Origin of the sequence: Streptomyces sp. NPDC048643 (assembly GCF_040650615.1) — a bacterium.
Lineage (GTDB): Bacteria > Actinomycetota > Actinomycetes > Streptomycetales > Streptomycetaceae > Streptomyces.
In genome coordinates, this window is sequence record NZ_JBEZHO010000034.1 from 1 (window position 1) to 54,421 (window position 54,421).

The 54,421-nt window shown below is 71.6% G+C and carries 59 protein-coding genes (1 of these 59 cut by a window edge); 22 read left to right on the forward strand and 37 right to left on the reverse strand.

The window, feature by feature from the left end; translation table 11 throughout:
- The first annotated feature begins 229 nt into the window (after positions 1-229).
- The gene (locus AB0C62_RS28010) at positions 230-1,642 is read left to right on the forward strand and encodes an MFS transporter (RefSeq protein ID WP_362977730.1); all 1,413 of its coding nucleotides are present in this window, start codon (positions 230-232) and stop codon (positions 1,640-1,642) included.
- Positions 1,643-1,721: 79 nt separating this feature from the next.
- Here AB0C62_RS28010 and AB0C62_RS28015 read toward each other — a convergent pair whose 3' ends face one another.
- Entirely contained in the window at positions 1,722-2,207 is a 486-nt protein-coding gene (locus AB0C62_RS28015) for a DUF2000 domain-containing protein (RefSeq protein WP_362977732.1), read from the reverse strand.
- Positions 2,208-2,256: 49 nt separating this feature from the next.
- On the opposite strand from AB0C62_RS28015, the gene AB0C62_RS28020 reads away from it, so the two are divergent.
- The gene (locus tag AB0C62_RS28020) at positions 2,257-3,048 is read left to right on the forward strand and encodes an AraC family transcriptional regulator (protein ID WP_362977734.1); all 792 of its coding nucleotides are present in this window, start codon (positions 2,257-2,259) and stop codon (positions 3,046-3,048) included.
- A gap of 37 nt (positions 3,049-3,085) precedes the next feature.
- Here AB0C62_RS28020 and AB0C62_RS28025 read toward each other — a convergent pair whose 3' ends face one another.
- The 3 genes from AB0C62_RS28025 to mshA form a co-directional block, all read right to left on the reverse strand.
- On the reverse strand, positions 3,086-4,819 hold the full coding sequence (locus tag AB0C62_RS28025) for a glycosyl hydrolase family 28-related protein (RefSeq protein ID WP_362977736.1): 1,734 nt from the start codon (positions 4,817-4,819) through the stop codon (positions 3,086-3,088).
- Between the two features lie 148 nt (positions 4,820-4,967).
- Positions 4,968-5,459, reverse strand: a complete 492-nt coding sequence (locus tag AB0C62_RS28030) for a YbjN domain-containing protein (RefSeq protein WP_362977738.1) — start codon at positions 5,457-5,459, stop codon at positions 4,968-4,970.
- Between the two features lie 92 nt (positions 5,460-5,551).
- Positions 5,552-6,889, reverse strand: coding sequence for a D-inositol-3-phosphate glycosyltransferase (gene mshA / locus AB0C62_RS28035; protein ID WP_362977740.1), 1,338 nt, complete (start codon positions 6,887-6,889; stop codon positions 5,552-5,554).
- Positions 6,890-7,234: 345 nt separating this feature from the next.
- On the opposite strand from mshA, the gene AB0C62_RS28040 reads away from it, so the two are divergent.
- The 3 genes from AB0C62_RS28040 (at position 7,235) to AB0C62_RS28050 (ending at position 11,157) form a co-directional block, all read left to right on the forward strand.
- A complete protein-coding gene (locus AB0C62_RS28040; protein WP_362977884.1) occupies positions 7,235-8,020 on the forward strand; it encodes a class I SAM-dependent methyltransferase in 786 nt (261 codons plus the stop codon).
- Between the two features lie 207 nt (positions 8,021-8,227).
- Entirely contained in the window at positions 8,228-9,337 is a 1,110-nt protein-coding gene (locus AB0C62_RS28045; protein WP_362977742.1) for an NlpC/P60 family protein, read from the forward strand.
- 488 nt (positions 9,338-9,825) lie between these two features.
- Positions 9,826-11,157, forward strand: coding sequence for a fused response regulator/phosphatase (locus AB0C62_RS28050; protein WP_362977744.1), 1,332 nt, complete (start codon positions 9,826-9,828; stop codon positions 11,155-11,157).
- 83 nt (positions 11,158-11,240) lie between these two features.
- On the opposite strand, the gene AB0C62_RS28055 is transcribed toward AB0C62_RS28050, so the two are convergent.
- The 3 genes from AB0C62_RS28055 to AB0C62_RS28065 form a co-directional block, all read right to left on the reverse strand.
- The gene (locus AB0C62_RS28055) at positions 11,241-11,579 is read right to left on the reverse strand and encodes a DUF2516 family protein (RefSeq protein ID WP_355879192.1); all 339 of its coding nucleotides are present in this window, start codon (positions 11,577-11,579) and stop codon (positions 11,241-11,243) included.
- 115 nt (positions 11,580-11,694) lie between these two features.
- Positions 11,695-12,285: a hypothetical protein gene (locus AB0C62_RS28060; protein WP_362977746.1), complete on the reverse strand. Its 591-nt coding sequence runs from the start codon at positions 12,283-12,285 to the stop codon at positions 11,695-11,697.
- 61 nt (positions 12,286-12,346) lie between these two features.
- Positions 12,347-12,877 (reverse strand): helix-turn-helix transcriptional regulator, encoded by a 531-nt coding sequence (locus AB0C62_RS28065; RefSeq protein WP_362977748.1) that lies wholly within the window; start codon positions 12,875-12,877, stop codon positions 12,347-12,349.
- A gap of 373 nt (positions 12,878-13,250) precedes the next feature.
- On the opposite strand from AB0C62_RS28065, the gene AB0C62_RS28070 reads away from it, so the two are divergent.
- Entirely contained in the window at positions 13,251-13,721 is a 471-nt protein-coding gene (locus AB0C62_RS28070; protein WP_362977886.1) for a DIP1984 family protein, read from the forward strand.
- A gap of 275 nt (positions 13,722-13,996) precedes the next feature.
- On the forward strand, positions 13,997-14,410 hold the full coding sequence (locus AB0C62_RS28075) for a DUF5958 family protein (protein ID WP_362977750.1): 414 nt from the start codon (positions 13,997-13,999) through the stop codon (positions 14,408-14,410).
- 18 nt (positions 14,411-14,428) lie between these two features.
- On the opposite strand, the gene AB0C62_RS28080 is transcribed toward AB0C62_RS28075, so the two are convergent.
- Positions 14,429-14,905: a DUF4240 domain-containing protein gene (locus AB0C62_RS28080; protein WP_362977752.1), complete on the reverse strand. Its 477-nt coding sequence runs from the start codon at positions 14,903-14,905 to the stop codon at positions 14,429-14,431.
- An 8-nt stretch (positions 14,906-14,913) separates the two neighbouring features.
- Between AB0C62_RS28080 and AB0C62_RS28085 the strand changes: the two genes are divergently transcribed.
- On the forward strand, positions 14,914-15,174 hold the full coding sequence (locus AB0C62_RS28085) for a hypothetical protein (protein WP_362977754.1): 261 nt from the start codon (positions 14,914-14,916) through the stop codon (positions 15,172-15,174).
- Between the two features lie 269 nt (positions 15,175-15,443).
- Positions 15,444-16,190: a TniQ family protein gene (locus AB0C62_RS28090; protein WP_362977756.1), complete on the forward strand. Its 747-nt coding sequence runs from the start codon at positions 15,444-15,446 to the stop codon at positions 16,188-16,190.
- 668 nt (positions 16,191-16,858) lie between these two features.
- Here the strand turns inward: AB0C62_RS28090 and AB0C62_RS28095 are convergent.
- From AB0C62_RS28095 to AB0C62_RS28110, 4 genes are all read right to left on the reverse strand, one after another.
- The gene (locus AB0C62_RS28095) at positions 16,859-17,788 is read right to left on the reverse strand and encodes an RNA polymerase sigma-70 factor (RefSeq protein ID WP_362977758.1); all 930 of its coding nucleotides are present in this window, start codon (positions 17,786-17,788) and stop codon (positions 16,859-16,861) included.
- Positions 17,785-18,723 (reverse strand): NAD(P)-dependent oxidoreductase, encoded by a 939-nt coding sequence (locus AB0C62_RS28100; RefSeq protein WP_362977888.1) that lies wholly within the window; start codon positions 18,721-18,723, stop codon positions 17,785-17,787. Before AB0C62_RS28100 ends, AB0C62_RS28095 begins: the two co-directional genes overlap by 4 nt.
- 186 nt (positions 18,724-18,909) lie before the next feature.
- Positions 18,910-19,458 (reverse strand): GNAT family protein, encoded by a 549-nt coding sequence (locus AB0C62_RS28105; RefSeq protein WP_362977760.1) that lies wholly within the window; start codon positions 19,456-19,458, stop codon positions 18,910-18,912.
- Positions 19,459-19,567: 109 nt separating this feature from the next.
- Positions 19,568-20,338, reverse strand: coding sequence for an NAD(P)H-binding protein (locus tag AB0C62_RS28110; RefSeq protein ID WP_362977890.1), 771 nt, complete (start codon positions 20,336-20,338; stop codon positions 19,568-19,570).
- Positions 20,339-20,511: 173 nt separating this feature from the next.
- Between AB0C62_RS28110 and AB0C62_RS28115 the strand changes: the two genes are divergently transcribed.
- The 3 genes from AB0C62_RS28115 to AB0C62_RS28125 all read left to right on the forward strand — a co-directional run bounded on the left by AB0C62_RS28115 (position 20,512) and on the right by AB0C62_RS28125 (position 23,404).
- Entirely contained in the window at positions 20,512-21,399 is an 888-nt protein-coding gene (locus AB0C62_RS28115; RefSeq protein WP_362977762.1) for a sigma-70 family RNA polymerase sigma factor, read from the forward strand.
- A 482-nt stretch (positions 21,400-21,881) separates the two neighbouring features.
- Positions 21,882-22,736 carry a nitroreductase/quinone reductase family protein gene (locus AB0C62_RS28120; protein ID WP_362977764.1) on the forward strand — a complete coding sequence of 285 codons (855 nt, stop codon included), beginning with the start codon at positions 21,882-21,884 and terminating at the stop codon, positions 22,734-22,736.
- Positions 22,733-23,404: an SDR family oxidoreductase gene (locus AB0C62_RS28125; RefSeq protein WP_362977766.1), complete on the forward strand. Its 672-nt coding sequence runs from the start codon at positions 22,733-22,735 to the stop codon at positions 23,402-23,404. Before AB0C62_RS28120 ends, AB0C62_RS28125 begins: the two co-directional genes overlap by 4 nt.
- 43 nt (positions 23,405-23,447) lie before the next feature.
- On the opposite strand, the gene AB0C62_RS28130 is transcribed toward AB0C62_RS28125, so the two are convergent.
- Together AB0C62_RS28130 and AB0C62_RS28135 are read right to left on the reverse strand one after the other, a co-directional pair.
- Positions 23,448-25,544 carry an AAA family ATPase gene (locus AB0C62_RS28130; protein WP_362977768.1) on the reverse strand — a complete coding sequence of 699 codons (2,097 nt, stop codon included), beginning with the start codon at positions 25,542-25,544 and terminating at the stop codon, positions 23,448-23,450.
- Positions 25,545-25,619: 75 nt separating this feature from the next.
- Positions 25,620-26,249, reverse strand: a complete 630-nt coding sequence (locus AB0C62_RS28135) for a TetR/AcrR family transcriptional regulator (RefSeq protein ID WP_362977770.1) — start codon at positions 26,247-26,249, stop codon at positions 25,620-25,622.
- 140 nt (positions 26,250-26,389) lie between these two features.
- On the opposite strand from AB0C62_RS28135, the gene AB0C62_RS28140 reads away from it, so the two are divergent.
- Complete coding sequence (locus AB0C62_RS28140) at positions 26,390-27,373, forward strand: zinc-binding dehydrogenase (protein ID WP_362977772.1); 984 nt, start codon at positions 26,390-26,392, stop codon at positions 27,371-27,373.
- A 28-nt stretch (positions 27,374-27,401) separates the two neighbouring features.
- Here the strand turns inward: AB0C62_RS28140 and AB0C62_RS28145 are convergent, their stop codons facing one another.
- From AB0C62_RS28145 to AB0C62_RS28155, 3 genes are all read right to left on the reverse strand, one after another.
- Positions 27,402-28,490 (reverse strand): phosphotransferase, encoded by a 1,089-nt coding sequence (locus tag AB0C62_RS28145; protein ID WP_362977774.1) that lies wholly within the window; start codon positions 28,488-28,490, stop codon positions 27,402-27,404.
- 300 nt (positions 28,491-28,790) lie between these two features.
- Positions 28,791-29,528 (reverse strand): HAD-IA family hydrolase, encoded by a 738-nt coding sequence (locus tag AB0C62_RS28150; RefSeq protein WP_362977776.1) that lies wholly within the window; start codon positions 29,526-29,528, stop codon positions 28,791-28,793.
- Positions 29,528-30,409, reverse strand: a complete 882-nt coding sequence (locus AB0C62_RS28155) for a winged helix-turn-helix domain-containing protein (protein ID WP_362977892.1) — start codon at positions 30,407-30,409, stop codon at positions 29,528-29,530. Before AB0C62_RS28155 ends, AB0C62_RS28150 begins: the two co-directional genes overlap by 1 nt.
- A 176-nt stretch (positions 30,410-30,585) precedes the next feature.
- Here AB0C62_RS28155 and AB0C62_RS28160 point away from each other — a divergent pair, with 176 nt between their 5' ends.
- Positions 30,586-30,774: a hypothetical protein gene (locus tag AB0C62_RS28160; RefSeq protein ID WP_081218093.1), complete on the forward strand. Its 189-nt coding sequence runs from the start codon at positions 30,586-30,588 to the stop codon at positions 30,772-30,774.
- Positions 30,775-30,801: 27 nt separating this feature from the next.
- Here AB0C62_RS28160 and AB0C62_RS28165 read toward each other — a convergent pair whose 3' ends face one another.
- Positions 30,802-31,710 (reverse strand): GntR family transcriptional regulator, encoded by a 909-nt coding sequence (locus AB0C62_RS28165; protein ID WP_362977778.1) that lies wholly within the window; start codon positions 31,708-31,710, stop codon positions 30,802-30,804.
- A gap of 213 nt (positions 31,711-31,923) precedes the next feature.
- Between AB0C62_RS28165 and AB0C62_RS28170 the strand changes: the two genes are divergently transcribed.
- The gene (locus AB0C62_RS28170; RefSeq protein WP_081218099.1) at positions 31,924-32,109 is read left to right on the forward strand and encodes a hypothetical protein; all 186 of its coding nucleotides are present in this window, start codon (positions 31,924-31,926) and stop codon (positions 32,107-32,109) included.
- Positions 32,110-32,312: 203 nt separating this feature from the next.
- Here the strand turns inward: AB0C62_RS28170 and AB0C62_RS28175 are convergent, their stop codons facing one another.
- The 3 genes from AB0C62_RS28175 to AB0C62_RS28185 form a co-directional block, all read right to left on the reverse strand.
- Positions 32,313-33,587, reverse strand: coding sequence for a GNAT family N-acetyltransferase (locus tag AB0C62_RS28175; RefSeq protein WP_362977780.1), 1,275 nt, complete (start codon positions 33,585-33,587; stop codon positions 32,313-32,315).
- Between the two features lie 286 nt (positions 33,588-33,873).
- On the reverse strand, positions 33,874-34,893 hold the full coding sequence (locus AB0C62_RS28180) for an asparaginase (protein ID WP_362977782.1): 1,020 nt from the start codon (positions 34,891-34,893) through the stop codon (positions 33,874-33,876).
- A 140-nt stretch (positions 34,894-35,033) separates the two neighbouring features.
- A complete protein-coding gene (locus tag AB0C62_RS28185) occupies positions 35,034-35,690 on the reverse strand; it encodes an AmfC protein (RefSeq protein WP_362977784.1) in 657 nt (218 codons plus the stop codon).
- Positions 35,691-35,885: 195 nt separating this feature from the next.
- On the opposite strand from AB0C62_RS28185, the gene dtd reads away from it, so the two are divergent.
- Positions 35,886-36,311: a D-aminoacyl-tRNA deacylase gene (gene dtd, locus AB0C62_RS28190; protein ID WP_362977786.1), complete on the forward strand. Its 426-nt coding sequence runs from the start codon at positions 35,886-35,888 to the stop codon at positions 36,309-36,311.
- 27 nt (positions 36,312-36,338) lie between these two features.
- Here the strand turns inward: dtd and AB0C62_RS28195 are convergent, their stop codons facing one another.
- The 6 genes from AB0C62_RS28195 to AB0C62_RS28220 all read right to left on the reverse strand — a co-directional run bounded on the left by AB0C62_RS28195 (position 36,339) and on the right by AB0C62_RS28220 (position 41,657).
- Positions 36,339-37,304, reverse strand: a complete 966-nt coding sequence (locus tag AB0C62_RS28195) for a folate-binding protein (protein ID WP_362977788.1) — start codon at positions 37,302-37,304, stop codon at positions 36,339-36,341.
- A gap of 123 nt (positions 37,305-37,427) precedes the next feature.
- On the reverse strand, positions 37,428-37,853 hold the full coding sequence (locus AB0C62_RS28200) for a Fur family transcriptional regulator (protein WP_081218109.1): 426 nt from the start codon (positions 37,851-37,853) through the stop codon (positions 37,428-37,430).
- 76 nt (positions 37,854-37,929) lie between these two features.
- Positions 37,930-38,505, reverse strand: coding sequence for an FABP family protein (locus tag AB0C62_RS28205; RefSeq protein ID WP_362977790.1), 576 nt, complete (start codon positions 38,503-38,505; stop codon positions 37,930-37,932).
- 262 nt (positions 38,506-38,767) lie between these two features.
- A complete protein-coding gene (locus AB0C62_RS28210; RefSeq protein WP_362977792.1) occupies positions 38,768-39,880 on the reverse strand; it encodes a hypothetical protein in 1,113 nt (370 codons plus the stop codon).
- Positions 39,877-40,821 (reverse strand): hypothetical protein, encoded by a 945-nt coding sequence (locus AB0C62_RS28215; RefSeq protein ID WP_362977794.1) that lies wholly within the window; start codon positions 40,819-40,821, stop codon positions 39,877-39,879. The genes AB0C62_RS28210 and AB0C62_RS28215 overlap by 4 nt, the downstream gene beginning before the upstream one ends.
- Positions 40,818-41,657, reverse strand: a complete 840-nt coding sequence (locus tag AB0C62_RS28220; RefSeq protein ID WP_362977796.1) for a hypothetical protein — start codon at positions 41,655-41,657, stop codon at positions 40,818-40,820. The genes AB0C62_RS28215 and AB0C62_RS28220 overlap by 4 nt, the downstream gene beginning before the upstream one ends.
- Before the next feature lie 157 nt (positions 41,658-41,814).
- Between AB0C62_RS28220 and AB0C62_RS28225 the strand changes: the two genes are divergently transcribed.
- Entirely contained in the window at positions 41,815-42,177 is a 363-nt protein-coding gene (locus tag AB0C62_RS28225) for a DsrE family protein (protein WP_362977798.1), read from the forward strand.
- Between the two features lie 54 nt (positions 42,178-42,231).
- Here AB0C62_RS28225 and AB0C62_RS28230 read toward each other — a convergent pair whose 3' ends face one another.
- The 9 genes from AB0C62_RS28230 to AB0C62_RS28270 all read right to left on the reverse strand — a co-directional run bounded on the left by AB0C62_RS28230 (position 42,232) and on the right by AB0C62_RS28270 (position 48,211).
- Positions 42,232-42,621 (reverse strand): VOC family protein, encoded by a 390-nt coding sequence (locus tag AB0C62_RS28230; RefSeq protein ID WP_267051223.1) that lies wholly within the window; start codon positions 42,619-42,621, stop codon positions 42,232-42,234.
- A 77-nt stretch (positions 42,622-42,698) separates the two neighbouring features.
- Positions 42,699-42,962, reverse strand: a complete 264-nt coding sequence (locus tag AB0C62_RS28235) for a DUF3099 domain-containing protein (protein WP_355879050.1) — start codon at positions 42,960-42,962, stop codon at positions 42,699-42,701.
- A gap of 170 nt (positions 42,963-43,132) precedes the next feature.
- A complete protein-coding gene (locus AB0C62_RS28240; RefSeq protein WP_081218125.1) occupies positions 43,133-43,420 on the reverse strand; it encodes a DUF1416 domain-containing protein in 288 nt (95 codons plus the stop codon).
- Positions 43,421-43,450: 30 nt separating this feature from the next.
- The gene (locus AB0C62_RS28245) at positions 43,451-44,296 is read right to left on the reverse strand and encodes a sulfurtransferase (RefSeq protein ID WP_362977801.1); all 846 of its coding nucleotides are present in this window, start codon (positions 44,294-44,296) and stop codon (positions 43,451-43,453) included.
- 146 nt (positions 44,297-44,442) lie between these two features.
- Positions 44,443-44,523, reverse strand: a complete 81-nt coding sequence (locus AB0C62_RS28250) for a putative leader peptide (protein ID WP_350310325.1) — start codon at positions 44,521-44,523, stop codon at positions 44,443-44,445.
- Between the two features lie 266 nt (positions 44,524-44,789).
- On the reverse strand, positions 44,790-45,524 hold the full coding sequence (locus AB0C62_RS28255) for a DUF2993 domain-containing protein (protein ID WP_362977803.1): 735 nt from the start codon (positions 45,522-45,524) through the stop codon (positions 44,790-44,792).
- 169 nt (positions 45,525-45,693) lie between these two features.
- A complete protein-coding gene (locus AB0C62_RS28260) occupies positions 45,694-46,998 on the reverse strand; it encodes a hypothetical protein (protein WP_362977805.1) in 1,305 nt (434 codons plus the stop codon).
- Between the two features lie 8 nt (positions 46,999-47,006).
- Entirely contained in the window at positions 47,007-47,261 is a 255-nt protein-coding gene (locus AB0C62_RS28265) for a MoaD/ThiS family protein (protein WP_081218128.1), read from the reverse strand.
- A gap of 62 nt (positions 47,262-47,323) precedes the next feature.
- Positions 47,324-48,211 carry an alpha/beta hydrolase gene (locus AB0C62_RS28270; protein ID WP_362977807.1) on the reverse strand — a complete coding sequence of 296 codons (888 nt, stop codon included), beginning with the start codon at positions 48,209-48,211 and terminating at the stop codon, positions 47,324-47,326.
- A 252-nt stretch (positions 48,212-48,463) separates the two neighbouring features.
- On the opposite strand from AB0C62_RS28270, the gene AB0C62_RS28275 reads away from it, so the two are divergent.
- Both AB0C62_RS28275 and AB0C62_RS28280 read left to right on the forward strand, forming a co-directional pair.
- Positions 48,464-49,282 carry a response regulator transcription factor gene (locus AB0C62_RS28275; protein ID WP_362977809.1) on the forward strand — a complete coding sequence of 273 codons (819 nt, stop codon included), beginning with the start codon at positions 48,464-48,466 and terminating at the stop codon, positions 49,280-49,282.
- Between the two features lie 23 nt (positions 49,283-49,305).
- Entirely contained in the window at positions 49,306-50,328 is a 1,023-nt protein-coding gene (locus tag AB0C62_RS28280; RefSeq protein WP_081218131.1) for a LacI family DNA-binding transcriptional regulator, read from the forward strand.
- Between the two features lie 83 nt (positions 50,329-50,411).
- Here the strand turns inward: AB0C62_RS28280 and AB0C62_RS28285 are convergent, their stop codons facing one another.
- Positions 50,412-52,172 (reverse strand): trypsin-like serine protease, encoded by a 1,761-nt coding sequence (locus tag AB0C62_RS28285; RefSeq protein WP_362977811.1) that lies wholly within the window; start codon positions 52,170-52,172, stop codon positions 50,412-50,414.
- Between the two features lie 496 nt (positions 52,173-52,668).
- Here AB0C62_RS28285 and AB0C62_RS28290 point away from each other — a divergent pair, with 496 nt between their 5' ends.
- The 3 genes from AB0C62_RS28290 to AB0C62_RS28300 form a co-directional block, all read left to right on the forward strand.
- A complete protein-coding gene (locus tag AB0C62_RS28290) occupies positions 52,669-53,886 on the forward strand; it encodes a trypsin-like peptidase domain-containing protein (protein WP_362977813.1) in 1,218 nt (405 codons plus the stop codon).
- A 13-nt stretch (positions 53,887-53,899) separates the two neighbouring features.
- Positions 53,900-54,079 (forward strand): hypothetical protein, encoded by a 180-nt coding sequence (locus tag AB0C62_RS28295; protein WP_362977815.1) that lies wholly within the window; start codon positions 53,900-53,902, stop codon positions 54,077-54,079.
- A gap of 94 nt (positions 54,080-54,173) precedes the next feature.
- Positions 54,174-54,421 carry the beginning of a response regulator transcription factor gene (locus AB0C62_RS28300; protein ID WP_081218134.1) on the forward strand. The gene runs 484 nt beyond the window's last position, so only the first 248 of its 732 coding nucleotides appear in the window; its start codon is at positions 54,174-54,176; the stop codon falls past the right edge of the window.

Sequence of the window (54,421 nt, forward strand, 5' to 3'; positions counted from 1 at the left end):
CGCCGGCGGCGTCGGCGGCGAGGTCAACCCCGTCCTGCGCGCCGTCTCCCTGCCCGGCGCGCATCTCGCGCTCTCCTCCCTGCGACTGCCGGGCACCCCGCTTCGCCGTCCCCCGCCCTCCCCGGCGCCCGTCAGTTGACGGCATCTGTTAATCGAGTGGCTCTCCGGGGCCGCCCCCTCGTAAGTTGTGCTCACCGCCAGAGCCGCTTACGTCCGTGGGGGATTTTCCATGCCTGTCGCCGTCGTCAGACGTGCCGTCCGGGAGACCGTCTCCGGTCTCCCCCGCGAGTTCTGGTGGCTGTGGACCAGCACGCTCATCAACCGGCTCGGTGCCTTCGTCGCCACGTTCATGGCCCTGTACCTGACCCTCGACCGGGGCTACTCCGCCTCGTACGCCGGTCTCGTCGCGTCGCTGCACGGCCTCGGCGGGGTCGTCTCCTCGCTCGTCGCCGGCGTCATGACCGACCGGTTCGGGCGCCGCCCCACGCTGCTCGTCGCGCAGGTGTCGACGGCCGGCTCGGTCGCGCTGCTCGGCTTCATGCAGGACCCGGTGGCCATCGCCGCGGTCGCCTTCCTGGTCGGCATGGCCAGCAACGCCTCCCGACCCGCCGTTCAGGCGATGATGGCCGACATCGTCCGGCCCGAGGACCGCGTCCGCGCCTTCTCCCTCAACTACTGGGCCGTCAACCTCGGCTTCGCCGTCTCCTCGATCGGCGCCGGCTTCATCGCCGAGTTCAGCTACCTCGCGGGCTTCCTCATCGAGGCCGGCATGACCCTGGTCTGCGCGTTCGTCGTCTTCGCCAAGCTCCCGGAGTCGAAGCCGGTGCAGGTCGCCAAGGAGACGGCTCCCGCCGTCGGGCTCGGGACCGTGCTGCGCGACGGACGGTTCATGAGCGTCGTGGGCCTGTCGTTCCTCGTGGCGCTCGTGTTCCAGCAGGGCTCGGTCGGGCTGCCGGTCGCGATGGGCGAGGCCGGCTTCACCCCGGCGGACTACGGCACGGCGATGGCGGTCAACGGCGTGATGATCGTCGTGCTCCAGATCCCGGTGACCCGTCTCATCGAGCACCGGGACCCCCGGCGGCTGCTCGTCGTCTCGTCGATCCTCGCCGGGTACGGGTTCGGGCTCACCGCCTTCGCCGGGTCCGTGGGCGTCTACACCCTGACCGTCTGCGTGTGGACCCTCGCCGAGATCGTCAACGCCCCGACGCAGACCGGGCTCGTCGTCCGCCTCTCCCCCGTCCACGGCCGCGGCCGCTACCAGGGCATGTACACCCTCTCCTGGGCGCTCGCCTCGCTCGTCGCCCCCGTGATGTCCGGCCTCGTCATCGACCGTTTCGGCGCCGCCTACCTCTGGGGCCTGTGCGCGGTGGTCGGCACGGTGGCCGGCCTGGGCTACGCCCTGCTCATGCGCCGGCTCCCGACGGAGGACTCGGTCCGGGAGCCCGTGCGGGAATCGCCGGCGCCCGCCGTACGGGACTCCGCACGCGCGTCCGTGCCGCGGCCCCGTTCGACGTCCCTCGCGGGCGAGGTGGTCGTCGAGGTCGTCCCCGCCGCCGTGGGCTGCGGCCCCGCCCTGGAGGCCGCCCCGACCCCCGTACCGGCACCGGCATCCGAACTCCGTACGGAGTCCACCCCGGTCTGAGGACCGGAAAGCGGGTCGTGGGTCGCGGGTCGTGGGTCGTGGGTCGCGACCTCCTCGGGCCGGGACGGACCCGGCCTCCTCACGGATGCATCCGGGCCCCCTTCACCACCTTGTCCACCGCGTTCCGCGGCCCGTGCACCGCGAGGCCCACCAGGTCCAGGTCACCGGTCGGCACGGCCCGTACGGCCGCGCGGTTGTCCCGGTCGTTGCCCGTGGCGAACAGGTCGGACGTGAAGACCGCCCTGGGCAGTGCCCGGGAGAGCGCGCGGCCGTGGGCGGCGGTCAGCGTCTCCTTGGACGCCTCGAAGACCATGACGGGCTGGCGGAACATCGGCAGGTAGGCGACCGCGTCGGCGTCCTCGTAGGGCTCACCGACCACCTCGGGGACGGCCGTGCCCAGGCCACTGACGAGGAAGGCGGTCACGTTGAGCCGCTGCCAGGGCTCCAGGTCGTCGCGCAGGACGACGACGATCTTGGTGTCGAAGCGGACGGGTGCGTCGTCGGAGACGCTCGCGGTGTCCACGGTGTCGGTGTTCACGGTGTTCGTGCTGCTCACGCTGCTCATGCACTGAGACTGCCGACCGGGGCCCGCCGCGGTCTTGTACGTTCTTTGCATGGCCCCGCAGCGGGAGATCTCCGCGTGGCGCCCGGGTGTCCCGGGCGTCGTCGAGGTGTTCCACGCCCACTACACCGAGTACGCGTACCCGATGCACGTGCACGAGGCCTGGACGCTGCTGATCGTCGACGACGGCGCCGTCCGGTACGACCTGGACCGGCACGAGCACGGCACCCCCCACGACACGGTGTCGCTGCTGCCGCCGCACATCCCGCACAACGGCGCGCCGGCCACCGCGGACGGTTTCCGCAAGCGGGTCCTCTACCTCGACAGCTCGCGTCTCGGCGACGACCTCATCGGGCCCGCCGTGGACGGACCCGACCTGGTGGACCCGGTGCTGCGGCGGCGCGTCGGGCAGCTGCACACCGCGCTCGCGCACCCCGGGGACGAATTGGAGGCCGACAGCAGGCTGACGCTGATCGCGGAGCGGCTGCACGGCCGGCTGCGTCCCACCACGGCGGTCGACCTCGCGCGCCCCGACCGGCCGCTCGCGTACCGGTTGCGCGAACTCCTCGACGCGCGCCTCGTCGAGGGGGTCGCCCTGGACGAGGCCGCGCGGCTCGTGCACGCCCATCCCGCCCATCTCGTACGGGCGTTCAGCGGCGCGTTCGGCATCGCCCCGCACCAGTACCTGATGTCCCGCCGGGTGGACCGCGCCCGTCGGCTGCTGCTCGACGGGCGCCCGCCGGGCGAGGTGGCCGCGGCGACCGGTTTCTACGACCAGTCCCATCTCACCCGTCATTTCCGGCGGTTGGTGGGGGTGACCCCGGGGCGGTACGCGCGGTCGTGAACCGGCCGCCGCCCGCCCGAGGAGTCGACCGCCGCCCCTAGAAGCCGCGTTGGGCCTCGTACAGGTTGCGCGGGCGCACGGCGTCCGTCGTCCCGTACAGCTCCAGGCGGGCGTGCAGGTCGCCGGTGAAGTCGGGGACGTCGATCTGGTCGAACTCGGTGACCTCGTTGACGCCGACGGTGGCGCTGTAGGGGGCGAGTCCGTCGATCCTCATCAGGCCGGCGCGGCCGTTGGTGACCCGGATGTTCCAGTGGGTGAAGCGGGCGCCGAAGAGCGGTCCGGCGGAGGCGTCGCCACCGTGCCGGCCGTCGTTGTCCACGGTGATGTCGGTGCGGACGTTGGCGAACGGCAGCCCGCGGTGCGAGTCGAAGGTGCCCATCCGCATGTCACCGCGCGACCAGACGTTGTACGAGGACAGGCCCTCGACGTTGATGCCGTGCAGCTGGGTCCCGGCGGGCGCCGGGACGGTGCGCTCCTCGATGGTGAAGTCCTCGATGAGGTTGTCGTGCGAGCCCTCGCGGCAGAAGTACGGGTGGTGCGAGCCGCGTCCGGCCACCCGGGTGCGGCGCAGGGTGCAGGCGGAGGCGGCGACGAGGCCGAAGCCGTTGTCGACGTGGCGCACGGTGACGTCGTCGACCCAGCAGTCGTAGGCGCACTGGAGGACGACGCCGTTGTAGCCCTTGTCGAGCAGGTGCGGGGACTGCGGTGTCTCCACGGCCTCCAGGGTCAGTCCCTCCACGCCGGAGCCGGTCAGTTCCTCGACGTGGGTGGTCAGCCGGGGGTCCCACTCGGTGCGGACGTCGAGCGGAAGGGGCCGTTCGAGGGTCACCCTGCGGCCCCGCACACGGGCCACGCGGACGGGCCACTCGTAGGGGACGTACGACGTCAGTTTCGTCTTGTCGTCCCAGTAGTACGCCTCCGGGCCGGGGCCGCCGCCCGACATGTGCTCCAGGAGGGTGTGGTCCGCGTCGTCGGCGAGGCGGAGGAGGACGAGGGCGCCCGGGCGCAGCTTCGAGGCGTCCGCGACGGTCACCGTCCAGGAGCCCTGGCGCGCGGGCTCGACGGTGGTGAGGGTCTGCCAGGCGTCGCGCGTGTTGCCGGTCCAGCCCTCGAAGGGCCACGCCTTCGCCCTGATGGCGTCGACGAGGGAGTCCAGGCGGGCGGTGGGTGCCAGCCAGATGAGGCCGCCCGCCCAGGACCAGGAGGACTTGTCGCCGCCGTAGCGGGATCCGTAGGCGCCGATCAGCTCGGTGAGGTTCTTGGTCGCGTACAGCGTCGTACGGCCGCTGCCGGCGCCCCGGAGGACCACGTTCGAGTGACCGATGCGGATCAGGTCGTCGATGCGGTAGGTCCCGGGCGGGATGGTGACCGTGCCACCGCCGGCCCTTCCGGCGGCGGCGATGGCACGGTTGATCGCGGGGGCGCAGTCGGTCGTACCGTCGGCCGCGAAGGCCCCGTGGTCGCGGACGTCGGTCACGACGTGGTGCCGGGGCAGACGTGCCGCTCCGCCGCCGAGACCGGCCCTGCCGACGTACGGGATCTGCGGGTGGGTGAACGGGGAGCGGGTGAACTCGCGCCAGATCGCCGGTACTTCACCGTGCCGTGCCGGGGTGTTCGGCGGACTCCCGGCTGTCGCCGCGGCCTGCCCCGCCGCCGCTGCCGTCCCCGCCGCCGTGCCGGTCACGGCGACGGCCGCCACGGCCGTGGCGCTGCCGAGCAGGGTCCGTCTGGTCATCCCCGCGCGCTCGCTGTTCCGGTGCCTGTCACTCATGCCCGTCCGCCCTTCCATGGTGCTCGTCCGACCCAACCGCTCTTCATGGATGTGAACGACGTTCAGATCTGCGTCGGCGGTGAGCATGCCACGAGGACCCTGCGCACCGGAAGGGGGCGCGCACGGGTCAATGACAGGGCACTGAGCGTCAGTTGGCGGGGCGCTCGGTCAGATGCGTGAACGCGTCCAGGTTGCGGGTCGACTCGCCGCGGGACACCCGCCAGTCGTACTCCTTGCGGATCGCGGAGGCGAAACCGAGCTCCAGGAGGGTGTTGAAGGAGCCGTCGGCGGCTTCGAGGACCGAGCCGAGCAGCCGGTCCACCTCGTCGGGGGTGACGGCGGCCAGCGGCAGCTTGCCGACCAGATAGACGTCACCCAGGGAGTCGACCGCGTAGGAGACCCCGTAGAGCTTGAGGTTGCGCTCCAGGAGCCAGCGGTGCACCGCCGCGTGGTTCTCGTCGGGGTGGCGGACCACGAAGGCGTTCAGCGACAGCGAGTGCTTGCCGACGATCAGCGAGACCGTCGTGGAGAGCTTGCGGGTACCGGGCAGTTTCACCACGTACGAGCCCGCCGCGGGACTCTCCCACTCCAGCTCGGCCTCGGTGAGGACCTGCTCGATGATCGACGCTGCGTCAGCCATGCAGCGAGCGTACGTGACCGCCCCGGACGCAGCTCACCCCCTCCGGGGGCACGACCGCACCCCGGTCACGGGCAGGACGTACGCGGGCCGCCTCAGACGTGGTGGGCCCGCACCCGCCGCCGGTGTTCCTGGGTCGCCGCCGCGTAGACGTCCGCCGTCGCGGCGGCCGCGGTGTCCCAGCCGAACCGCTCCGCGTGCCGGGCCGCCGCGGCGCCCATCCGGTCCGGGAGGGTCGTGTCGTCCGCGAAGTCGCCCAGTACGCGCGCGTAGTCGGCGGGATGGTGACCCGGGACCAGGAAGCCCGTCTCTCCGTGCCGGACGGCCACCGGCAGACCGCCGACCTCGGCGGCGAGCACCGGAGTACCGGCCGCCTGCGCCTCGATGGCGACGAGCCCGAAGGACTCGCTGTAGGAGGGCATCACCAGGACGGACGCGGCCCGGAACCAGTCCGCGAGCTGGTCCTGGTCGACGGGCGGCCGGAACCGCACGACGTCGGCGATGCCCAGCCGCGCGGCGAGCTTCTGGAGCCCTTCGGGCTTGGCGAGCCCGCTGCCGCTCGGTCCGCCGACCACCGGGACGACGATCCTGCGCCGCAGTTCGGGCCGCTCGTCGAGCAGCACGGCGACCGCGCGCAGCAGAACGTCGGGGGCCTTCAGGGGCTGTATGCGGCCCGCGAAGAGGGGGATCAGGGCGTCCTGCGGCAGGCCGAGGCGGGCCCGGGCGGCGGCGCGGCCGTCGGCGGGACGGAAGCGGTCGAGGTTGACGCCGGGGTGCACGACGGCGACGTTGCCGGCCTCGGCCTCGTAGTGGCGCACGAGTTCGTCGGCCTCCTCCGCGGTGTTCGCGATGAGGCGGTCGGCGGCGCGCACGATCTGGGTCTCGCCGATGACGCGGGCGGCGGGCTCGGGGGTGTCGCCCTCGGCGAGCGAGGCGTTCTTGACCTTGGCCATGGTGTGCATGGCGTGGACGAGGGGGGCGCCCCAGCGTTCGGCGGCCAGCCAGCCGACGTGGCCGGAGAGCCAGTAGTGGGAGTGCACGAGGTCGTAGTAGCCGGGACGGTGACCGGCCCACGCCTGCATGACGCCGTGTGTGAAGGCGCACAGCTGGGCGGGGAGGTCCTCCTTGGCGAGGCCTTCGTAGGGGCCCGCGTCGACGTGCCGGACGAGGACGCCGGGGGCCAGCTCGACGCAGGGCGGCAGCGCGGCCGTGGTGGCCCGCGTGAAGATCTCGACCTCGATGTTGATCGCGGCCAGCCGCTGGGCCAGCTCCACGATGTAGACGTTCATGCCGCCCGCGTCGCCGGTGCCGGGCTGGTGCAGGGGCGAGGTGTGCACGGAGAGCATCGCGACGCGTCGGGGCCTGCGGTGCAGCCTGAGCCGCGAGGGCGCCGCCGCCGAGCGACGCCCGAGCCTGCTGACGTACTGGCTCACGTGGCGTTTCCTCCTCGCTGCGGGCATGCAGGTCGGAGGACACAGGGCGCCCTCCAGCAGTGGGAACGCCGGAGGCCTCCGCTCCATTTCCGCTTTGCCGAATCATTACCGCCGGTCGCTCAACCGTTCGATCCGAGAGTGCGTCTGCCCCGCTGCCCGCCGGCTATTCCGTGAGAGCGCCAGCACGCGGTCCTCCACGGTTGTCCACAGGGCTGTGGGGGCCGGCCGGAGGTTGTCCACAGGGCGGAACGGCCCTCGTCGCAGCCGCCTACTCTCGTACGCATGGCAACCCGCGCAACGTCCCACCACCTCTCTCGGCTTCGTTCGAGCGCGGCGACCCCCGTCGTGGGCACGGTGACGCGCGGGACGACGAACCCCAACCGACTGCGGCGCATGGACCGCTGGATCGCCGCGACGCACGGCGCCGAGCTGCGCAGGTCCCCGGACCCCGTCGCGGTCGACCTGGGCTACGGAGCGGCGCCGTGGACCGCGGTCGAGCTGCTGGCCCGGCTGCGCACCGCCGCCCCCCGCACCCGGGTGTTCGGCGTCGAGATCGAGCCGGCCCGCGTCACCGCCGCCCTGCCGTACGAGCGCGAGGGCCTCGCCTTCCGGCACGGCGGCTTCGAGGTCCCGGTGCCGGGCCACCCGTCCCTGATCCGCGCGGCGAACGTGCTCCGTCAGTACGACGAGGAGCAGGTCGCCGAGGTCTGGCGGCGGCTCTGCGCGCGGCTCGCGCCGGCGGGAGAGGGTTCGCGGGGCGGACTGCTCGTCGAGGGCACCTGTGACGAGATCGGCCGCCGGCACGTCTGGGTCGCCCTCGGCCCGGAGGGCCCGCGCACGGTCACGTTCGCCACCCGGCTCGGCTCCCTCGACCGTCCGTCCGACCTGGCCGAGCGGCTGCCCAAGGCCCTCATCCACCGCAATGTCCCGGGCGAGCCCGTGCACGCCTTCCTGCGCGACTTCGACCGCGCCTGGGCCGCCGCCGCACCGTACGCGTCGTACGGCGCCCGGCAGCGCTGGATACGCGCGGTCCGCGACCTGTCGGCCGACTGGCCGCTCGCGGACGGGATCGCGCGCCGCCGACAGGGCGAAGTGACGGTGCGCTGGGAGGCGTTGGCGCCGCGGCTCTGACGCGCCGCGGAACCGTCCCGTCCGCGACCGGACGGGAACGATCTCGATGAGTCGCACGTCACACAGGCCGGGGAACGAGATCGTCATGCCGGGCGGGGCTGGTGGGAAGGGAGTTCTTGCCCGGCTCTGTCGCATTGCGCGCCGACATGGCACGATCCCCGAGGCGTCCGGAAGTTACTGACGGTAAATCAGGTAGGGGGCGGAGCAATGGGATCCGGCAAGCGGAGCCTGACGACGGCGACCCTGTTCCTGGCCTGCGCATGTGCCTGCGCGGTGCTGGCGACACCAGGAGTGGCGTACGCGAGCCCGGCACCGAAACCGACGACCACCGGGACCCCGGCGCCCACACCGACTCCGACGGCGACACCAAAGCCGGTGAGCACCAAGGAGCTTGAGGCGGTCCGCCTGAAGCTCGAAAAGCTCTACCACGACGCGGCCGTCGCCACCGACGCGTACAACGCGGCGGAGGAGAAGACCGAGAAGCAGTCCGCCGAGATCGTCGATCTGGCCCGGGAGATCGTCAAGGGCCAGGCGAAGCTGGACGAGTTGAAGGACCGCGCGGGCGCCGCGGCCCGCGCGCAGTACCGCGGTGGCAGTCTGCCGCCCGAGGCCCGGCTGTGGCTGAGCGACAACCCGCAGGGCTTCCTCGACGGCGCGGGCCGCGTGCGGGCGGGCGAGCACGCGACCAAGGGTCTGCTGGACGAGATGGCGCGCACCCAGCAGGACCTGAAGCAGTACGAGAAGGACGCCTCGGCGCAGTGGAAGAAGCTGGAGGCCAACCGCGAGGCCAGGGCCGAGGCCAAGAAGAGGATCACGAAGCGGATCACCGCCGCCGAGCAGCTGGAGTCCCAGCTGGAGAAGAAGGAGAAGGAGCGGCTGGCGAAGCTGGAGGAGCAGGCCGCGTACCGGGCGCAGTCGGTCTGGCTCGGCTCCGGCGTCCTCGCGGACATCAAGACCAAGGCGTCCGCGGAGGGCAGGAAGGCCGTGAAGTACGCGACGGACCAGATCGGCAAGCCGTATGTGTGGGGTGCCGAGGGACCGGGCTCGTTCGACTGCTCGGGGCTCACCTCGCAGGCCTGGGCCAGCGCCGGCCACCCCATCCCGCGCACCTCGCAGGAGCAGTGGAAGCAGCTCAAGCACGTCGCGGTCGAGGACATGCGCCCCGGCGACCTCGTCATCTACTTCGACGACGCCAGCCACGTCGGGATGTACATCGGCGACGGCGCCATCGTGCACGCCCCCCGGCCCGGCCGGAACGTGACGATCACGGGGGCCGGTTCGATGCAGATCCTGGGCGTCGTACGACCGGACGCGTAGGGCGGCGGAGCCGCGACCCCGGACGACCGGGTGTCACGACGACTCGGCGGGCAGCGGGACGGCGGGGCGCGCCTCGTGGGACGCGGCCGGACGGCTGGGCGACTGGACGACTGGATGCGGGACGCGGCGGAGGCTTGGCGCGGGGTGGGGTGGGTGACGCAGGACACGTGATCTGCCGCACCCGGTGTCCGCGCGCGGCCGCCGCGCACACGGCCCGTCACACACGCCGGTCGCGAGTGACCCACCGCACGTGACCCACCGCACCGTTGCCCCGGTCCCCTGTCCCCGGGGACGTGACCTTCGTCATCCCTGACGGGACCGCGTCCTGTCCAAATGCGGTACGGGATGCGGCATATGACGCTGGCCCTTTGCCGTACGCCGTGCCGCACGCCATTCCGTTGCGGCACCGCCGGGCGCTATGGTCCCCGTCGGTGGGTCGAGGTCCTTCGCCCCACCACGCCCTCGGGGGGAGGGAAGGAACCCAGACGATGCCCGTACCCGTACCGCGGCAGAGAGCGATCCCGGCCGTGGAGAGTGGTCAGGCTCAAGCCGTGTTCTCACCCGGCGGCCCATCCGGAGACACAACCGGCGGCCTCGCCGGGACAGCACCGGCGCCCCGCGCCGCCACGACCCCGGTCGACAGCACCACCAACCTGACCCTCCTGGTCATCGAGGACGACCCGGCGGGTGCGCTCGGCGTGCCCGAAATGCTCGACGCGGCCGGCAGGCCGATCCGGATCCGCACCGCCCGCAACCTCACCGAGGCCGAGCGGCTGCTCACGCATGACGTCCACTGCATCCTGCTCGACCTCGCGCTGCCCGCGCCGGGCCGCGCGACGGACGTCGCGGACGAGCTGGCGACCCTCAAGCACGTCCTGGAGCTCGCGCCCCGGCACGCCGTCCTCGCGCTCACCGCGGCCGGCGACACCGAGACCGGCGCGGAGGCCGTCCGGGTCGGCGCGCAGGACTACCTCTTCCGCGACGAGCTGGACAGCCGGCTGCTGAGCCGCGCGATCCGGTACGCGGTGGAGCGGAAACGTTCCGACAAGGCCGAGCGACGGCTCACCGAGTCCCGGCTGCGCGCCCAGGAGAACGCCCGGCTGGAACGCGGCCTGCTGCCGACCCCGCTGCTGGAGGGCTCCTCGCTGCGGTTCGCCGCGCGCTACCGCCCGGGCCGTTCCCGAGCCCTGCTCGGCGGCGACTTCTACGACACCGTGCGCACGGCCGACGGCACGGTGCACGCCATGATCGGCGACGTCTGCGGGCACGGGCCCGACGAGGCGGCGCTCGGCGTGGAACTGCGCATCGCCTGGCGCGCGCTGACCTTCGCGGGGCTGTGCGGTGACGAACTGCTCTCGACGCTCCAGCAGGTCCTGGAGCACGAGCGGGAGAGCGACGAGATCTTCGCGACGCTGTGCACGGTGGACATCGCGCCGGACGGCCGCCGCGCCGGGCTCTGCCTGGCAGGTCACCCGTCGCCGCTGATCGCCCGCCCGGGCCGGCCCGCGGAGCTGCTGCCGTACGAGAACAACGGCCCCGCGCTCGGTCTGCTGCCGAACGCCCGCTGGCCGCGCATGCAGGTGGAACTGGGCGCCGCGTGGAGCCTGATGCTCTACACCGACGGTCTGATCGAGGGCCACACCGGCGTCGGCAACGAACGCCTGGGCCAGGACGGCATGGTGGACATGGTCCGCCGCCAGCTCGCGCAGGGCCTCGAGGGCGAGGAGCTGCTGCGGGCCGCGGTGAGCGAGGTGCGCGAACTCAACGGCGGGGAGCTGGCGGACGACGTGGCCGTCCTGCTGCTCGACCGGAAACCGTAGCGGGAACGCGGCGCGCGGCGGCGGGGGTGACCCCCGCCGGTGGCTGCCGGCCGCCGGTGTCCGGCGGCGGGGCATGTGGGGCTCTAGCGGCCGCCGTTGTAGGGCCCGTACGGACCGTCGCTGCTGCTTCCGCCGCGGCGGCCGCGGCCTCCTCCGGAGACCTGGCGCAGGGCGGGACGGACGTCGACGAAGAAGACGATCGTGGCGATCAGACCCGCGATCTGCAGGAACAGCATGGGAACCAGCAGGTTCACGGCGACCGTGATGCCGAGGATGATCAGCCAGAACATCTTGTTCTGCTTCTCGGCGGCGCGGTAGGCGTCGTCGCGGGCGACCGCGGCCATCACCAGCGCCACCACGGCGAGCACCAGCATGGCTGTGAAGATCAGCCACATGAGGCCGCCGAATGCCGTCATCAGCACAATGCCCACCACCCGGTTCTAGTCGTCTTTGTCGCCACCGTACCCGGAGAACGGGCCGGGAACTCAGAGAGTGCCCGGCCCGTCCGAGGACGGGCCGGGCACTGACGCCGCTCGCCTACTTGGCGGGCGGAGTGGTCTTCTTGGCGACCGGCTTGCGGGCCGCGGGGGCCTTCTTCGCCGGGGCCTTCTTGGCGGGCGCGGCCTCGGCCACGACCACCGGCTTCGGCTCGGTCTTGATCTCGCCCGGCTCGGCGTTCGGCTCCACCGCGATGGCGAAGTCCTCGATCTCCTCAGCGGCCTCGCCGCGCCAGGTGCGCACGGTCAGCTCGCCGTGCTCGGCGACCTTCTCGTACGTCTCCCGGGCCTTGACGGCGTACTCGGCGGCGACGCCGACCCCGCGCAGGGCGAAGTCCTGGGCGGACTCACCGAGCTTCTTCAGGTCGGTGTCGAGCGAGTTGATGAACTCCGTCACCTTCGTCTGCAGGTTCTCCTGCGCCTCCTTGGCACGGGCGGAGGCCTTCTCCTGCACGGCGTTCGGGTCGAGGTTCTTCACGGTGTCGATGTGCGCCGGAGCCTCGGTGCGGATCTGCTCCACCAGGCCGGGGACCTTCTTCGCCTGCTGCACGGCCAGGTCGGCGGTGCCGGCCAGGAAGTAGAGCGGGGTCGGGTCGGTGGCGGCCTTGCGGATGTCGTCGGTGATGGCCATGACGGTGGTCCTCCCGTGAATCGCTGTCAGCTGAGGGTTTTCGTGGTCCGCACGCGGGTGGTCAACTGGCGTTCTGCTGCGGACCGGCATCGTTGCCGTCGGCCGTGCGGGGGCCGCGGACGGCGGTGTCCTGTGCAGGCTGGGCGCCCGGTATGTCCTGAGCCGCGGGCACGCCGGTGCCGGGGTCCTCGTCGGTCCCGGGCACCTCGGTGACGTGAGCGGTCTCGTCCGCCGGCGTGATCTCGAATCCGTTCTCCTTGCGGAAGGACTCGTAGATCTGGAGCAGCACCTGCTTCTGCCGCTCGTTCAGCGTGGGATCGGCGAGGATGACAGCACGCGTCTCCACCTCGTCCCGGTCCCGTTCGGCGTCGAGGATCCCGGCCCGCACGTACAGCGTCTCGGCGGAGATCCGCAGGGCCTTGGCGACCTGCTGGAGCACCTCCGCGCTCGGCTTGCGCAGCCCGCGCTCGATCTGGCTCAGATACGGATTGGACACCCCGGCGGCGTCGGCGAGCTGCCGCAGGGACAGCTGCGCGGTGCGCCGCTGTTCCCGCAGATACTCACCAAGATTGCCGACGTTGAGCGATGCCATGGCTCCACCATGCCGCACCCGCGCTAACTTTTGCAAGCAGCCGCTTGCAAAAGTGTGCCACGGCACGGTGGGCGCGTCCGGTGGCCGCCCTCGTGCCTGTCCGTTCTCGGTGGATGTGGCGAGTCCCAGTGGTTCTGGCAAACGACCTGGCGGAGTCCCGGCGAGCTGGCCGGCCTGTTGTCCTGCCTCGCTGAACTGGCCGACTCCCACGTTTCTCGTTCGTGCTGTCGGATTCTCTTTCGTGGCGCTCTGAGCGACTGCCCGCTCTCGCTCCAGTGGCTGGTCAGGGCCCCTGTGGATCAAAATCCAAGTGCGTATGAGCTGGTTCACACTCGTATACTCATGCGAGCTCATGGAGGGGGAAGTGGAGACAGTGAAGCTTGCTGAGGCACTGGCAGAACGTGCGGAGGCGACGCGCCGTACAGAACAGCTGCGAGCGCGCGTCGTCAGCAGCGCGCGGTACCAGGAGGGGGAGACGCCCGCCGAGGATGCCGCCCAGTTGTTGGCTGAGGCCGGTGAGGTGCTGAGCGCTCTGGAAACGTTGATCCGGCGGATCAACCGGACCAATGCCACCGTGGAGATGGGTTCGGACGGCACGCTTACCGATGCCCTCGCACGCCGGGATGTCCTGCGGTTGCGTCACTCACTGGTCACCGCCGCGGCGGACGCGGCGGCGGGTACGGGCGAGCGGGGATACGGCCGGCAGCTTCGGTCCGAGCTGATGATGCTTTCCGCACTTCCGGTCGCGGAACTGCGCGGTCAGGCGGATGCACTCGCCCGGGAGATCCGCGAGATCGATGTGCGGATCCAGCGGACGAACTGGGAGGTCGATCTGCTGGACTGAGCAGTCCAGCAGATCGGACGATGTGGAGCAGGTAGCAGTTTCGGAAGCGTGCACACACCGAGGGCCGGCGGTTTTCCAGCCCACTCCTGGCGCGTGAAGAGCAACGCGGGGTTCGACTCCCCATCAACAGTGCAGCTCAGCACCGCGTACAGGTAAAGGTGCACATCGCACAGCACATCACCACGTGCAGATCCGAGACGGCGAGGGCGGGTTCGGGGCTTTCCACATCACGGCACCATGGAGAACGGCGATCCGAGCGCAACGGGGGCGTGGGAATGGCTGATCCGTACATCATTCTCAACGAGCTCGCCCAGGAGTTTCGGCCGATGCCACAGGGCATCGAGTGGTTCGAGAACCTCTCCACTGAGGAGCAGTCCACCACCCTGCGGCTCCTGTCACATTTCTGCATTCAGGCCCGCGCCACCGCCGAGGACGGCCCGGAAAGTATCCGGCGCGCCGGACTTCGCGCCACGCACACACCGGCAGTTCTGATCGCACGGGGGCGGATCGACCAGCAACTCGGGAAGATCGCCAGTCTCACTCCCCACGACGAGCGCCTCAAGTCATTCCGGCTACTGATCGCGGTGTTGGCCGTCGCCGACGGACGTCGACGGGAGCGCTTCTGCTCTGGCGGTTGCGGCCACGCGTGGCATCGACTGGCTGTCGACACCTCCGAAGCCTCGGCCTGATCCCTCGCGCTTTCGCGCCTACCGGGCCAGCGGCCGGAGGGGAAACATCGCGCTCAGCTTCGGCAGTTTGCGCATCGCCCAGTCTTCGCATCGCACGTCCCACTGCTCGCCGAGCGGCCCTGGACTGCCCCCTACAGCGCCCTGCTCGGCTTCGACTGCTTCGTAGAAAGCATCGCCACAGCCGTCATCAGCGCGGGTGAGCAGTCCATACGCCTCCATAGCGACATAGTCGAGCGACTCCCACTCAGGCCAGTCGTCGTTCCAGACCTCCCGACGGCGACCCAACAAACACTGGACCTCAGGGGTGTCGGCCAGGGCGTCGGAATCGATCACTGCCCGCGCGAAGGCTTCCCGGCCGAGCCCCACCATCCACAGGCCGAAGTAGCAGAATCCGTCGTCCGAACACCAACCGCCGAAGATGCGTTCCGCAGCAGCCCACAGATCCCAGGTGAAGGCTTCATGCGTCACCTCGTCCAGGCACACCTGGAACTGCACGATGCGATTTGCTCGCCCAACTCGGCACCGCCCTGGTGCTGGTTGACGAGATCCACAACCTTGACCTGACCACCCGATACGGCGCGGAGGCGTCCGACCAGCTCAAATACCTGTCCGAACGGATCGCGGCGACCTTCGTACTCGCCGGGCTCGACATCGAGACCAGCACGTTGTTTCAGGGCACCCGAGGACAGCAGATCGCCGGCCGGTACTCAGTCATCCCTTCGGACGCCGCAGCCGAAGCGACCGCGAACAATGGCAGGCCCTGATCGTGACGCTGGAAGAGTCTCTGCGGCTGCACCGGCACCGGCCAGGCACTCTGCTGGCTCTCGACGCCTACCTGCACGAACGAACCGGCGGCTTGATCGGCAGCCTTCTCAACTGATCCGAGAGGCCACCGTCGACGCGATCGACAGCGGAGCCGAGAAGATCACCAAACGCATGCTGGATGCGGTCGAACTCGATCACACCGCCGAGATGGCCAGACCAGTGCCCGCTTTAATGAAGCGCGGCAAGAAGCCGAAGGCGGCTTGATCACGTGGAACCTTGGGATGCTCCGGTCCGGCTCCTGCCGGTCTCTTTCCCACCCGTCCACGGCGAGGTGCTGGGCTCCTATTTACACCGCCTTGCCGCGGCGAACCGCGTGAATGCGGCCCGCATCGCGCAGTGTCTGTCCCCCTACAGCAACCCCTTGTTCACCAAGCGCACCGACGCCTTGCGGTGCTGGACACCAACAGCACTGCCACGGCTGGCGACCATGACAGGCGTCCCGATGGAGACGCCGCAACGCTCCCTTCCCGCCTTCGCCCGTCTCGCTGCACGCGCCGACGGCGCCGGCGAAGCCGTCCACGCCCACTCCGATCTCCACGTCGCTTGTCGGCACTGCATACAGCGACAAGGCATCGCAGGACCTGTACTGGCCCACATGGCTCCGGCGCTTCGACTCTGCCGCAAGCACGCCATCTGGCTCGACGGCGCGTGTCACTACCGCGTCGGCCACCTCGACGGACTGGTCAAGGCACAACGTCAACGCTTCGGGCTGGCCAGCCGCTTTCCCGACACGATCGACATAGCAACGAAGGAGGCCGAGAAACTCATCCGATCTTGGTTAATGACGAACTACCAGCCGATCCTCCAAGAGCGTTGGCTCACGCGGGCGGAACAACTCCCTCAGGAGGAAGCGCGCTACAGCAACGTGATCCGCGCACGCTATGACGAGCGGGAGCGCATCGTGACCTATCCCGAGTTCGTCACCGTCCTGGGGCTCATCGCCGATCCTCACTGACGGTCCCAACGGATCCCCAGCAACCACCACATCAGCAGTGAAGACCACCGCGACAGGATCGCCATGATCTTCACCGAGGCCGAACGTCGACTATCTGTTCCAACTCTCCGCGTCATGCCCGAACGCCGAACCTTCCACAACGATCCTCTGTTCCGCTGGACCGGCCCTCGTGGCAGGGTCCGACTTCCTGGCAGAAACGAAACGCACCCTGCCGCCTGAAGTCCCTGCCAATCTGGATGGATGCAGGTCAGCCGCACCGACCGCAGCCAGTTCTACTGGGACCCCATGAGGCTGGCGCTCACCCGGGTCCTCACACCCAGATGCACCGGGACGCCATGCACTCATGGCGTCCCACCCCAACTGGCGGACCGCTGGTCAACGCCGCCGCTGGCCACCATCTCTACTGGGAACGGACAGTGCCGACGAGTGCTCCGGAGGCGGGCCGCCGAAACGTCGGTGGCCCGTATCGACGGGCGGGTGTCGCGAGGGGCGGCCTCAATGGGCGGTGTCGCGGGCGCCTCCACGAGGCCGGTGTCGCGGGGGCCTTGATGGGGCCGGTGTCTCGGGGGTCTCGATGGGGCCGGTGTCTCGGGGGGCCGCTCGGCGGTCGGTCCCCGGTGACCCGACCAGGGCTGGACGGGCCACCGCGACACCTCTCCTCCCCCTCCTCACCCCCTTGGCGGCCACCCCTCGTCTCCGCCCGCCTCGGCGGCGAGGGCCCAGGCGTCCGCCACCGGGCCCATGTGGGTGAGCTTGTCCGGGTTCATGACCGAGCGGATCGTCACGATGCGCCCGTCCAGGGTCTCGAGCGACCAGATGCCGAGGACCCTGCCGTCCCGGTCGCGCAGGACCGCACCCGGCAGGCCGTTCACCTCGTGCTGTCGCAGCGTGACCCCGACCCGGTCGAACCCCGGGGCGAACGCGGCCAGCAGCCGGGCCACGTTGTCGGCGCCGCTGACGCCACCCACCAGCTGCGGCGCCTTGCCGCCCCCGTCGCCGACCAACTGCGCGTCCCCGGCGAGCAGTTCCCGCAGTCCGTCGACGTCCCCCTCCCGGAACGCGTCGAAGAAGCGGCCCGCGAGTTCCTCGCGTGCCCTGCGGTCGACCTCGAAGCGGGGCCGGCCCGCGTCCATGTGACGGCGCGCCCGGACCGCGAGCTGACGGCAGGCCGTGTCCGAGCGCCCCACGGCGGCGGCGATGTCCCCGAAACCGAACCCGAAGACCTCGCGCAGCACGAAGACCGCGCGCTCCAGAGGGCTCAGCCGCTCCAGCAGGAGCAACGCGGCCATCGACAGCGAGTCGGCGAGTTCCGCCGACCGCTCGGGATCCTCGTACGGGTCGTCCAGGAGCGGCTCCGGGAACCAGGGTCCGACGTACTCCTCGCGTCTGACCCGGGCCGAGCGCAGGACGTCGATGGAGATCCGGGTGACCACGGCGGCGAGGTAGGCCCGGGCCGACCGGGGCTGTGTCCTGGAGGCCGCCCAGCGCAGCCAGGTCTCCTGGACCGCGTCCTCGGCCTCGGTCACGCTGCCGAGGATCCGGTAGGCGATCGCGAAGAGCAGGGGCCGCAGCTCCTCGAACTCCTCGGTGCGGGTCACGTCAGCGCTTCCTCGAACCCGGTCCGCCAGGAGGGATGGCCGGGCTGCCAGCCGAGTTCGCGTCTGGCCTTGGCGTTGGAGAAGCCGCGGCCCTCGGTCATCATCACCACGGCCTGGTCCCCGGCGAGCACGCGGGCCAGCCACACGGGGATCCGCATCGGCCGTTTCGCCCCGGCGCACGCGGCCAGGTGCGGCAGCCACGCGGAGGCCGGGGCGGGTTCGTCGTCGACGACGTTGAACACACCCGTCACGCGCTGCTCCACCGCGAGGACGGTGGCGCTCGCCGCGTCGTCGAGATGTACCCAGGAGCTGTACCCGGTCCCCCGCCCGACCAGCGGGAACTGCCGCCTGCGCACCAGCTCGACCTGGTCGTCGGTGGCGCCGGGTCCGTAGAACGCGCCGTAGCGCAGGACCGCGCCACCCGCCTTGAGGACGACGTCCTCGACGTGCCGCATCGCGAGCATGCCGCCGTGGGCCGCCGTCCCCTCCATCAGGTCCAGCGGGTCGTCCTCCGTCTTCACCCAGCCGCCCTCGCGGATGCCGTTCCAGCTCGCGTAGCCCTGGGCGACGACGTGGGAGACACCGGCCGCCTCGGCCGCGGCCAGCAGATGGTCCGTCCCCTCGGTGCGCAGCCGGTTCGTGGTGGCGAACCACCGGTCCGGATGCTTGATGTCGGGCTTGCCCGCGTGGGCCACGGAGATCGCCGTCATCTGGTGGACGATCGTGTCGGGCCGGGCGCCCGCCACCGCCTCGCCCACCGACACCGCGTCCAGCCCGTCCATCACGACGCCGTCCGCACCGAGCCGTCGCAGCAGCCCCAGTTTGGCCGCGCTCGTCGTCGTAGCCGTCACCTGGTGACCACGGGCCACGAGCTGCGGCACCAGCCGCTGCCCCAGAACCCCGGTCCCGCCCGCCACGAACACCCGCATGACCATCACCTTCCTGATTTCCACGACCGGCTCTCGTCACTGGGACGAGACAGCCCCCGGCATCTGTGACATGCCGGGGGCTGAGCCGGGCGTGGACACCCGTGGGACGCCGTGCAATGTGCACGGTGCGATGTGCGGCCGTGCGCACGGAGGTACCGCCGGGTCGGCGCGCGGTGCGGCCGTACGGGCTTGTCAGCGGCCGGCGGCCCACTCCTCGCGCAGGAGGCCGAACTCGACGCTGTCGTACCAGGCGTCCCCCACCCGGACGCTCGACCGGCGGCGCCCCTCCTCGACGAAGCCGACCCGGCGGAAGGCGCGCAGGGCGCGTTCGTTGCCGCTCCAGGTGTCCAGCTCGACGCGGTGCAGACGGCAGGCGCCGAAGAGGTGGCCCACCAGGAGACTCAGCGCCTCGGTGCCGTAGCCGCCGCCCCAGCGGTCGCGCTCCCCGATCGTGATGCCCACCGTCGCCCGCCCGGCGAACGGGTCCAGGTCGCGGTAGTCGGCCATGCCGATCGCCCGGCCGTCGGCCAGGTCCTCCACGGTGAACGTCAGCTCGCTGCTCGGGTTGTCCCGCAGCCGGGCCTCGTGGAAGGTGGCCATGGCCTCCCGGCTGACGGGTCCGAAGTAGGGGTTGTCGCCGGTGGCCCAGTGCACGACCTCCGGGTCGTTGCGCCACCGGAAGTGAGCGTCGAGGTCCTCGGCGCTCAGCGCCCGCAGTCGTACCAGTCTGCCTTCGATCATGTGGCGATCCTAAGGAGCCGTGCGGCGCTGTCCAGCGGGTTTTCCCGCCCAGGCGGCGGCCCCGGCCGACCCTGGGGGCAGGGGTGCACCCCCTCTCCGACCTGCGCCGTCAGCCCACCTGCTCGGCCAGGAACTCCTCCCAGGTCCGCCTGCCGGTGTCGGCCCCGGCGAGCGAGAGGTTGTCGCCGGCACGGTAGGCGCGTCCCGCCCTGCCCGGGATGCGGACCGGAAGCGAGGGGCGGCGGCGCCTGCCGCGGGCCAGGGCGTACCCGTCGGCGAGTTCGGCGAGCGCGTAGACCCTCGGCCCCGCGAGGTCGGGAACCAGGCCGGACGGGCTACCGAGGGCGAGTTCCGTGATGCGGGCCGCCACGTCGCGGGCGTCCACCGGCTGGAGCCGCAGCCCGCCCGGCGCGGGGAACACCGGCAGTCTGGCCATCCCGGCGACCATCTTCAGGGTCAGTTCGTTGAACTGCGCCGCCCGCAGCGTCGTCCACGGCAGCCCCGACCCGGCGACCACGCGCTCGGCCTCCCGCTTGGACCGGAGCCAGGCGAGCGGAACACGGTCGGCGCCGATGACGGAGATGTACACGACGTGCCGTACGTCCGCGGCCTGCGCGGCACGCAGCAGATTGCGGGTCGCGACGTCGTCGCCCTTGGGTCCGCCCGCGAGGTGCAGGACCGTGCCGACGCCGTCCAGCGCCGCCTCGATGTCCTCGTCCTCGGCCTTGAGGAGGTCGACGGCCACGTACGCGACGCCGTCGTCGCTCTCGCGGGCGTGCCGGCTCAGCACGCGCACCCGGTGTCCGGCCTCGCGCAGCAGCGGGACGACCAGGCTCCCGAGGGTGCCGGTGCCGCCGGTGACGAGGATCGTCGAGGGGATGGCGGGGGCTTCGGCGGAGGAGGTGGCCGGGGTGGGCAGGCGGGTCGGGTTCGCCGGGTCGGTCGTCATGGCTGCTCCCAGGGTGTGGGGGCCGGGGTCCGAAAACCCGGGCCCCGTCAGCGGGTTCCGGTGTTCTACTGCCCTGACACCCGGGGCGAAGGGAATGTGACACGGTGAGCGAGATCGCGTGGTCGGCCGAGCTATTCGAGGAACAGCGGCCGCGGCTGCGGGCCGTCGCCCACCGGATGCTGGGCACCCTGAGCGAGGCGGACGACGCCGTCCAGGAAGCCTGGCTGCGGGCCTCCCGCGCCGACACCGACGCCGTCGACAACCTCGCCGGCTGGCTGACGACGATCGTGGCGCGGGTGTGTCTCAACATGCTGCGCGCGCGGGAGCGGCGCCACGAGGAACCCTTCGACGTACGGGTCGCCGACCGGCCCGCAGCCCCGGGCAGCGGTGCCGACCCCGAGGAGGAGGCGGTGCTGGCCGACTCGGTCGGCGTGGCCCTGCTGGTCGTCCTCGACACCCTCGCCCCGCCCGAACGGCTGGCGTTCGTACTGCACGACCTGTTCGCCGTGCCGTTCGACGAGATCGCCCCGCTGCTCGACCGTTCCCCGGCCGCCGTACGGCAACTCGCGAGCCGGGCCCGCCGCCGGGTGAAGGGCGCCTCACCGCTGCCGGAGGCGGAGCTGGCCCGGCGGCGCGGTGTCGTGGAGGCGTTCCTGGCCGCCACCCGCGGCGGCGACTTCGAGGCGCTGGTCGCCCTGCTGCACCCCGACGTCGTCCTGCACGCCGACCGCTCCGTCGTCCCGACCCCCGAACCGGTCGTCGTCAGCGGGGCGGCCACGGTCGCGAAGGGCGCGATGGCCGCCACCGGCCGGGCCCGCTTCACCGGTCCGGCCCTCCTCGACGGCACGGTCGGGCTCGTCATGGCCCCCTTCGGCCGGCTCGGTCTGGTCCTCGGCTTCGCCATCGCCGAGGACGGGCTCATCACCGAGATCAGGGTCGTCGCGGAACCGGACGACCTGCACCGCATCGAGGTCGCCGCGCTCGACGCCTGAATTCCCGTACGTCCACCGCTCCACCGCTCTCCCCTTTTCCGGCGGATCGAACGTCACCACCGGAAAAGGGGACCGGAAACGGGTATTGCCTTTTCGCGCGCGGAGGCAATACGGTTGCGTCATGACTGCCGGGTCGGCCTTGTGCCGTGAGCGAGTTGGGTGCCCGGCCTCCGAGTGAGGCCGGCGCGGGCCAGAGGCCCGCCTCCCGCATTTCCCCCTTTCCCCAGTGGCTTCCGCCGCGCCCCCGCGTGAGACACGCGCCGCGCCGAGCCGCTGACCTCGTACGACGCCGTGCCCGACAGGGCTGCCCGCCTCCGTAGGCGGTGCCGTGCCTGTCCGGAAGCGCGTACGCGTGCCCGTGTGGCCCTCGCGCGAAGGCGTGATCCCGCCGCGGGCATTTCCCACCGTCGTCACCGCGGACGGCCGGAAACCCATTCCGTCCGCGGCAATTCGCCCTGCCCGAAACCAAAAGAAAGCCGAGAATGCCCAACCCTTTCAACCAACAGGTCATCGATGAATTCCGGGCCCGAGGCGGGCGCGTCGGCGGTCCTTTCGAGGGGGCGCGGCTGATTCTGCTGACGACCCTCGGGGCACGGACCGGAACCCCGCACACGACTCCCCTCGGCTACTACCACGACGGCGGTGAGCGGGTGCTCGTCATCGGGTCGGCCGGGGGCGCGCCCCGCGACCCGGACTGGTTCCGCAACCTCCTCGCGAACCCGCGGGTGACCGTCGAGGACGGGGTGTTCACCTACGAGGCCGAGGCCACCGTCCTCGGACGCGACGAGCGGGACCGGGTCTTCGCCCGCGCGGCGCAGGCCGATCCGGGGTGGGCGGACTATCAGGCGAAGACGGACCGGGTCATCCCCGTCGTCGCCCTGCGCGCGCTCCCCAAGGACGGACCGCCCGATCTCGCCGGCCGCTCCCTGGGCGAGTACCTGAAGGCCGTCCACGACGCCTTCCGGCGTGAACTCGCCCTGATCCGGCAGGAGGTGGCGGACCAGGGCACGGCGACCCTGGGCGCCCAGCTCCGCGTCAACTGCCTGACCCTCTGCCAGGGCCTGCACAACCACCACACCGGCGAGGACCTCGGCATCTTCCCGCTCCTCGAAGGCCGCGGGCCCGGGACCGCGCCCCTCCTGGAGCGGCTGCGCCGCGAGCACGCGCGGATCGCCGAGCTGCTGGAGGAACTGCGCGGCGCCGTCGCTCCCGGGGAGAGCGACCCGGCGCGCGTACGCTCCGAGGTGGAACGCCTCACCGGCGAACTCGAAGCCCATCTGACCTATGAGGAAGAGCAGTTGATCCCACTCCTGGACGGCTCCGGAGCACCCTCGTGATCGCGCTCGTCACCGGGGCGAACCGCGGAATCGGCCGTGAGGTCGCCCGCCGGCTGGCCGCCGAGGGCCACACCGTGTACCTGACGGCCCGTTCCGCCAAGGGCGCCGCCGACGCCGCCGAGGCCATCGGCGGCCGGGACGTCCGCCCGCTCCGCCTCGACGTCACCTCCGACGACGACGTCACGGCGGCGGCCCGGGACATCGGCGCCCTCGACGTTCTGATCAACAACGCGGCGATCGCGTACGACACCTGGCAGCGTGCGACGAGCGCCGACCTGGACGTCGTGCGCGAGGCGGCCGAGACCAATCTGTACGGGCCCTGGCGGCTGACCCGGGCGCTGCTTCCGCAGCTGCGCGCGAGCGCGCACCCGCGCGTGGTGAACGTCTCCAGCGAGGCGGCGTCCCTCACCAGCATGGGCGGCGGGACCCCCGCCTACTCGGCGTCGAAGGTGGCACTCAACGCCCTGACCAGGATGTTCGCGGCCGAACTGCGTTCCGACGGGATCCTGGTGAACGCGGTCTGCCCGGGCTGGGTCGCCACCGACATGGGCGGTGCGGGCGGCCGCCCCGTCGAGGAGGGCGCCGCGAGCGTCCTCTGGGCGGCCACCCTCCCCGACGACGGCCCCACCGGCGGTTTCTTCCGCGACGGACGGCCACTACCCTGGTGAGGAGACCGGAGCACACCCACGCGGGCCGTCACCGGGATCGACGTCACCAGGGCAGCGGACGGGCGTGCACCACGTCGAGCCGCGAGACCGCCCGGGTCAGTACGACGTAGAGCCGGTGCAGTCCGCGCTCCTCCGCCTCGGTGATCGCGGCCGGTTCCACGGCCACGACGTGGTCGTACTCCAGTCCCTTGGTGAGGCTCGCGGGCACCACCGCGATCCGGGCGCCGGGTTCGTCGGGACCGGCCGCTCCGATCCCCGCCGCGCCGAGCGCCTCCCGCACGCCCTCGACGTCCGGGTCGGCGGCGATCACACCGATGGACCCCTCGTGCGCGAGCGCGCCGCGCACGGCCTCGACGGTCCCGGCCAGCGCGTCGCGGACCGGCAGGATCGTCAACTCCCCGTCCCCGCGCAGGGAGCGGGCGGGCGGTACGCCCACGCCGAGCTGTTCCAGCACCTGGTTGGCGAGCCGGACGACGGCCTCGGGGACCCGGAAGCCGACCGTCAACGGCACGACGACGGCGTCCGGTTTGCCGAGGTGGCCGAGGAGTTCGCCCCACTCCCGCGCCGCCCAGGGAGTCGTGCCCTGCGCGAGGTCCCCGAGGACGGTCAGCGATCCGAAGGAGGCCCGCCGGGCGATCGCCCGGCACTCCATCGGTGACAGGTCCTGCGCCTCGTCGACGACCAAGTGGCCGTAGCCCTCGGGGTGTTCGATGAGCCCGGCGATCTCGTCGAGGAGGACGAGATCGGCGGCGGACCAGCGCGCCGACTTCCACGAGCGCGGCGGCTTCGCCCACAGCAGCGCCTTGCGCTCCTCGGTGTCGAGAACACCGTCGGCGGCCCGCTCCAGGGCGTCCGCGTCGGTGAGCAGCCGGGCGAGCAATTCCTCGGGGCGCACCCGGGGCCACACCGCGTCGACGTACGCGCTGACGGGCCGGGCCCGCGAGATCCGCTGCGCCCAGGCGCTCGACTGCGGCCCGGCCCGCAGTTCGGCCTGGGCCCGCACATGGTGCACGACCCGGGTGCGCACCCGCTCCCGCCCGACGGCGTACGGCGGCTCCTCCGCGCGGACGCCGTCCACGATGCGCCGCAGCACCCCGACCGGGACCCGCCAGCGGTACGTGCCGTCCGGCACGGCGAGGGAGTCGGCGGGCAGGCCGACGTGGCCGTACAGCGCCCGGCGCAGCACCTCGGCCATCCGGGCGTCGTGCTTGACGACCGCGGTGCGCGGCTCGTCCTCGCCGGTGACGGGGCGGTCCGCGATCTCCTCCCCGATCGTCGACTGCCGCACACCGGTCTCGCCGAGGGCGGGCAGCACCTCCGCGATGTAGGAGAGGAACGTGCGGTTGGGGCCGAGGATCAGCAGTCCGCCGCGGCGGATGCGCTGGGGATACGTGTAGAGGAGGTACGCGGCGCGGTGCAGGCCGACGGCCGTCTTGCCGGTGCCCGGGGCGCCCTGCACGCAGACGGAGGACGCGAGATCACCTCGTACCAGCTCGTCCTGTTCGGGCTGGATGGTGGCGGCGATGTCCCGCATGGGGCCGACGCGGGGGCGCTCGATCTCCCCGGCGAGGATGCGGCTGCCGCCGGGCACGCCGTCGTCGGCGCCGTCTCCTCGGTCACCCGGCCACCCCGCTCCGATGGGCTCGTCCTCCAGGCCGGTGAGGTCGGCGGAGTCGCCGCGACTGCCCGGGGCCCAGCCGAAGCGGCGGCGGACGGCCACGCCCTGCGGTTCGCGGGTGCTCGCCTGGTAGAAGGCCCGCGAGACGGGGGCCCGCCAGTCGACGACCAGGGGCGGGGTGGCGGGCCGTTCGCTGATCCGCAGCCGCCCGATGTGGTAGCTCTGCCCCGCGTGGTCGCCGGCCGCGGCGCCCGTGTCCTCGAAGTCCAGCCGGCCGAAGAACAGCGGTCCCTGGGGCAGCTCGCGCAACGCCTTGGCCTGGCTGCGCAGCACGTACCCGAGCACCTCGGCGTCGGCGCCGGAGGCGGAGACGTCCTCGCCGGTGACGACCTGTTCCTCGGCTCCGTCGACCATCGCGGCCAGGGCGGCGCGACAGGTGTCGTGAAAGGCGCGCTCACGGTCGAGGGAGCGGGCGAGCGGGGCGTCGGGGGCACGCCCGGGGGCGGAGTCGGGTGGCGTCATTCCATCCAGCGTAGCCGAATATCGTAACCGAGTAACATTTTTTACCGAGGCATGCCCGGTGGGGTCCCGCTCCCCTCAGGCAAGTTCCGGAAGGGCCGCCGCCAGCCGTCCGAAACTCCGCTCGGCGGCGGTCACGGCGTCCGGGCGCACCGCGCCCACCGGTTCGCCGTCCGCGATCCGCCGCCAGTTCTCCAGGGCGAGGATCCGGCGTACGGCGGTGATCTGCCCGGCGGCGAGCCGCGCTTCGAGTCCGTCGCCCAGGGACTCGGCGAGCACCGCGGCGAGCGAGGCCTCGGACCGCTCCAGGTATCCGCCCAGGCGTGCCACCAGCGCGGGTGTGCCGTAGAGCAGCCCGTGGAAGGCGAGCACGGCGGGGTGCGCGTTGAGCCCCGTGACGGGGTCCTCGCGCCGCAGTCCGTCCAGGAAGTGCTCGCGCAGGGCGTCGATCGCGGACCGCCCGGCCGCCCTGCCCTCCTCGACCACCCGCGCCGCCTCCGTCTCGTGGTCGGCGAAGCGGTGCAGGACGAGGTCCTCCTTGGTGGGGAAGTACCGGAACAGCGTCGGCTTGGAGATCTCGGCGGCGGCCGCGACCTCGGCGACGGACACGGCGTCGAACCCCTTCTCCAGGAAAAGGCCGATCGCGGTCTCGGAGACCTCCTGGTACATGCGCTGCTTCTTGCGTTCACGCAGTCCGGTGTCGCTCATGGCCCCGAGCGTACGCATCGCCGGAGGCCCGGACGCACCCCGCGATCCGGGCGCTTGACCTCAACTGGACTTGAGGTCGAAGACTGATCCCGAGGGGCCACCCCCTCACCGACGTCCGCGATCACGCCGAGGAGCGACTGATGCGAGCAGTACAGGTGAAGGAGTTCGGCGGTCCCGAGGTGCTCGTCGCGGCGGAGGTCGCGGATCCGGTGCCGGGGCCCGGTGAGGTACTGATCGACGTGGCGTACTCCGACACGATCTTCGTGGAGACCCAGATCCGGGCCGGCTGGGGTGGCGAGTTCTTCGAAGTGGCGCCTCCGTACGTACCGGGCGGCGGGGTCTCGGGGACGGTGGGCGCACTCGGCCCCGAGGTCCCGGAAGAGTGGATCGGCCGCCGGGTGACGGCGTTCGTGGAGGGCAGCTACGCCGAACGGGCCGTGGCGCCGGTCACGGCCTTGACCGTCGTGCCGGACGCCCTGGAGCTCTCGTCCGCCGCCGCCCTCGTCCACGACGGTGTCACGGCGGCCGGCCTGCTCGAACTGACCGGTCTCGGCGCCACGGACCGCGTGCTGATCCTCGGCGCCTCCGGAGGCATGGGCACCCTGCTCGTCCAACTGGCCCACGCCCGCGGGGCACGGGTGGTCGCAGCGGCCCGGGGAGCCGAGAAGCTCGCTCTGGTACGGGAGTTGGGCGCCGACGCGGTCGTCGACGTGACGCTTCCGGACTGGCCGGACACCGCGCGCACGGCTCTCGGCGGAGGCGCGGGGGGCCGGCCGGAGGCCGCGGACGTCGTCCTCGACGGGGTGGGCGGCGAACTCGGCCTGAGGTCCTTCGCGTTGACGGCGGACGGCGGCCGCTTCTCCGCCCACGGGGCACCGACCGGCGGCTTCGCCCCCGTCGACCCCGCCGAGGCCCACCGCCGCGCCATCACCCTCTTCGGCATCACCGACGTCCAGTTCACCCCCGCCGACCTGCACCGCCACACCACGACCGCCCTGACGGAGGCGGCAGCGGGCCGCCTGCGTCCGGTGATCGGCGAGGTCTTCCCCCTGGACCGAGCGGCCGAGGCCCACGCGGCGGTGGAGGGGCGGGGGGTGGTGGGGAAGGTGGTGCTGGGGGTGTGAGGGAGCGATAGCGTTTCCCCACCCGGGTTCAAGCCCCCCGGCACCACTTTTCGAGCGCGAGGACGATGTCCTGCGTGACCGGCGTCCTGTCGATCTCCAGCGGCCCCTCCGCGGCGATCAGCACCTTCTCGATCCTGCGGCCCGCACGGTCGAGCGACTCCCGATCGGTCACGGGCCCGGAGGCCGGTCCCGGGGTCAGCGTCAGAGCCGTCCGGATGACGTCGGTGAACACGGACTGGGCGCGCTTGTAGGCGAGCAGTTTCGGCAGGTCGTCCGCGTACCCGGCCGAACTGCGGGGGGTGACGCCGTCGACGACCTCGCGCCACCGGCGGACCACCCGGCGTTCCTGGTCCGCCGGGTAGCGCATCAGGTAGAGGTGCGTGGCCAGGTCGTACAGGGGGTCGCCGAACATCGCCAGCTCCCAGTCGATCGTCCAGAGCCGGTTCTCGGCGTCGACCACGAAGTTCTCGCGGTGGAGATCGGCGTGCAGCAGGCAGAAGGGGCGCTCGGTCAGGCCCGACACCCGCTTGCGGAGCTTCTTGAAGGAGTCCTCGTCCAGCCCGAGGTCGCGGAAGAGGCCCGCGAAGCGGGGCAGGTTCTGCCGGTACACCCGCTCCTCCGTGAACAGGACCAGCCGTTCCAGGAAGCCCGAGCTGTCCGCCTCGGTCGCGCGGTCCGCGGGCTCGCAGGTGCGCTCGGCGGACAGGGAGCCGGGCCGGATGGCCGCCAACTGGCCGAACAGGGCGATGACTTGCCGGACGAGCGGCTCGGGGACCTCGGTGCCGGACCCGTACAGCCGGCCCAGCGTGTGTCCTTCGACGAACCGCTGGAGGCGGGCGGACCCCGCTTCGATCAGCTCGGGGATGCCGTCGATCCGCCCTTCGAGGGACCGGAGCAGCTGCTCCTCGGAGGCGAAGCACCGCCGGTCGAACCACAGCAGGTCGGGGCGCGGCTCCCGGCACTTCCAACGGACCTGCCCGGCCGCCTCGGCACCGCCCGGCAGGGGAAAGACGTACGTCTCGTGGTGGTAGCCGTGGAGCGGCCCCTCGACCACGTCCGCGTCACCGCTCACCGCGACGGCTCGCAGCAGCGCCGGGGAAGCCGATTGGGCTGACATTGACCGTTCTCTCACGTGAGACCGCAACCAATGAGGAAAGAGGGGAGCACGGTACTCCCCCATGAGTGCGCATGGTGCCAGAAGGTTTCTTCCGATCACCTCGCCCCCTTCCCTGAACGTATGGCCTCCTCTTCACCCGGAAGCGGGCACTGAACAGGCAGGACCGCCGGCACGGGCACCGGACGCCGCCCTTCGAGGTTCACACGGTCGGGTTGGCCGCGCACCGGCTGCCGGGCCGCCGTTCGGGCGGGCGCGGCCCCGGACGAGTACCCGATGTCGCGCACGTATCGCACTCCGGGCTCAGAGTTGACCGCGCAGAATCCGCAGCACGGTCTCCAGCGAGGACACCACGTCCTCGGCTCCCGCGTCCCGCAGCACCTTCTCCTTGCGCTCGTTGCGCGCGTAGCCGAGGAAGGGGACTCCGGCGCGCTGGGCCGCGTGCAGGTCGGAGGGGGCGTCGCCGATCATGAGCGCCGTGGACGGAGCGGCGCCCAGGGCGTTCATGGCCCGGTTGAGACAGTGCGGGTCCGGCTTGAGGTGGTGCAGATCCTGGGTGCGGCCGTAGATGTTGGGTGTGAAGCACTCGGTCAGGCCGCGGCTCGACAGGTAACGCGCAGCGGTCTGCGGTGAGTTGTTCGTGGTGATCGCGAGACGGGCGCCCACCGCGCTCCAGGTGCGGATCACCGGGTCGGCGTACGCGGTGGGCCACGCGGAGACCACCGCCTTCAGTTCCTGCTGGGTGAAGCGCGCTTCCAGCTCGGCCACCAGGTCGCTGTGCGGGCGGCGCCGGTTGACCGCGTGCAGCACCACCATCGGATCGGGGTGCACCCGCTCCTCCGCGGTCAGCAGCCCGCGCATCCCCTGCCGTTCGAGCCACTCGACCAGATCCTGGGCCACCCGCTCCGCAGAGTGGCCCGCGAACAGCCGGCAGACGGGCCCGTCGAAGTCGAAGAGCACGAAGCGGGCGCGGGTGATCGCATCCCTGAGCTTCGCCGTCCGTGTCGCCGCCGCTTCGGTCTGCGCCGTTTCAGAAGTCACTAGGAGAGTTTCAGGTCCGTGGTGATGGTTTCCCAGAGGGCGTCGAACCACTTCTGCGATTCCTCCACGAACGCGGCGTCCCGCCGGCCGGCCCGCTTCTCGAAGGAGAAGAGGAGGGACCTGGCGCCGATGGTGTCGTACATCTCCAGGACCTCGCTCTCCACGGTCTCCTCGCGCCGGGCGATCATGTAGTACGCGATCAGCGCCTCGGACTCGTTGAGCAGGTACAGCTTCACCGGCGGGGTGAACGGCAGCGCGCGGAAGGTCACATGGACGTCGATGCCGTGGGAGGAGCGCAGGGACTGGAGGTTGTGCCGCAGCACCTGCCCCTGCGCGTTGCGCTGGCCGAGCCACCGCTTGTGGACGGCGTCGTCGTCCTCGCCCTGCCCGGGGACCGGCACCGGGAACGCCAGCGTGATGTCCCGGGAGGGCAGCAGGATGCGGACGTCGATGGACTGCGGGCTGAGCCTGCCGTCGTGGATCTGCCGGACGGGCTCGCTGATCGCCATCATCAGGGTCTCCGCCGTCAGGCAGGCCGCGTCGATGCGCACGTGCGGCACGGAGAACGCCTCGGTGAGCCGGGGGGCGAGCCCCACCATCGTGGGCTGCGGCCCGTCCCGGGTGGGAGCGACGTCGGCGATGCGCGGCGGGCTGCCCTTGCTGACGTTGCTGAGGAGGCCGTCCGTCTGGAGCATGCCGAGGGCCTGGCGGACGGTGCCGCGCTCCACGCCGAACTCGTCGGCCAGCTCGGCCTGGGTGGGCAGGCGGTCGCCCGCCTTGAGCTCACCGGTCCGTATGCGCTCCCGGAGGGTGTCGGCGATCTGCTGCGGCGAGAGCCTTCTGCTGTCGTTCACGGCCACGTTCTCCTGAGTCACGACCAGACGCTACAACTGCCCTCCATCTACGGGCAGTTGTTTGAAAGTTGTTTATGACTGGTAGCCAAGTGGGGACAACTTAACCATAGTTGGCAACCAACCTGGCCAAGTTGGCGGAAGTTTTGCCTCCCCATCGTGGTCGGTCCCCCTGCCGGCCCTCCTTCCACCGCAGGAGGAACCACATGCCCGTCATCGCCCTCCTCTCCGCCGTCTTCGTCGTCGGCTTCGAGCAGCTCGTCCAGTGGCAGTACGGCCCGTCCGGCATCGTCGGACTGCTGCTGCTCGCCATCGGGATCAAGGCCAAGAGCCCCACGTGCAGTTCCATCGGGGCGGTCGTGCTCGCCCTGATGGTCTCGGGCCCGGCTCTGTGAGCTGCGCGGCACCGCATCCGGGAGGCCTCAGCCCGAGAGCACCAGCTCGGAGCTGATGGTCTCCCACAGCGCGTTGAACCACAGGTGGGACTGCTCCACGAACGTCGTGTCCCGCAGCCCCGCGCCCTGGGCGAAGGGGAAGAGCGTGGAGCGGGTGCCCTGGACGTCGTACAACTGCAGCTGCTCATGGTCGATCTCCTCCTCACGCCGGGCGAGCGTGTAGTACGCGAAGAGGGCCTCGGCGCCGTTGAGCAGGTACAACTTCACCGGCGGGGTGAACGGCAGCGCCCGGAAGGTCACATGGACGTCGACGCCGTGGGAGGAGCGCAGGGCCAGCAGGTTGTGCCGCAGCACCTGCCCCTGCGCGTTGCGGTTGGCGAGCCAGTTGCGCTGGAGCCGGCTGTCGGAGCGGGCGTCGACGGGCGCCGGGAAGGCCAGGTCGATGTCACTGCTCGGAAGCAGCACGCGGACGTCCACCCTGGCCGGTTTCATGCGTCCGGCGTGAATCTGACGCAGCGGCTCCCCCATGGCGAGGGTCAGCGAGATCGACGTGAGACACAGCGCGTCGATCTCCACGTGCGGGGCGGTGAACGCGGCCGTCACCCGCGCGCCGAGCGCCACCGTGGTCGGCTGCGGCAGGGCTTCCGGGCCGGTCAGAGCCCTCTCGGGAGGTTCCGCGACGGTCGCCGGGCTCCCCTTGGACACGTTGACGAGCAGCCGCTCCGACTGCAGGATGCGCAGCGCCTGGCGCACCGCGCCGCGCTCGACGCCGAACTCGTCGGCCAGCCTGGCCTGGGTGGGCATGCGCTCACCGGCCCGCAGCTGACCGGACCTGATCCGGCTGCGCAGTTCGTCGGCCACCTCGCGGTGTGACCTGGGCGGCCGTGGTGACCTCTTCCGCCCGTTGACGGAGGCATGTTCCGGCTCCACGACCAAACACTACAACTTCCCGCCATCTTTGGGCAGTTGCCGGATAGGTGGTTATGAGTCGTCCCAACATGGAGATAACTAGCAGTGAGTTGGTCACCAACTTGCACAACATGGTCAAGCTTCACGGGGGTTGGCCGCCTGAGCATCACCTTCGGATCGGGTGACGAGGCGGACGGTCCTCAACGGGGTTCGCCTCCCCGTCCCGAAGGAGGGACCGTCATGCCGCTCATCGCCCTCGCCGTCGCCGCCCTCGCCATCGGATTCGAGCAGCTCATCCAGTGGAAGTACGGACCGATGGGCATCATCGCGTTCGTCGCGCTGTCCGTCGGCCTCAAGGCCAAGAACACCATGATCAGCGGCATCGGGGCGGTGATCCTCGTGATGCTGCTCGCCCAGTCCGGCTGACCGGACGCCTGCCGTCCGCCAGCCCGGCCGACCGGTCTCCCCTCCGGAGGGGAGCCGGGAGCCCGGTCGGTCCGCACCACCGCACCACCAGAAGAACAACCACAACTGAATCGCTACGGATCAAGAGACAGAGATCAGAGATCACGGGAGACAACAGCCCGGCACCCGCGTGGAAGGAGAACCGACGGACCGACAGCGGTAGTTCAGAAGATGTCCGGGCACCACGGTCGCCTGGACGTCCGCAGCAGGGCGTCGGCGACGGAGGCGGCGCCCTCTTGCCGTTCCCGGACCCGGCCGAGCGCCACGAGCCGCTCCGCGGAGTCGTCACCGAGCCAGAGGGTGGCCAGGTCCGCGACCGGGACGGTGAGTTGGGCGTCCTCGGTGGTCGGGGCGCAGGTCGCGGTCCCGTCCGGAGCTGCGTGCAGCCGGTAGCGGCCACCTGCCGGCCCGCTCTCGTCCGTCACCTCCAGGACGAGCGTCCCGGCAGCCCCGTACGTCCGTGCCTCCAGGGCCCGTACGACGTCCAGTACACGTACCCACAGCCAGTCCGACTGGGTGGTGATGCGCGCGGCCCGCGGGTCCGGCAGGAACTGCGGCACCAGGTCGTCGGGGGCGCGCCTGCCCGTCTTGACGCGGGCGATCCAGTCGATCGAGCAGAGGTACCGCCACAGGGCGCGCTCCGCGGCCGGCGTCACCGCGAGCAGCCAGTTCACCGTCGCGGTGTTCTGCGGCTGGTTGGCGTCGTCCCAGTGGTCGTCGGACTCGTAGGAGACCAGGCCCTCGATCTCGCCGGACGGCGAGCGGTACGCGGCGTAGAAGGGTTCCTTCCAGGGGTCGCCGCCGAGCCGCAGGACGCCGGTGTTGATCTGCCACCAGCGGTCGTCGCGGTTGACGGCGCCGGGCCGGTCGCGTCGGAAGCGTTCGTGCAGTCCGGGTCCGTCGCGGCGCACGTCGTCGGCGTCCACGAGGTCGACGCGGCCGCCGTCGGCGGGGCCCGCCCAGCGGGGGTCGAGTCCCGTGCGCGCGACGTCGATGGTCCACTCGGCGGTGGTGGTGACGGGGCCGAAGCCGTAGCGGCCGTAGATCGGGTACTCGGCGGCGATCAGCGTCGCGACGACGTCGCCGCGTTCCCTCGCCGCCGCGAGGTCGGCCTGCATCATGCGGCTCAGCAGGCCGCGGCGGCGGTGCGTGGGCGAGACGGTGACGCTGGAGATCGCGTCCGCGGGGACGGTGGCGCCGCCCACCACGGTGAGCTCCTGGGGGAACGAGCGGAACGTCGCCACGCAGCGGTCCCCGTCGTACGCGCCCAGGGTGCGCGGCAGGACCAGTCCCGCGCCGCGCGCCTCGGTCTCCTCCTTGGACACCGTCGGCGGGCGCAGGAACCCCGTGTTCAGCGCGCGCAGCCAGTCCGGGATGTCGGGGGGTGCGAGGGGGCGGACCGTGAGGGGGGTGGGGGCGGGGGTGTCGTGCGGGGTCATGGGCCCACGCTAGGTGTCCGTCGGCGGGGTGTCGCGGGGATTTCCGCCGCCGCCGACGCGCCTGGCCCGCCCCGGCGCTCCCAGGGCTTCGCCCCGACCCTGCTCCCGGCCGTCGGTCCAGCGACGCGCCCGGCGGGGGCCGGTCGCGCCGTTCCCCGCGCCCCTGGACACCACCCGGCACCCCCGGGGCTTCGCCCCCACCCCTGCTCCCGGCCGCCGGACCGGCGCGCGCCCGGAGGGGGCTTGTCGCGCCGTTCCCCGCGCCCCCTGCTGGGCGTCCCGTCTCTCAGAACGTGGCCCTGATCTCGCCCACCTCCCTGCCTCCGCCCAGCAAGGGGGTCCTGCCTATTTTCTGGAGGATGGGGGACTTCACGTTCAGGAGGGTCAGGGCTCGGGCCAGGACGGGGCCGAGGGCTCGGGTGGCGCCGTCGTCGATCTTGAAGGCCAGGGCGCGGCCGTCCGGGAGGGCGACCGCCTGGACCGCTTCGGCGCCCATCTTGGACAGCGCGCCCGGGATCTCCCGCATCAGCCAGGTGTCGGGACGCCGGGTGCCCGCGACGTACTCGGGGTGGGCCCGCATGGCGTCGGCGACACGGCGTTCCGCGGAGCCGGGGGCGGCGAGGACGAAGTGGCGGAAGGCGCGGGCCAGGCCGGTGAGGCCGATGGCCATCAGGGGCGCCCCGCAGCCGTCCGTACCGACCGCCGCGACCGGCTCCCCCGCGGCCTCCTCGACCACCGTGTGGATGAGCTGCTGGAGCGGGTGCCCGGGGTCGAGGTACGACTCGGTGGGCCAGCCGCGCAGGGCGCAGACCGCGAGCATCGCCGTGTGCTTGCCCGAGCAGTTCATGGTGACCCGGTCGCGCACGGCACCGGAGGCGAGGTACGTCTCCGCCTCGACGGCGTCCAGCGGCAGGTCGGGCGGGCACTGGAGCTGGTCACCGGTCAGCCCGTGCTCGAGAAGCATCTTCCGCACCAGGTCGCGGTGGAAACTCTCCCCGGAGTGGCTGGCGGCGGCGAGGGCGAGGCGTTCCCCGGACAGGTCGAGGCCGGCGCGCAGGACGCCGGCCGCCTGCATGGGCTTGTTCGAGGAGCGGGGGAAGACAGGCGCCGTCGCGTCGCCGAGCGCCAGCTCGACCGACCCGTCGGCGGCCAGCAGGACCAGGCTGCCGCGATGGTGGCCCTCGACGAAGCCGGAACGTACGACCTCGGCGAGGACCGGCGGAGACGCGGCGCGGGTGCCATCGGCCGGGACGGGTATGCCGTCCGGGGTGGCGGGGTCTTCGGGGGTGCGGGGGGTGGCGGGCATCGGCGGTGACCTTCCGGGACGGGACCCGCCCGGAGGGCGTCACCCGGGTCGTACCCGGACCGCGCCCGCCGCCGCGGACCGGGGCCGCGCCTCCAGGGCCGGGCGGGCCTCTCGGCCCCGGGATCGCCGGGGCCGCCGCGTCACATGAGCAGGTCGTCTACTTGAGCTTCGCCTTCACGGTACCTGCGGGCGATCTCCGCGCTGCAGTCGTCCGCGGTGCGCTGGAGCTGCTGACGCTGCCGGGAGACCTGCTGCTCGTAGCGGACGAGACGGCCGAGGCCCGCGCCCAGCTCTTCGTCCGTCCGGGCGTCCAGGTCCGACAGCTCCACCTCGGCGAGCATGTCGGCGGCGAGCGCCCGGTACCGCTCGCTGTGGGGCGTACCGACCGTCACGTGGCGGGCGGAGGAGCGGTGGCGGGCCGGTGCGTCCGTGAGGATCTCCGAGAGCCGCTCGACGACGGACGGCTCCCTGACGGGCAGGAACGGCCGGTGTCCCGGGGCCGAGGCGGGCATCCGCCGCTGTCCCCGGCGGGCGAGCTCCGCGCGCAGGATGTCGATACGTCCCTGGAGGAGCCGCCGTACGTAGCTGAGGTCGGCCTCGTCCCGCTGGGCCTCGCGGCGCAGGGTCCGCAGTTCGGGCAGCCGGAGGACGCCGAGACCGGGCCGACCCGCGTCGGCGGGCAACGGGCCGCTGTCGGTGCGCTGCACCGGCGGCCGGGACGCCGCCCGACCCGCCCGTGCGCTCGTGCGGGTCAATGACACGGCCCCGGGCTGCCGCCCTGTACTCGGTGTGCTCATGTGCCTCTACCGTCCCCTCGACCGGCGCGGTCCACCCACCGGATGCACCGCAACACCCCGCATGGTGCCACCCCCGGTGGTCGCTATGTGACCGAGTGCCCCCGATCGGCCCCAGATGGGGGGTTAGTAACCTCCGGAAATCACGCGAAGGGCCCGCAGAGCGTCGCGCCGGCGGGGCACGGCATCATGGTCGGCATGCGTGCGGTGGTGCAGAGGGTGGACGGCGCGAGCGTCGTCGTGGACGGCGAGACGGTCGGCGAGATCAACGGCGAGGGCCTGTGCGTCCTGGTCGGGGTCACGCACGAGGACACCAAGGAGAAGGCGGCCCAACTCGCCCGGAAACTCTGGTCCGTCCGGATGCTGAGCGAGGAGCGGTCCTGCTCCGACATCGACGCGCCGCTGCTGGTCGTCAGCCAGTTCACGCTCTACGGCGACGCCCGCAAGGGCCGCCGCCCCACCTGGAACGCCGCCGCCCCCGGCGATGTCGCGGAGCCGCTCGTCGACGAGGTCGTGGCGCAGCTCCGCGCGCTGGGCGCCACCGTGGCCACGGGCCGCTTCGGCGCCCGGATGCGTGTCTCCCTGACGAACGACGGCCCGTTCACCGTCCTCCTGGAGATGTGAGCCCCGCGGAGAGGGCCACCACGGGCCTTACGGCTCGACCACGACCTCCTGCGCCGCCGCCGTCGAGTCCGCCGTCAGCGGGGCGTCGAGCGGCACGTTGCGCTTCACGAGGGCGAGGGCGATCGGGCCCAGCTCGTGGTGGCGTACGGCCGTCGTGATGAAGCCGATCTTGCGTCCGTCGGGGCCGTCCGCGGAGAGGCGCAGCTCGGTGCCGTGCGCGGGCAGGTGGACCTCGCTGCCGTCGAGGTGGAGGAAGACCAGGCGGCGCGGGGGCTTGCCCAGGTTCTGGACGCGGGCGACGGTCTCCTGGCCGCGGTAGCAGCCCTTCTGGAGGTGCACGGCGCTGCCGATCCAGCCCAGCTCGTGCGGGATGGTGCGGTGGTCGGTCTCGAAGCCGAGGCGGGGCCGGTGCTGTTCGACGCGCAGCGCCTCGTGGGCGAGGAGTCCGGCGGGCGGGCCGGCCTTCTGCGCGTAGGAGTCCAGGTCCGCGCGCGGCAGGAAGAGATCACGGCCGTACGGCGTCTCGCGGACGACGACGCCCTCGGGGACCTCGGCGATCGAACCGGCCGGGAGGTACACCACCGCGACGTCGGCCGTGCGGTCGACGACGTCCACGCGGTAGAAGAACTTCATCGACTCCAGATAGGCGATCAGCGCTTCCTGGGTGTCCGGCTCCGTGTGCATCCACACCGTCGTGCCGTCGTCCACGAGGTACAGCGCGTGCTCGATGTGGCCGTTCGCGGAGAGGATCAGCGCCTCCGTGGCCTCGCCCACCGGGAGGTCGGTGACGTGCTGGGTGAGCAGCAGGTGCAGCCAGACGAGCCGGTCGTCGCCGGTGACGGTGACGACACCGCGGTGCGAGAGGTCCACGAAGCCGAAGCCGTCGGCGAGGGCGCGCTGCTCGCGGAACAGGTCGCCGTAGTGCGCCGCGACGCCTTCGTCCACGCCTTCGGCGGGAACGGCGCCGGGCAGGGACAGGAGGGAACTCTTCATGGACATACACACTACGACCGTGGGGTCGTCATTTTTATTTCTGCGGCCGGCCGCCCTACCGCCCGATCGGTGACCGGTGACCGGTGACGGGTGAGGGGTGACCGGTGAGGGACCGCTTCCCGGTCACTTCTGCCGGGCGGCGCAGTCCTTGCAGCGTCCGAAGATCGCGAAGTGCTTCATGTCCGTCTCGAAGCCGAAGCTGTCCCGCAGCTTCGCGGTGAACTCGGCGGCGACCGAGACGTCGGCCTCGATGACGTTCGTGCAGTCCCGGCAGACGAGGTGGATGTGATGGTGCCGGTCGGCCAGGTGGTACGTCGGCGCGCCGTGCCCGAGGTGGGCGTGGCTGACCAGCCCGAGCTCCTCCAGGAGCTCCAGGGTCCGGTAGACGGTGGAGATGTTGACCCCCGACGCCGTCTTCCTCACTTCCACGAGGATGTCGTCGGGGGTCGCGTGCTCCAGGGTGTCCACTGCTTCGAGGACAAGCTGACGCTGCGGCGTCAGCCGGTAGCCGCGCTGCCTGAGGTCGCTCTTCCAGTCGGTGCTCACCACACTGGAAGTCTAGGACCATTCGCCGCCGAACCGACCTGACGAACGGCGGCGGCTGCTTCGGCCGGGCCGGCGAGGCCTACTTGAAGAAGGCGATGCCGTCGTCCGGCATGTCGTCGGGCAGGTCCTTGGCCCAGCGCTCGACGTCCTCCGGGGTGACGGTCTTCTTCAGGTGACCGGACATGTAGGGGCGCAGCTCGACCTCGGGGGTCTGCTTCTCGCCGACCCACATGAGGTCGCTGTTCACATAGCCGTAGAGGCGCTTGCCACCGCTGTAGGGGCCGGACGCGGCGGTGCGGGCCACGGCGTCGGTGACCAGGTCGATCTGCGGCTTCTTGTCGGCGATCTCGCCGTACCAGATCTCGACGACGCCGTCGTCGCGCGTCATCACGACCTCGACCTTGCGGTCGGCGTCGACGCGCCAGAAGCCGGTCTCGGTCTCCAGCGGGCGGACCTTGTTGCCGTCCGCGTCGAGCACCCAACTGTGCGAGCGGTACTCCAGGAAGTCCCGGCCGTCGTGGCTGAAGCTGACCTCCTGCCCGAAGTTGCACTTCTCGGACCCGGGGAAGTCGTACACGCCGACTCCGGCCCAGTCGCCGAGGAGGAAGACAAGGGGGACCAGGTCCTTGTGGAGGTCCGAGGGGATCTCGATCATGAGCTGAACAGTTCCTTGATGGGGGTCAGCGCTGGCCCTGGTACAGCTTCTTCACGGTCAGTCCGGCGAAGGCGAGCACGCCGACGCAGACCAGGACCAGAAGGGTTTCGAAGAAGATCTCCACGGGTGCTCCTCGGTGAGCGGAACGGGGTCCCCCGCCCGGCGCTGCCGCGACCGGGGACGTACACAAGGCCGGGCCCCAGCTTACGCGGCTGGGGCCCGGCGCTCTCTTTCAGGTACACCCTCCCGGGGCCACGCGGCCTCAGTCGAGGAGCTGGCTCTGCAGGACCACCGTCTGCTGGAACGGCACCTCCGGCGCGACTCCCTTGTGGGACTGCACGACCAGCGCGATGGTGTCACCGGCCGACAGATAGGACTCACGGACCTGTTCGGCGCCGTACGGCTTGCTCTCCGTGTACGCGAAGCGGGTGATGTCGTCGATCTCCGACGCGGCGGGGAAGTGCTCGTCCCGCTGGGTCGTGGCGGCGCCGCTGAGCGCGTACTGCGCCCCGTCGTAGTTGGCGAGCTTGGTGGAGACGAGTTCCTCCGCGACGGCGGCGGTGTCGAACTGGAGCAGGTAGATCCGCGTGCGGGTGCCGTCCGCGGTGGTCCAGCCGCGCGCCGCGATGTGCCGCACCGCGTAGTCGGTCAGCATCTGGCCGACCGTCTCGCGGTCCACCTTCTCGGCGTACTGGGACAGGAAGGCCTTGGACGACAGCCAGCCGTCGTCGCCGCGCAGCGACGCGTCCGCCTTGGCGCCCTTCGGCGCGGGGAGCAGGAGCGCGCGCAGGTCGGCGGAGTGCGCGCCGGACTTGTCCGCGCCGGCGAAGGGGCCCGGGCTGCCGGACGGCAGCGGCGGCTTCGTGATCGCCGGGTAGTCCCAGCGTCCGTCGGCCTCCGTCGCCAGACCGGGTACGTCGGTCCGCTCCATGCGCGTGATGCCGTACGCGGCGGACGCTCCGACCGCCGCGAAGACCACCGTGGCGGCGGTCCACCGCAGCACGGCACGCAGCACCCGGCGGTCCTTCTTGACCTTGACCGGGGGGTCCTGCGGCTCGCCGGGCACGGGCGGCGCGAAGGGCGGGGGCGGCGGCACCACGAACCCCGGCGCGGCCGACTGCGGCACTGCCTGCTCCGTCGTGGCCGGCTCCGGCAGCTGTTCCGTCGTGACCGGCTGCGCCGCGGCGAGCGGCTGCGGTTCCGATCGGGGCTGCGGTACGAAGGCCTGCGGCTCGGTCCGCTCGACGGACGACGCCGGCTCGCCGGAGGCCGCCGGCTCAGGGCGTGCGGGCTGCTCGACCGGTGCCGTGTCCTCGGTCGACGTGGTGTTCTCGGCCGGTCTCGTGTCGTCGACCGGTGTCGTCTGCTCGGTCATACCGCCTCTCCCGGCTCCTTGATGCGGTCGAGCTGCTCGCGGAGCAGCTTCGCGACCGCCTTGGTGTCCATCGGCTTGGCCGCGTACGCGACGGCGTCGACCAGCACGTCACCCTGGTAGGCGGAGCAGATCATCATGTCGAGCTTCTCCTTCTTGACCTTGGGCGGCAGGAAGCACTTGGCGTTCTTGTGGCCCTCGATCCTCGGTCCGGAGCGGAAGATCTCCAGGGCGTCGAGGAGTCCGTTCTGGAACGTCGACATGTTCCGCACGGCCCGTTTGTCCTCGATCTGGGCGAGCTGGATGCTGACGGTGAAGGTGCCTCGGTCGGTCGGCGCCGAGCCGCCGTAGAGGTAACTCCGCATCGCCATGCCCTTGGTGTGCTGCTTGTCGATCTGCTTCTCGATCTGCAGGCGCTGGGAGCGGGGCAGATCGCGGATCGCCTCCTTGCGCAGGGCGGTGGCCTCGCCCCCGCTGAGCGCGGTGTCGGAGCCGAACGTGGTCATGTCGGGACCGCGGACGTAGCTCTCGTCGTAGGGCACGAGCATCGCCGCGAGCGGGGACGCCGCCTTCGCCTTCCCCGTGTCGGCCTTCGTGGCCTTCGGGAACTTCCAGGACGGCGCGCCCGCGTCGCGGTCGGCGTCCTGGACGGTCACCACGGTGTAGGCGCTGCCCGCGACGACGGCACCGACGAGCAGCACGGCACCGGCGATCGCGGCGACACGGCCGCGGCGGACGCGCTTCTTGCCGGGCCGGCCTTCCGCGGGGGTCGCTTCCGCCGCGGTCGCTTCCGCGGGAACTTCGTCCGCCGGGGTCGCCTGCTCAGGAGCAGCTTCCGGTCCGGCGGTTGCGGACGCCGAGGGTTCGGACGGAGCCGGCGGCTCCGGTGCGGCCGGAGCCGCTACGGACTCCAGGTCCTCCGGGTTGGTGGGTCGCTCGCTCACAGCCGCTCCAACTGCCGCTTGGCCAGGTCCATGATCTTCGACTTCGGGATCGGCTTGGAGTCGTAGATCCAGATCTCCATGGCGATGTCACCGCGTGATGCCGCCGCCTGCGCCTTGTAGAGCGGCAGGTAGCCGGGCTTCGTCTCCGGCTTGAAGAGGTAGACCATGCCGTCGTCGGCGCCGGGGACGGGCCAGCTGCGGGTGTCTTCCACGCCCCACCGGCCCGCCCGTTCGGAGGCACCGAGGCTCTCCTCCTGGCGGTACTGCACCAGACGGATCTGGGTGTTGTAGGTGCTGCCCACGGTCCAGGTGACCCCGGCGCCCCGGCGGAACTCCGCCTCGATCAGGTCGCCGAACTCCCGGTCGGAGTGGGCCAGCACGCTCGCGTAGCCGGCCAGGTCCAGCCAGCCGTCCTGCTCCGGCGCCCAGTCGGGCTTCTTCGCGCCCTTCGGCCGCGACAGCAGCAGCTTGCGCAGGTCGCCGTCCGTCTTGACGCGGTGGTCGTGGGCGGCCGACAGCGGCTCGGGGCCGTCGCCCTTGGCCTGGGCCACGACCGGCTGGGACAGCGGCCCCAGCCTCGTGGGCTCACGGTCGGCCTGGATGACAAATCCGGTGCACGTACCGGCGACGAGGCCGAGCACGGCGGCCGTGGCGATCAGCAGGGCCGTGCGCCCCCGCTTCCGCCGGGCACGCGGCTCGGCCGGGGCCTCCGCCTCGGCGGCCTGCGCGGACTCGTCGGTCTCGGCAGGAGCGGCGAGCGGCGCGGAGTCCACGGGCTCGGCTGCCCCGGCGGGCTCGGCCGCCCCGGCGTCGACAACCGGCGCACCCTCGGGCACGTGCGGTCTTTCCGGTGTTTCGGATCCTTCGGGTACTTCCAAGACGTCCCCCCACAGAACGTGAAGCGTGGATTCCGTATCCGCGCGCACAGGAGACCCATGGCCCATGCATGGGGTTGCACGGAAGATGATCACGATTCGGCATACGATGACGGCCATGGCGAACAAGCTCGTGATCAAGGTGACGGCGGGGGCCGACGCCCCGGAACGCTGCTCACAGGCCTTCACCGTCGCGGCGGTGGCCGTGGCCAGTGGCGTCGAGGTGTCCCTCTGGCTGACCGGCGAGTCCGCGTGGTTCGCGCTGCCGGGCCGGGCGGCCGAGTTCGACCTGCCGCACGCCGCTCCGCTGCCCGACCTGATCGACTCCATCCTGGCGGCCGGACGCATCACCCTGTGCACCCAGTGCGCGGCCCGCCGCGACATCACCGAGAAGGACGTCCTGGAGGGCGTACGGATCGCGGGGGCGCAGGTGTTCGTGCAGGAGGCGATGGCGGACGGGACGCAGGCGCTCGTCTACTGACGGGCCCGACAGGGCCGACGGCCTGAGGCCGACCGGAGATGCCGTGCCGGTCGGCTACGGACGCGGCTTGCGGCGGACGTCCACCCAGAGGCAGAAGGGGTGGCCCGCCGGGTCGAGCAGCACCCGTACGTCCTCCTGGGGCTGGAGGTCGGCGAGCCGGGCGCCCAGTTCCTCGGCCCGCTCGGTCTCCTCGGCAAGGTCGTCGACCTCGATGTCGAGGTGCAGCATCATCCGCTGGTCGCCGGGGCCCGCGGGCCACACCGGCGGGGTGTAGAGGGGCTCGGTCTCGAAGGCGAGCGCGGTGCCCTCGAAGGGGGGCCCGATGAGCACCCAGTTCGGCTCCTCGGCGCGCACCGTGTAGCCGAGCAGCCGCTGGTAGAACTCGGCGAGCTTGTGGGCGTCGGGTGCGTCCAGCACCACCGTGGACAACCTCGTACGCGACATGTGAGCCTTCCGCGCCGTTCCGGCCGGCGCCGTGGTGCCGCTGCCGCTGTCCCGACAGGGCCGCCGCCGGCCACCGACTACTGCTGTCGTCGTTTCTTGCCGTCCAGCTCGTCCCACCACTCGTCGGACTTCCGGTCGCCGGACGGATCGTCCCACCATCGGTCCTCGGGGCCGCGCCGGTTGGCCGCCATCGCGGCGACCGGCGGGATGACCATGGCCACCACGCACATCGCGACGGCCGCCGGGACCGACCACAGCCGTACGACGCCCCAGGCGAGGACGAACAGCGTGATGCACGTCCCCATCATGACGAAGTACACGTGACGCCTGCGTGCGTACATACCTCCAGCGTAGGCCCGGACAACCCGTCCGGCGCAGTGCCCGCGGGACCGGGCTGCCGCGCGGTGGGCATGCCGAAGGGCCGCACCCCGATCCGGTAAGCGTCCAACCCCCGGGGGTGCGGCCCTTCGGCCGTCCGGTCCGGCCGCCGTCAGGGACGGCGGCCGGCTGTTCAGACGGCGATCGCGATCTCGGCGAGGCCGCCGGTCTGCGCGACGACCGTGCGGTCGGCGGTGCCACCGGGGACCAGCGCCCGGACGGTCCAGGTGCCCTCGGCCGCGTAGAAGCGGAACTGGCCCGTGGCGGAGGTCGGGACCTCCGCGGTGAACTCGCCGGTCGAGTCCAGGAGACGGACGTAGCCCGTCACCGGCTCGCCGTCGCGGGTCACCTGCCCCTGGATCGTCGTCTCACCGGGCTTGATCGTCGAGGCGTCGGGGCCGCCGGCCTTCGCTCCACACATATGTCGGTTCCGTCCTTCAGGCCTTGAGGGTTACTTGTTGGCGCCGAGCTCGATCGGCACGCCGACGAGGGAGCCGTACTCGGTCCAGGAGCCGTCGTAGTTCTTGACGTTCTGGACGCCGAGGAGCTCGTGCAGCACGAACCAGGTGAGCGCGGAACGCTCACCGATGCGGCAGTACGCGATGGTGTCCTTGGCGAGGTCGACCTGCTCGTCGGCGTAGAGCTCCTTGAGCTCGTCGTCCGACTTGAAGGTGCCGTCGTCGTTGGCGTTCTTCGACCACGGGATGTTGCGGGCGCTCGGGACGTGGCCCGGACGCTGCGACTGCTCCTGCGGCAGGTGCGCCGGCGCGAGCAGCTTGCCGCTGAACTCGTCGGGCGAGCGGACGTCGACCAGGTTCTGCGCACCGATCGCGGCGACGACGTCGTCACGGAAGGCGCGGATCGAGGTGTCCTGCGGCTTGGCCTTGTAGGCGGTCGCGGCGCGCTCGGGGACCTGCGAGCCGTCGACCAGGTCGCGGGAGTCGAGCTCCCACTTCTTGCGGCCGCCGTCGAGGAGCTTCACGTTCTCGTGGCCGTAGAGCTTGAAGTACCAGTAGGCGTAGGACGCGAACCAGTTGTTGTTGCCGCCGTACAGCACGACGAGCGTGTCGTTGCCGATGCCCTTCGACGAGAGGAGCTTCTCGAAGCCCTCCTGGTCGATGAAGTCACGGCGGACCGGGTCCTGGAGGTCCTTGGTCCAGTCGATCCGGATGGCGTTGCGGATGTGGTTCTTCTCGTACGCCGAGGTGTCCTCGTCGACCTCGACGACGGCGACGTTCGGGTCGTCCAGGTGGTCCTGGACCCAGTCGGCGTCTACCAGGACGTCCGTGCGGCTCATGCTCGTTCTCCTCCGGGGCAGTTGCGGCGGGGTGATGCGTTGGGAGAGGGGTGCGCGGTGGTGCCGGCCGATCAGGCCGCACGGCGCAAGAGTGGCCCTGACGAGAGAGGTCCAAGGGCCCGGCGCGCGGAAGTCGACGCTTCCGCTCAGAAGGTGCGACAGAGCATGGCGGCGACGCGGCACAGGTCTACTGCCCGCCGCTTCGTGAGATCCGCCTGTCGCTTCATGCGTCCGATCGTAGGGACGGACAGGCGGGCATGTCACCGGCGTGTCGTATACTGAGACGCGATCGTCCGTACTGTGATACGCGAACGCCCTCGGGGCCGTCGCCGCACGGGTCGTGGCCCTCCCGGCCGTCTGCCTGCCGAGAACGCATCTGCGGTACGGACACGACCGTCTCGCCTTTCGGACAGGACCCTTTTGGGCAGCGCTTTCTCCGGGCGGGGACCGGTTCCCGCCCGGAGGACCGTCCGGCCCGCCCCGCCTCTCCGACCTACCCGACGAGGCTGACGTCCGAACCCTTCACCGAGATGTCGACGCCGTCCGGGGCCGCCTCGACCTTGTCGAGCTTGATGCCGCCCGGCAGTTTCTGGATCTTCTGTTCGAAGTCGGTGACCGACCGGACCGGGCCCTCGACGAGCTGGGTGCCACCGATCTTGGGCAGGGAGTCGGCGTGCACCTTCACGGTGTCCCCGGAGACGGTGACGGAGCTCAGCACCGAGACCGACGGCAGCTTGCGGCCGAGGAGCTTCGAGGAGAGGGTCACCTTGATCTTGCCGTTGCCGCCGTCGGAGAGGCCCGTGATCTGGGCGGTGAGGCCGGGTGCGACGTCCCCCGGCTCCGACCTGGCCGCCTTGATCAGCTCGTCGTAGGCGATCGTGGCGGTGCCGGTGGCCCGGGCGGCGGTGGCGGAGCTGAAGTCGCCGGAGAAGGCCACCCCGTGCATCTCGGCGCGCAGGTCGTCGATCCGGACCGTGCCGGCGGAGGTGCCCGTCGACGCCTCGTAGTCCTTGATGCCGATCTTCACGTCGTCCAGCTCACCGCCGACGACCTGAGTCAGGAACGGGAAGCCCTCGATGGACACGTCGGGGGTGTTCGCGAGCCCCTCGGTGCTCTTGATGCGATCGGCTGCCTGGTCCTCGGCGAAGTTGACCGCCACCCGGTCGGCGATCACGAACAGACCGCCGAGGACGACGACCAGGATCAGGAATATTCGCAGTGCGCGCATGCTCGGTGTTCCCCACGTCGGACGGCCCCGTCTGGTCGGCCTGGTTGCCGCCGAACGCGAGCCTAACCATGAAGGGCCCCCGGTCCGGGGGCCCTTCATGGTGGTTGTCGATCAGCTGTGACGATTCGGAGCGGCAGGTTGACCGGATCGCGGCGGTGCGAACCGGCCGTCAGCCGAGTGCGCGGCCCAGCAGGTAGACGGCGGGTGCGGCGGCGGCCAGCGGCAGGGCCACACCCGCGGTGAAGTGCACGAACCGGGACGGGTAGTCGTAACTGGCCGCCCGGTGCCCGATCAGCGCGCACACCCCGGCGCCGAGGCCCAGGAAGGCGCCCTGGGTACCCAGGTCCGTCATCCCGCCGACCGCGATACCGGCGCCCGCGGCGGCCAGCAGCGCGACCACCACGGAGGCCGCGGTGGGCAGCGGCAGCGCGCGGGCCAGGATCGCCACGGCGACCGCCGCGCCGCCCACGGTGACGGCGTCCGGCTCGGCCGCGAGATGTCCGGTCGCGATGATCGCCAGCGCCGCGGAGGCGACGGTCGCCATCAGCCCGTACATGCGGGTGTCGGGGTCGGCGTGGCTGCGCAGCTGGAGCACGAGGGTGAGCAGCACCCAGACGCCGAGGGTGCCGAGGATCGCGGCGGGCGCGTTCTCCCGGCCCGCCGCGAGCAGCGCGACGTCGGCGGTCAGCGCACCGGCGAAGGCCAGCGCGATGCCCTGCCGGGCCGGCCACATCCCGTTCAGCCGGAACCAGCCCGCCGCGGTGACGCCCTGGAGGAGCACGAGGGGCACGACGAGCGCGTACTCCCCGACGGCCGCCGCTCCGGAGAGCAGCAGCGCGAGGACCGCCGTCAGCGCGGCCGGCTGCATGCCGGGCTCGATGATCGGGGACCGGCCCTCGGCACGGGCGCGCTGGGCGTCGGTGATCCGGGCGTTGCCGGTGACGGTCGCGGGTCCGTAGTCCGAGGTGGCGTCGGCCGCGACCTCGGCGGGTGTCGCGTCAGCGAGCGGGATCCCGTCGGGGCGGATCCGGACGCCCACCCGCTCGACGGGCGGCTGCTGGACGGCGGCGGTCTCGGCGGCCGGGGTCCACGGCTGCGCGGGGGCCTCGGACGGCAGGGGGTCGCTCCCGGGGCCGCCGTAGCCCTGGGGGCCCTGCGGCTCGCCGTACGCCGGGTAGGACTGCGGAGGCAGATAGGCGGTGTCCGCGGCGGGGACGGACGGGTGCGTCTGCGTCTCCCAGGTCTGTCCCTCCCACTGCTGGGTGTGCTGCTGCCAGTCGGGCTGCCCCTGACCCTGCTGCTGCGCCTGTGCCTGCCCTTGTCCCTGCTGCCCCTGCTGCCCCTGCTGCCCCTGCTGCCCCTGCTGCCCCTGCTGCGAGGACTGTTGGTCCTGGGACTCCTGCTGAGGCTGCCGGTAGGGGTCGTACTCCTCGTACTTGCCTTCGTACCGGCCCTCGAACGGCTGGTTGCTCATCGTCTCGCTCACCCTCCTGCGAACGGCGGGAGCACCTCGACCGTGCCGCCCTCGGCCAGCCGTACCGTCTCATGCCCTCGGGTGCCCACGGGGTCACCGTCGATGAGGAACGAGCAGCGTCGCAGGACGCGGACGAGCTCGCCGGGGTGTCGTTCGCGGGCCGCGTCGAGTGCCTCGGCGAGCGTGCCCGCCTCGTACGGCTCCTCGGCGACGCCTGCCGCGGCCTTGGCGGCGGCCCAGTAACGCACCGTGCCCTTTGCCATCTCGTTCCTCAATCAACGGTTCGGTCTCTGTGCGTCCACACGTTCGCGTGAACCCCGCCAGGCTAGCCCGCGTGTGCGACCGCCCAGTCCCCGATGCGGGCGAGCAGGTCGTCGGGGGCCGCGTTCTCCGCGTGTCCCATGCCGTGCTCCAGCCACAGTTCGGCGTGGCCGTCGGACGCCTCGGCCAGCATCCTCGGGTGGTCGACCGGGAAGTAGCCGTCCCGGTCGCCGTGGACGACCAGTAGCGGCGTCGGCGCGATGTACGGGACGCACTCGACGGGGGACGCGGGCACCGGGTCCCAGTCGCGGTGGTGGATCCGGGTCCGCAGACCCAGCCGGCCCACGATCCGGCCCTCCGGACGGGTCACCAGCCAGTGCAGCCGCCGCATCGGGGCCGTGCCCCGGTAGTACCAGCGGGCGGGCGAGCTGACCGAGACCACCGCGTCCGGACGCGCCTCCGCGCGCCCCTCGTACTCCGGTCCGGCCGCCTCGGCCAGGCCCGGTCCCGAACCCGAACCCGTCTTCCCGTACAGCGCCGCGTGCCGCAGCACCACGGAGCCGCCCATCGAGAAGCCGACCGTCACGATCCGGGTGTGCCCCAGCTCGCGCGCCCAGGCGACCGCCGCCGCCAGGTCGTGGACCTCGCGGTCGCCGACCGTGGAGCGGCCCCCGGAAGCGCCGTGACCGCGGAAGGAGAAGGTGACGACCGCCCCGCCGCGGCCCAGCACGCCGGCCGCGCGGCGCACGTGCGGACGGTCCAGATCGCCGGTGAACCCGTGCGCCAGGATGAACGCGAGGTCACCACCGGGCCGCTCCCCGGGGTCGTAGGCCGCGTCGATCGTCACTCCGTCGACCGTGCGCAGAAACCTCCGCGCGGAGGTGCGCGGCCCTGTCTCACGGTGTGGACTATTGAAAGATCGCGTCACTTGACCTGCCGGACCTGAGCTCATGTGGGCTATTCTGCTGGGCATGAGGACTCGGGCAGAGTAGCCCCCGGGTCCTTTTGTGCTTCCAGGACCGTTGTATACGAAGCGGGAAACCGCAGGTGTACGGGGCCAGGGAGGCCCTGCGGATCCCAGGGCGCGGGAGCCGCAGGCAGAGAGCAGTGCCGCAAACGTCCTCGCAGGGACCGAGGAGGAACCAGACGTTATGGGCGAGCGAACCGAGCACGACCGCAGGACGACCCAGGTGGGTGAGGCGCGATGAGTTCACTGTTGCTCCTGACCAACGCCCTTCAGCCGTCGACGGAGGTGCTTCCCGCTCTCGGCCTGCTGCTGCACAACGTGCGCGTGGCGCCGGCCGAAGGCCCGGCCCTCGTCGACACCCCCGGTGCCGACGTCATCCTCATCGACGGACGACGTGATCTCCCGCAGGTCCGCAGCCTGTGTCAGCTGCTGCGCTCCACGGGACCCGGCTGTCCACTCATCCTCGTCGTCACGGAGGGCGGCCTCGCGGCCGTCACCGCCGACTGGGGCATCGACGACGTTCTCCTCGACACGGCCGGTCCGGCCGAGGTCGAGGCCCGCCTGCGGCTCGCGATGGGCCGCCAGCAGATCGTCAACGACGACTCCCCCATGGAGATCCGCAACGGCGACCTCTCCGTGGACGAGGCGACGTACAGCGCCAAGCTCAAGGGCCGGGTCCTCGACCTGACCTTCAAGGAGTTCGAGCTCCTCAAGTACCTCGCGCAGCACCCGGGCCGCGTCTTCACCCGCGCCCAGCTGCTCCAGGAGGTCTGGGGCTACGACTACTTCGGCGGCACACGGACGGTCGACGTACACGTACGACGGCTGCGCGCGAAGCTCGGGCCCGAGCACGAGTCGCTGATCGGAACCGTCCGCAACGTGGGCTACCGCTTCGTCACACCGGAGAAGGTGGACCGCGCGGCGGACAACGCGAAGGCCAAGGCGGCCCAGCCAAAGCCGGACGATGCGGACGAGACGGCGCACCTGGACGCCGCCGCTCCCGCGGAGGCTTCCGAGCAGTCGCAGGAAGCAGCCGTACGCCCTGCCCAGAGGTAGGTCCATCCGCGTAGACTCCGCGCGTGGCCAAGGTGACTCGGGATGATGTGGCACGACTGGCGGGTACGTCGACCGCCGTTGTCAGCTATGTCATCAACAACGGACCCCGGCCGGTCGCCCCGGCCACGCGCGAGCGCGTCCAAGCGGCGATCAAGGAGCTGGGGTACCGGCCCGACCGGGTCGCCCAGGCCATGGCGTCGCGGCGGACGGAACTCATAGGGCTGATCGTCCCGGACGCGCGCCAACCCTTCTTCGGGGAGATGGCGCACGCGGTCGAACAGGCCGCGGCCGAGCGCGGGAAAATGGTGCTCGTCGGCAACTCCGACTACATCGCCGAGCGCGAGGTCCACTATCTGCGGGCCTTCCTCGGCATGCGGGTCTCCGGGCTGATCCTCGTCAGCCACGCGCTGAACGACCACGCGGCCGCCGAGATCGACGCCTGGGACGCCCGTGTGGTGCTGCTGCACGAGCGCCCCGAGGCGATCGACGACGTCGCCGTCGTCACCGACGACATAGGGGGCGCCCAGCTCGCCACCCGCCACCTCCTGGAGCACGGGTACGCGTACGTGGCCTGTCTCGGCGGCACGGCCGAGACACCGGCGGTCGGCGACCCCGTCTCCGACCACGTCGAGGGCTGGCGGCGCGCCATGCAGGAGGCCGGGCTCCCCACCGAGGGCCGCCTCTTCGAGGCCCCGTACAACCGCTACGACGCCTACCAGGTCGGCCTGGAGCTGCTCGCCGGACCGCACCGGCCGCCGGCCATCTTCTGCTCCACGGACGACCAGGCGATCGGTGTGCTGCGCGCCGCGCGCGAGCTGCGCATCGACGTGCCGGGGCAGCTCGCGGTCGCCGGCTTCGACGACGTCAAGGAAGCGGGTCTGACCGACCCGCCGCTGACCACGATCGCCTCGGACCGCTCGGCGATGGCCCGCGCGGCCGTCGACCTCGTCCTCGACGACGGTCTGCGGGTGGCCGGCTCCCGCCGCGAGCGGCTGAAGCTGTTCCCCTCGCGGCTCGTGGTACGCCAGTCCTGCGGCTGCGAGTAGCCCGCACGGCACACGGACGGACGACGGAGATCCCCGCGCCCCTGACGGGACGCGGGGATCTGTTTCGTCTGTCCGTCGTGGAGCTAGAACAGCAGGTTGTACTGGTTGAAGCCGGTGCCGAGACTCCTGCGCGAGCCGAAGAGGTCGCTGGAGGCCTTGTTGGTGCCGGGGTACAGCCAGAGCGTGCCGCCCGAGTCGCGCGCCATGACGTCGGCGATGCCGTCGCCGGTCACGTCGCCGTTGGCCACGTACGAGGTGAAGTTCCAGCCCGTACGCGCCTGGATCCGCGTCGACCACGGCGTGTGCTCGACCTGCGTGCCCCGGTAGAGGTACAGGACGCCCGAGGTGTTGCGGACCAGCAGGTCGGCGCGGCCGTCGCCGGTCAGGTCGCCGTGGCCGAAGACCTTGACGCCCTTCCATGCCTTGTTCACGACCTTGACGCGGGCGTAGAACTCGCCGTTGCCCTTGCCCGGGTAGAGGTAGACCGAGCCGTCGGCGTCCACCGCGACCAGGTCGGGACGGGAGTCACCGGTCATGTCGCCGGGGACGGCGTAGGACGTGTAGCCGCCCCACACCGAGGTGATCTGCATCCACTCGAACTCGCCCGAGCTGTGGTTGAAGTAGCTGCGGTACAGCTTGCCGTCGGTCTTGTCGCGCTCGATCAGGTCCTGGAAGAAGTCCCGGTCCAGGTCGGCCTGCATGACCCAGCTCGCGTACTGCCAGTCCTTGCCCTGGTAGGCACGGGTGGCCAGCGAGGTGCCCTTGCTGTCCTGCTCGAACAAGCCGCCCGAGGGCGTCCGCTCCAGCAGGTCGGCACGGCCGTCGAAGGTCAGGTCCGTGTCGTCGATACGGGGCTGGGCCGCCCAGGTGTACGAGGTCACCTTGGTGAACACCGGGTAGGCGCCCTTGGCGGTGCAGCCGGAGACGCCCCACGAGACGATGCCGACGACCTTGCCGCCGACGACCACGGGGCCGCCGGAGTCGCCGTTGCACGGGCTCTTGGTGCCCTCGTCGGTGCCCGTCGCCGGGGTGCCGGCGCAGAACATCGAGCCCTCGACGAAGTCGTCCTCACCGAGGACGGTCTTCATCGCGGTGTTGCAGGTGGAGTCGGCGACCATCGGCAGGGTCACCTTGCGCAGGTTCGCCGACAGGTCCGCGTCCTCGGCACCCGAGGTCAGACCCCAGCCGTAGACGGTGGCGGAGGTGCCGGCCTTGTACGAGGTGCTGTCACCGGCCGCCGTCAGCTTCAGCCACTGCTGCTCCAGCGGACGGTCCAGGGTGAGGACCGCCACGTCGTTCTGGAGGGTCGCGTCGTCGAAGTGCGGGTGGTTCCACTGGCGGTAGACGCCCGCGACGGTGCCGTTGGTGTCGTCCAGCAGGCCGGTGGCACCCGCGACCACCGCGCCGTTCTTCGCCCAGTCGAGACCGGCGACACAGTGCGCCGCCGTCAGGACCTTGTTGGGGGCGACGAGGGTGCCGCCGCAGAAGTAGCCCTCGCCGGCCGCGCTGTCGTAGTAGGACAGCTGGACCATCCACGGCGCCGAGGAGATCGAGGTCTCGGTGCCGCCGATGATGAACGGCGTCTTCTTGGGCTTCGCCACGGGCGTCGCCTGGGTCTTGGCGGCCTCGACGACGCGGTGCCGCAGTTCCTTGTCGGAGGCGGTCGGGGCGGGCGCGGCGCCGGTCTGGGCGGCGACGCTCGCGTCGGGCAGTCCGGCCGGGTGGTCGGCCGCACTGGCGGGCTGCGCCGCGAGGACGCCGGCGCAGGTCAGCGCCAGCGCGAGAGCGGCCGTCGGGAACGCCGTGGCGGGGCGTCTCCAGCGGTCGCGCAGGGCACGTATCACTCAGGGCTCCTGGTGTGGGTGTGCGTGTACTCGTTCCGTGTCAGAGGCCTGAGAAGGGCGTACGACGCACCGGCCCGACCGTCGACAGCAACCGCTTGCATGGCGTGCGTCGACAACGGGCGTAACCGCGGAGCCCCCCTCCGGCGCGGAGATCGTAGGCCTCACCGGCCCCCGAAATCACGGCCCTCACAGGGGTCAGACAAGTGTTCGCCCCTGCCGTTCCACGGGATCACCGGGACGCAACCCACCGTTTGCCGAAGGAGCGGGTGAGGGGGCCGGCAGGAGGTCCGGCGGTGACGCCGGGCGAGCCCCGCAGGTCCCGCCGGACGGGGTCGACAGGTCCCGCCGAGTGGGGTCGACAGCGTGCTCGACGTCGGGACCGACAGCGGTGCCGAGGCGCCCCGGGGGGCGCCTTTATATCGGGCATACGAGGTTCTGTCGGGCTTCTCAGGGACCACTCAGGGAGCTCTCATGATCCGGGGACAGTCTTTTTGACATGACCGAGAGCTTCCGCCGCAGCGGCGAGTACCCCCAGGGCGACGACCACGGGTCCGCGTACCCCCAGCAGCAGTCGCACCCCTCCTCCTCCCCCGTGAACCCCGAGTGGCCTCCCCCGCCGGCGTACCAGCCGGCCCCGCCGGTCCACGTCGAGCCGGGCACCACCGTGTGGCCGGGCTCCGGTCACGGCGGCGACGGCAACGGCGGTGACGGCCCCGGCGCCGGGCCGTACGCCGGTCACCCCGGGTCCGACGCCACCGGCTCCACCGCGGTCTTCGCCGCGCCGCCCGCCCCGCCGGAGGGCACGGCACACGCGAAGCGGCGCGCCAAGGGCCCGTTCGCCCTGCTGGCCGCCGTCGCGATCGTCGCCGCGGCGATCGGCGGCGGCACGGCCTACGGCATCCAGGAGCTGACGGGCAACGACACCGTCGCCTCCAGCAGCACCAGCACCAGCGTGGTGCCCACCAGTCAGAAGGGCACGGTCTCCGGCGTGGCCAAGGCGGTCAGCCCGAGCATCGTCGAGATCAGCGCCACCTCGAACGCGGGCTCCTCCACCGGCTCGGGCGTGATCATCACGACCGGCGGCGAGATCATCACCAACAACCACGTCGTGTCGGGCGCCTCCGCGATCAAGGTGCGGCTGAACAACGGCAAGTCGTACACCGCGAGCGTCGTCGGCACCGACAGCAAGAAGGACCTCGCGCTGATCAAGCTGGAGAACGCGCCGTCCGGCCTGAGGACGGCGACGCTCGGCGACTCGGCCGGCGTGCAGGTCGGCGACCAGGTCGTCGCCATCGGCTCCCCCGAGGGCCTGACCGGCACCGTCACCAGCGGCATCGTCTCCGCGCTCGACCGGGACGTGACCGTCTCCACCGACGAGAGCCAGGGCCAGCAGCAACAGCAGGGCGGCGGCAGCGGCAGCGAGCAGTGGCCCTTCGAGTTCGGCGGGCGCCAGTTCAACGGCGACACCGGTTCCTCCACGACCACGTACAAGGCCCTGCAGACGGACGCCTCGCTCAACCCCGGCAACTCCGGCGGCGCCCTGATCGACATGAACGGCAACATCGTCGGCATCAACTCCGCGATGTACTCGGCCGCTTCGGACTCCTCCTCGTCCTCGTCGAGCGCGGGCAGCGTCGGCCTCGGCTTCGCCATCCCGATCAACACCGTCAAGTCCGACCTGGCCTCACTGCGGGCCGGCGGCTCCGACAGCTGACCCGGAGGTCGCCATGAGGATCCAGCACGTCGCGCACACCGTGACCGGCGACGACCCGGCCGGGCTCGGCCTGGCCCTGGCCGTCGCCCGCGAGCTGCACGCGCCGGCCCGGCGGGCCCCGGAGCTGACCCCGGCCGCCTCCCGGCCCGCCGCCCGCCGGGCCCCGGCCCACCGCCGTACCGTACGAAGCTGATCCATTCCGGGACAGCCCGGAACGTGCGAGGCTGAAAGCACCCGGTCGACGTCCGGGTGTGCCACGACCCCCACCCACCGAGGAACCCACATCCATGAGCTCCGCCGAAGGCGACCGTGACACCCAGCGCATCCTGATCGTCGACGACGAGCCGGCGGTGCGCGACGCGCTCCGGCGCAGCCTCGCCTTCGAGGGGTATGACACGGAGGTCGCGGTCGACGGCGCGGACGCCCTGGAGAAGGCGACGGCCTACCAGCCCGACCTCGTCGTCCTCGACATCCAGATGCCCCGCATGGACGGCCTCACGGCGGCCCGCCGGATGCGCGGCGCGGGCACGACCAC

What these genes read in the sequence shown, in the direction of transcription:
- AB0C62_RS28185 (WP_362977784.1), bottom strand. Translation starts at nt 35,690, where the DNA reads ATGAGCACACCGAGTACAGGGCGGCAGCCCGGGGCCGTGTCATTGACC.
- AB0C62_RS28245 (WP_362977801.1), bottom strand. Translation starts at nt 44,296, where the DNA reads ATGAGCCGCACGGACGTCCTGGTAGACGCCGACTGGGTCCAGGACCAC.
- AB0C62_RS28175 (WP_362977780.1), bottom strand. Translation starts at nt 33,587, where the DNA reads ATGACCCCGCACGACACCCCCGCCCCCACCCCCCTCACGGTCCGCCCC.
- AB0C62_RS28295 (WP_362977815.1), top strand. Translation starts at nt 53,900, where the DNA reads ATGAGGATCCAGCACGTCGCGCACACCGTGACCGGCGACGACCCGGCC.
- AB0C62_RS28075 (WP_362977750.1), top strand. Translation starts at nt 13,997, where the DNA reads ATGGCTGATCCGTACATCATTCTCAACGAGCTCGCCCAGGAGTTTCGG.
- AB0C62_RS28045 (WP_362977742.1), top strand. Translation starts at nt 8,228, where the DNA reads ATGGGATCCGGCAAGCGGAGCCTGACGACGGCGACCCTGTTCCTGGCC.
- AB0C62_RS28140 (WP_362977772.1), top strand. Translation starts at nt 26,390, where the DNA reads ATGCGAGCAGTACAGGTGAAGGAGTTCGGCGGTCCCGAGGTGCTCGTC.
- AB0C62_RS28250 (WP_350310325.1), bottom strand. Translation starts at nt 44,523, where the DNA reads ATGAAGCGACAGGCGGATCTCACGAAGCGGCGGGCAGTAGACCTGTGC.
- AB0C62_RS28060 (WP_362977746.1), bottom strand. Translation starts at nt 12,285, where the DNA reads ATGGCCATCACCGACGACATCCGCAAGGCCGCCACCGACCCGACCCCG.
- AB0C62_RS28050 (WP_362977744.1), top strand. Translation starts at nt 9,826, where the DNA reads ATGCCCGTACCCGTACCGCGGCAGAGAGCGATCCCGGCCGTGGAGAGT.
- AB0C62_RS28030 (WP_362977738.1), bottom strand. Translation starts at nt 5,459, where the DNA reads ATGGCTGACGCAGCGTCGATCATCGAGCAGGTCCTCACCGAGGCCGAG.
- AB0C62_RS28210 (WP_362977792.1), bottom strand. Translation starts at nt 39,880, where the DNA reads ATGACCGAGCAGACGACACCGGTCGACGACACGAGACCGGCCGAGAAC.
- AB0C62_RS28240 (WP_081218125.1), bottom strand. Translation starts at nt 43,420, where the DNA reads ATGTGTGGAGCGAAGGCCGGCGGCCCCGACGCCTCGACGATCAAGCCC.
- AB0C62_RS28205 (WP_362977790.1), bottom strand. Translation starts at nt 38,505, where the DNA reads ATGATCGAGATCCCCTCGGACCTCCACAAGGACCTGGTCCCCCTTGTC.
- AB0C62_RS28020 (WP_362977734.1), top strand. Translation starts at nt 2,257, where the DNA reads ATGGCCCCGCAGCGGGAGATCTCCGCGTGGCGCCCGGGTGTCCCGGGC.
- AB0C62_RS28065 (WP_362977748.1), bottom strand. Translation starts at nt 12,877, where the DNA reads ATGGCATCGCTCAACGTCGGCAATCTTGGTGAGTATCTGCGGGAACAG.
- AB0C62_RS28105 (WP_362977760.1), bottom strand. Translation starts at nt 19,458, where the DNA reads ATGATCGAAGGCAGACTGGTACGACTGCGGGCGCTGAGCGCCGAGGAC.
- dtd (WP_362977786.1), top strand. Translation starts at nt 35,886, where the DNA reads ATGCGTGCGGTGGTGCAGAGGGTGGACGGCGCGAGCGTCGTCGTGGAC.
- AB0C62_RS28230 (WP_267051223.1), bottom strand. Translation starts at nt 42,621, where the DNA reads ATGTCGCGTACGAGGTTGTCCACGGTGGTGCTGGACGCACCCGACGCC.
- AB0C62_RS28025 (WP_362977736.1), bottom strand. Translation starts at nt 4,819, where the DNA reads ATGAGTGACAGGCACCGGAACAGCGAGCGCGCGGGGATGACCAGACGG.
- AB0C62_RS28195 (WP_362977788.1), bottom strand. Translation starts at nt 37,304, where the DNA reads ATGAAGAGTTCCCTCCTGTCCCTGCCCGGCGCCGTTCCCGCCGAAGGC.
- AB0C62_RS28100 (WP_362977888.1), bottom strand. Translation starts at nt 18,723, where the DNA reads ATGGTCATGCGGGTGTTCGTGGCGGGCGGGACCGGGGTTCTGGGGCAG.
- AB0C62_RS28160 (WP_081218093.1), top strand. Translation starts at nt 30,586, where the DNA reads ATGCCCGTCATCGCCCTCCTCTCCGCCGTCTTCGTCGTCGGCTTCGAG.
- AB0C62_RS28270 (WP_362977807.1), bottom strand. Translation starts at nt 48,211, where the DNA reads ATGAGCTCAGGTCCGGCAGGTCAAGTGACGCGATCTTTCAATAGTCCA.
- AB0C62_RS28225 (WP_362977798.1), top strand. Translation starts at nt 41,815, where the DNA reads ATGGCGAACAAGCTCGTGATCAAGGTGACGGCGGGGGCCGACGCCCCG.
- AB0C62_RS28255 (WP_362977803.1), bottom strand. Translation starts at nt 45,524, where the DNA reads ATGCGCGCACTGCGAATATTCCTGATCCTGGTCGTCGTCCTCGGCGGT.
- AB0C62_RS28265 (WP_081218128.1), bottom strand. Translation starts at nt 47,261, where the DNA reads ATGGCAAAGGGCACGGTGCGTTACTGGGCCGCCGCCAAGGCCGCGGCA.
- AB0C62_RS28290 (WP_362977813.1), top strand. Translation starts at nt 52,669, where the DNA reads ATGACCGAGAGCTTCCGCCGCAGCGGCGAGTACCCCCAGGGCGACGAC.
- AB0C62_RS28130 (WP_362977768.1), bottom strand. Translation starts at nt 25,544, where the DNA reads ATGACGCCACCCGACTCCGCCCCCGGGCGTGCCCCCGACGCCCCGCTC.
- AB0C62_RS28120 (WP_362977764.1), top strand. Translation starts at nt 21,882, where the DNA reads ATGCCCAACCCTTTCAACCAACAGGTCATCGATGAATTCCGGGCCCGA.
- AB0C62_RS28015 (WP_362977732.1), bottom strand. Translation starts at nt 2,207, where the DNA reads ATGAGCAGCGTGAGCAGCACGAACACCGTGAACACCGACACCGTGGAC.
- AB0C62_RS28260 (WP_362977805.1), bottom strand. Translation starts at nt 46,998, where the DNA reads ATGAGCAACCAGCCGTTCGAGGGCCGGTACGAAGGCAAGTACGAGGAG.
- AB0C62_RS28010 (WP_362977730.1), top strand. Translation starts at nt 230, where the DNA reads ATGCCTGTCGCCGTCGTCAGACGTGCCGTCCGGGAGACCGTCTCCGGT.
- AB0C62_RS28145 (WP_362977774.1), bottom strand. Translation starts at nt 28,490, where the DNA reads ATGTCAGCCCAATCGGCTTCCCCGGCGCTGCTGCGAGCCGTCGCGGTG.
- AB0C62_RS28170 (WP_081218099.1), top strand. Translation starts at nt 31,924, where the DNA reads ATGCCGCTCATCGCCCTCGCCGTCGCCGCCCTCGCCATCGGATTCGAG.
- AB0C62_RS28180 (WP_362977782.1), bottom strand. Translation starts at nt 34,893, where the DNA reads ATGCCCGCCACCCCCCGCACCCCCGAAGACCCCGCCACCCCGGACGGC.
- AB0C62_RS28135 (WP_362977770.1), bottom strand. Translation starts at nt 26,249, where the DNA reads ATGAGCGACACCGGACTGCGTGAACGCAAGAAGCAGCGCATGTACCAG.
- AB0C62_RS28235 (WP_355879050.1), bottom strand. Translation starts at nt 42,962, where the DNA reads ATGTACGCACGCAGGCGTCACGTGTACTTCGTCATGATGGGGACGTGC.
- AB0C62_RS28275 (WP_362977809.1), top strand. Translation starts at nt 48,464, where the DNA reads ATGAGTTCACTGTTGCTCCTGACCAACGCCCTTCAGCCGTCGACGGAG.